Raw genomic sequence first — 57,671 nt, 5'->3', positions numbered from 1 at the left:
TCCGGCATGCAGAGGAAAGAGTGTGGACAAGTACCTTTATGTGGCAATGACCGGCGCCAGCCAGAACGCACTGGCGCAAAAGGCTCATGCCAACAACCTGGCGAACATCTCCACCAACGGTTTTCAGCGCGACCTGGAGCAGGCGCGTTCGATGCCGGTGTTCGGTGACAGCTTTCCGGCGCGTGCGTTTGCGATGAGCGAACGGCCCGCCACCGACTTCACGCCGGGCTCGCTGGTGCAGACCGGTCGTGACCTCGACGTCGCCGTGTCGGGCAACGGCTGGATCGCCGTGCAGAACCCAAATGGCGGTGAAAGCTACGTGCGCACCGGCAGCCTCAACATCGATGCCCTCGGCGTGTTGCGTGCCGGCAACGGCATGCCGGTCATGGGCAATGGCGGGCCGATCGCGGTGCCGCCGGAGCAGCAGGTGGAAGTCGGCGAAGACGGCACCATCAGTATTCGAGCGATGGGCGAGGGCCCGCGCGTCATGGCCGAAGTCGACCGCATCAAGCTGGTCAATCCGGACATCAAGAACATGAACAAGGGCCTGGACGGTTCGATTTACACCAAGGACGGCCAGCCTGCGCCGGCCGATGCCAACGTCAAACTGGTGTCGGGTTTCCTGGAATCGAGCAACGTCAATGCCGTGGAAGAAATGACGTCGGTGCTGGCCCTGGCCAAGCAGTTCGAACTGCACGTCAAGATGATGAACACCGCCAAAGACGACGACCAGGCCATGGCTCGGGTCTTGCAGATCAGCTAATTATCAGAACGTCGCGCCGTAAAACAGGCGCACGAGGAGAATCGAATGCTTCCGGCTCTATGGGTTGCCAAAACCGGTCTGTCCGCCCAGGACACCAACCTGACCACCATTTCCAACAACCTGGCGAACGTGTCGACCACGGGTTTCAAACGTGACCGCGCCGAGTTCCAGGACCTGCTGTACCAGATCAAGCGTCAGCCAGGCGCCCAGTCGACCCAGGACAGCGAACTGCCGTCGGGTCTGCAAGTGGGTACCGGTGTGCGCATCGTCGGCACCCAGAAAAACTTCACCGCTGGCAGCCTGCAAACCACCGAGCAGCCGCTGGACATGGCCATCGACGGTCGCGGTTTCTTCCAGATCCTGCAGCCGGACGGCACCACGTCCTACACCCGTGACGGTACTTTCCACCTCGACTCCAACGGCCAGATCGTCAACGCCAGCGGTTTCGCCCTGGAACCGGCCATCGTCATCCCGAACAACGCCCAGACCTTCACTGTGGGTCGTGACGGCACCGTGTCGATCACCACCGCCGGCAACGCCGCCTCGCAAGTGATCGGCAACCTGCAAACCGCCGACTTCATCAACCCGGCCGGTCTGCAAGCGGTGGGCAACAACCTGTTCCTGGAAACCGCCGCTTCCGGTGCGCCGCAAGTCGGTACGCCGGGCCTGAACGGTTTCGGTACCACCCTGCAGAACACCCTGGAAACCTCCAACGTCAGCACCGTGGAAGAGATGGTCAACATGATCACTACTCAGCGCGCGTACGAGATGAACTCCAAGGTGATCTCCACCGCCGACCAGATGCTCTCGTTCGTAACGCAGAATCTGTAATCAAGTCTATGAGGCGGCCATGAGGCTGCCTGCAACACCGTGAGGTAAGGGTCATGAAACGCTTTGTATCTGTTGTGGCATTGAGCGGGGTCGTCTCGCTCGCGGGCTGCGTCGCTCCGACGCCCAAGCCCAATGATCCTTACTACGCCCCGGTGTTGCCGCGCACACCGTTGCCGTCGGCCGCCAACAACGGCTCGATCTATCAGGCCGGTTTCGAGCAGAACCTGTACAGCGACCGCAAGGCGTTCCGGGTCGGTGACATCATCACCATCACCCTGAACGAGAGGACCCAGGCCAGCAAGAACGCCAACTCGCAGGTGGCCAAGAACAGCAAGACCGGTATCGGCCTGACGTCGCTGTTCGGCGGCAGTGCCACCACCAACAACCCGTTGGGCGGTAACGACCTGAGCCTGGATGTCGGTTACAGCGGCGACCGCGCGACCAAAGGTGACAGCAAGGCCGCCCAGGGCAACACCCTGACCGGTTCGATCACCGTGACCGTCGCCGACGTGCTGCCCAACGGCATCATCGCCGTGCGTGGCGAGAAGTGGATGACCCTCAACACCGGCGACGAGCTGGTGCGGATCGCCGGTCTCGTGCGGGCCGATGACATCGCCACCGACAACACCGTGTCCTCGACTCGGGTCGCCGATGCGCGCATCACCTACTCGGGCACCGGTTCGTTCGCCGATGCGAGTCAGCCAGGCTGGTTCGACCGTTTCTTCCTCAGCCCGCTGTTCCCTTTCTAGGTGGCTACGTTGAATTTCAGAAGTCTCATGGTGGCCGCGTTCCTGTTGTCGGCGGCCTTCAATGCACAAGCCGAACGGTTGAAGGACATCGCCAGCATCTCTGGCGTGCGTTCCAACCAGTTGATCGGCTACGGCCTGGTGGTCGGCCTCAATGGCACCGGCGACCAGACCACGCAGACCCCGTTCACCCTGCAGACCTTCAACAACATGCTCTCGCAGTTCGGCATCAAGGTGCCGCCGGGATCGGGCAACGTGCAGCTGAAAAACGTCGCGGCAGTGTCGGTGAGTGCCGATCTGCCGGCGTTCGCCAAACCGGGTCAACAGGTCGACATCACCGTGTCGTCCATCGGTAACTCCAAGAGCCTGCGCGGCGGCACGCTGTTGCTGACCCCGCTCAAGGGTATCGACGGCAACGTCTACGCCATCGCTCAGGGCAACCTGGTGGTCGGTGGTTTCGATGCTGAAGGTCGTGACGGTTCGAAGATCACCGTCAACGTTCCGTCGGCCGGTCGCATCCCTGGCGGTGCGTCGGTCGAGCGTTCGGTGCCGAGCGGTTTCAACCAGGGCAACAGCCTGACGCTGAACCTCAACCGTTCCGACTTCACCACCGCCAAGCGCATCGTCGACAAGATCAACGACATGCTCGGCCCTGGTGTCGCCCAGGCCATCGACGGCGGTTCGATCCGTGTGACCGCGCCGCTCGATCCGAGCCAGCGCGTCGACTACCTGTCGATCCTGGAAAACCTCGAAGTCGATCCGGGTCAGGCGGTGGCGAAAGTCATCATCAACTCGCGTACCGGCACCATCGTCATCGGCCAGAACGTGAAGGTCTCGCCGGCCGCCGTGACTCACGGCAGCCTGACCGTGACCATCACCGAAGACCCGATCGTCAGCCAGCCGGGCCCGCTGTCCAACGGCCAGACCGCCGTCGTGCCGCGCTCGCGGGTGAATGCCGAACAGGAAGCCAAGCCGATGTTCAAGTTCGGCCCGGGCACCACCCTCGACGAGATCGTCCGTGCGGTGAACCAGGTCGGCGCCGCGCCGGGTGACCTGATGGCCATCCTTGAAGCACTGAAGCAGGCCGGCGCGTTGCAAGCCGACCTGATCGTGATCTGAGGACGGCGACCATGGATATGCGCAAAAGCGGTCTGGTCAGCAGCAGCGATTCGGGTTCGTACTCCGACCTCAATCGTCTGAATCAGCTCAAGGTCGGCGACAAGAACAGCGATGCGAACATGCGCAAGGTTGCGCAGGAATTCGAATCGCTGTTCCTCGGTGAAATGCTCAAGTCGATGCGTTCGGCCACTGAAGCGCTGGGTCAGGACAACCCGCTGAACACGCCGGCGGCCAAGCAGTATCAGGAAATGTACGACCAGCAACTGGCGGTTTCCATGTCCCGCGAGGGCGGGGGTATCGGCCTGGCCGACGTGCTGATGCGCCAGATGTCGAAGAACAAACCGATGGCGCCGGGCGAGGCTGCGGCCGCGTCCGCCGCCAAGCAGGAAGAAGCCAAAGCCAAGGCCGCTGCCGTGGCCACGCCGATTGCCGCCGGCACCGTGGCTACGAATGGTCCGTTGTCGCGACTTAATGGCGAGCGTCCGCTGTGGGCGTCGCGTTCGGTGCATGCGCCGAGCACCGAACTGACCCATCGCAATGACATGGAAATGATCAACCAGCGTCGTCTGGCACTGCCGCCGAAACTGGCGGACCGCTTGCTCGCAGGTCTGGTGCCGTCGGCCACGCCGGCGGCGGCCACTCAGCTGCCGCAACGCGCCACGACCGCCGCTGTCACCGGTTCCGGCCCGCTGTACAACGGCGACTGGCTGGACCGCGCCGAGGCAGATAAAGCCTCGGGCGGGCAGATGCAGATTTACGGCCGCGCCATGGCGCAGATCCCGCTGGCACCGGCGAAGAAAGCGTTCGGCAACGCCGACGAATTCGTCAACACCATGCTGCCGATGGCGCAGGAAGCCGCCGCGCGAATTGGCGTCGATCCGCGTTATCTGGTGGCTCAGGCTGCGCTGGAAACCGGCTGGGGCAAATCGGTCATGCGCGCCCAGGACGGCAGCAGCAGTCACAACCTGTTCGGCATCAAGGCGAGCAGCAACTGGAAGGGCGATTCGGCCCGGGCGATCACCAGCGAATTCCGCAACGGGCAGATGGTCAAGGAGACGGCCGAGTTCCGTTCCTACGCCTCGTACAAGGACAGCTTCCACGATCTGGTGACTTTGCTGCAGAGCAATAATCGCTATCAAGATGTGCTGAAGTCGGCCGATAACCCAGAACAGTTTGTGCGCGAATTGCAAAAGGCCGGTTACGCGACCGACCCGAACTACGCGACGAAGATTTCGCAGATTGCCAGGCAGATGACGGTCAATCAGAACTACGCTGCGGCCGGCGTTTCAACAACGCCCTTATAAACACAAGGTAAGGTTTGAATCATGAGTTTGCTCAATATCGGGATGTCGGGGTTGGCCGCGAGTTCATCCTCTCTGGCTGTGACGGGTAACAACATTGCCAACGTCGACACCGCCGGTTATTCACGCCAGCAAACCGTGCAGGGCACCAAGTCCTCGATTCAATACGGTAACGTGTTCATCGGTACCGGCACGACCCTGGCCGACGTGCGCCGGGTGTACAACTCCTACCTCGAATCTCAGCTGCGTACCGCCACGTCGCTCAATAGCGAAGCCGCCGCTTTCGGTGCGCAGGCGACCGCACTGGACGGCTCGCTGTCCGACACCAACACCGGCCTGACCGGCGTGCTGCAGAAATTCTTCACCTCGATGCAAGGCGTATCGACCTCGGCCACCGACGACACTTCCCGTCAGTCGGTACTGACCGGCGCGCAGGCCCTGACCAGTCGCTTCAATGCACTGGCCAAGCAGATGAACGATCAGAACGCCACGCTCAATGGCAACCTGTCCGACATGGCGTCCCAGGTGAACAAGCTGGCAACCTCGATTGCCACGCTGAACCAGAAGATCGGCGAGATCTCCACCAGCGGCGGCCAGCCGAACGATCTGCTCGACAGCCGTAACGAAGCCGTGCGTCAGCTCTCCGAGCTGACCGGCGCGCAAGTCGTTGAGCGTGGCACCAGCTTCGACATCTACATCGGCAGCGGCCAGCCGTTGGTCATCGGTAATACCACCAATACCCTGAGCACCGTGCCGCTCAAGGGTGACCCATCGCGAATGGGCATCCAGATGGATCGTGGTTCGAGCACCATCGACATCACCTCGGCGATGACCGGCGGTGAAATCGGCGGTCTGCTGACTTATCGCAAGGAAGTGCTCGATCCTGCACTCAACGAGCTGGGCCGTGTGGCACTGGTCGTTGCCGACCAGATCAACCGCCAGCAAGCCCAGGGCATCGACAAGAACGGTGACTTCGGCGCAGCGATTTTCAACAACATCAACAGTGCCGCCCTGATCAGCCAGCGCAGTATTGCCCAGTCCGGCAATAGCGCAGGTTCGGGCAACCTTGATGTCACCATCAAGGACACCGGCAAGCTGACCACCAGCGACTACCAGGTCACCTTCACCAGCGCGACCAACTACACGGTCAAGCGCTCCGACGGCACCGACATGGGTTCGTTCAGCACCACGACCACGCCGCCTCCGGTAATCGACGGCTTTACCCTGGCCCTTAACGGTGGTGCCCTGAGTGCCGGCGACACGTTCAAGGTCACCCCGACCCGCAACGCGGCGGCCAGCATCCAGACCGTGCTCACCGATCCGAAGAAAATCGCGGCAGCCGCACCGTTGACCGGCGTGGCCAGTGCCAACAACTCAGGCACCTACACCCAGCCGACGCTGACAGACGTCGTCGATATCTACAACCCGGCGTCCCAGGCGGAGCTGCAGAACGCGCTCAAGTATTCGACTCCGGTCAAGCTGGTATTCGGTGCCACCACCAGCGGCAGCCAGACTTACAACATGGTTGATGCCAAGGGTGCCACGATCGGTTCCGGCGTCATCGTTCCCGGTCAGGCGAACACCCTGAACCTGAAGATCGGCATGGTCGACTCCACCGGGGCTCCGGTGATGGACACCACCGTCATCCCGAACGTGCAAAAGACCTTCACCGTGCAGACCACCGTGGGCGCGACGCCGAAGTCCGGCGAAACCTTCACCATCAACCTGACCGGCGCAGCGTCTTCGGACAACCGCAACGCCCAGGCACTGGTCGGTCTGCAGACCAAGCAGACCGTCGACACCGGCACGGCGAGCAAGGGCATCAGCCTGACCGACGCCTACAACAAACTGGTGACCAACGTCGGTACCCAGGCCGCCCAAAGCAAGTCCGACGGTGCGGCCACCACGGTGATCCTGGATCAGGCCCAGGGTGCGCGGGACTCGCTGTCCCAGGTCAACCTGGATGAAGAGACCGGCAACCTGGTCAAATATCAGCAGTACTACACAGCGTCTTCGCAGATCATCAAGGCTGCGCAGGAAACTTTCGCCACGCTGATCAACAGCCTTTAAGGAGCCGTAATTCATGCGCATTTCCACCGCCCAGTATTACGCGACACAAGCTGCCCAATATCAGCGCAACTACAGCAAGACGGTCGCGACCGCCAACGAAGCCAGCAGCCTGCAGCGCATCAACACCGCCGCCGACGATCCGATCGGGGCTGGTCGTTTGCTGCGCCTGGGTCAGCAGGCCGCGATGCTCGATCAGTACAAAGGCAACATCGACACCACCAAGAGCTCGCTGACTGTTCAGGAATCTACGCTGACGGCCATCACCGACGCTTTGCAGCGCGCCAAGGAAATCGGGCTGGCAGCCAATAACGGCATCGCCACCGACAAGGACCGCCAGGCTTACGCCGCCGAACTGAGCCAGATCCAGCAACAAGTGCTGGGCCTGATGAACTCCAAGGACGCCAACGGCAACTACCTGTTCTCCGGCTCGAAGACCGATACCGCGCCGTACTCGCAGAACGCCGATGGCACCTACACCTACAACGGTGACCAGACCCAGATCAACCTGGGCATTGGCGATGGTTTGTCGGTGGCCACTAACACCACCGGTTGGGATGCTTTCCAGCAGACCATCAATACTGCGCGCACCCAGACCAACATGACGGCTCCGGCCGTTGATGACGGTCGCGTTGTGCTGACCAACGGTGTCGTTGGCAACGCGGCGACTTACAACTCCAAGTTCACGGCCGGCCAGCCGTACACCGTGGACTTCATCAGCAGCACTCAGCTGAAGATTACCGATGCCTTGGGCAACGATGTGACGGCCGAAGCCAGCCAGAACGGTCTGATCAGCAACAGCAACGGCGCCAACCAGACGGTCAGCTTCCGCGGTGTCGATCTGAAGCTGAACATCAATCTCAAGGCTGGTGATACCAACCCGGATGCGGTGATTGCCGGTCACAGCTTCCAGCTGTCGGCCACGCCGGACACTTTCAATACCGCACGCAGCCCGGGCAACCCGTCGACTGCGGTTATCACCGGTTCCAGCGTGACCAACCAGGCAGCCTACAACGCGGCCTTCCCGTCGGGCGGCGGTGCAGTCTTGAAATTCACCAGCGCCACCGCGTTCGACTTGTATGCGGCGCCTGTCACCGCTGACAGCAAGCCGATCTCGTCGGGCACCGTGGCTGGCGGCAACGCGACGGCGGCCGGTGTGACCTTCGCTCTCGGTGGCACGCCCGCGGCCGGTGACCAGTTCTCGATCCAGTCCAACAACCACCAGACCCAGAACGTGCTCGACACCCTGGGCCAGATGGTCGCGGCGCTGAACACCCCGATCGACGGTGATCCGGTGGCCAAGCAGAAATTCCAGGGGGCAATGGAGTCGGCACTGGGCAACATCGACAGTGCCGCCAACCAGATCGGCAGTGCGGTGACGTCCATCGGTGCCCGCGGGCAGTCGCTGGATGACCAGAGCACCACCAACCAGAGCCTGCAACTGGCGAACGCCACCACCCAGGGCACGATCCGTGATTCGGATCCGGCCGAAGTGATGACCCGCCTGACCTTGCAGCAGACCATGCTGCAGGCCTCGCAGCTGGCGTTCAGCAAAATCTCTCAGTTGGGCCTGTTCAACAAGATCTGAAGCCTGAGCGGGCGCGCAAGCGCCCGCTTGCTCCGTTCGCTCTGTATCATTTGTCTTTTTCTGCGGTTTCAAAGGGCTCGCTGTTCCGGGCGGGTTCCCGCCGCTTGCGAGTCCGCCGTGAATTCACTTCCTCTTGTCAGCCTCGTCATTCCTGCCTTCAATCCGCGCTTCTTCGAGCGGACATTGAACAGTGCTGTCAGCCAGACTTACAGCCCTCTGGAAATCATCGTCTGCGATGACAGTCGGGGTTCCGAGATCGAACGCATCGTCGCGTCGGTCATCGAGCAGTCCGGCGTCGAGGTGCGCTACGTGCGCAATCCGCGCACCCTGGGAATGATCGGCAACCTCAAGGCGTGCCTGAGTCAGGCGCAGGGCGAGTTCATCAAGTTCCTGTGCGACGACGATCACTTGTATGCCGACTGCATCCGGCAGCAGGCCCAGGAGATGATGCGTGAAGAGGTCAGGCTGGTACTGGCCCAGCGACTGTTCTGGGATGCGCAGGACATCATCCTGCCCGCGCGCCTGGAAAACACGTCGTTGTCGCCGCACAGCGGTCTGTTCAAGGGCGACGATCTGCTGGGCATCTTCGAGAAATTCCCGGTCAACGTCCTCGGTGGATTCACCAACGCACTGTTCCGGCGTGCCGACGTTGAAGAGCTGTTGCCGGCGCTGACTCAGGAAGGTCACTGCTTCGTCGCGTCGCTGGATTTTGCCCTGTACGTCTGCCTGCTGCGGCGCGGCAATCTGGCCGTCTCCAACAACGTGCTCAGCGCGGAGCGGCTCTACCCGGAACGTCTGAGTGCGCAACAGCCGATGAAAGACGCGCTTGAGGTCGAGCGTGAGTGGATGCTGCAGATGCTCAAATCGCGCAGCGGCGAAGCCGCGCCGGCGCCGGGATGGGTTCGCTATGTTCCGCTGAGCAAGGCCGATGAGTCTCCGCGGGTCTGGGAAGAGCTGCCGCTGAGTCGCACCCTGGGCTCCAAACAGAGCCGTCAGGAGTGGAGTGTCGGCATCGACAGCTGGAGTTTTGCCGAGCTCTACGCGCAGTGGCTCAACTGCCGGGTACTGACCGAAGGTCAGCGCACGTTGCTGCCGGAAACCCTGGCCGGCTGGTCGCATCAACCCCGGATCGTGCCGATCGTCATCGACGGGCAGGGCAGTCGTGACAGTGTCGAACGCACACTGGCGTCGCTCGCCGCTCAGGATTATCCGCCGGAGCTGATCCTTGTCCTGTCCGCCTCGTGTACCGAAACCGAGCTGGACGGGCGGGTGTTCCGCATGCCTTTGCAAGACGACGGCATGGAGCAGATCAATGCGCTGCTGCCGCAACTGGCGGGAGCCGACTGGTTCTATCTGCTGCAGGCGGGTGATCGGCTGGTGGCGCCGGCGTTGCTGGTCATGGCCGAGCGCATCGTGCATTCCCCGTCACTGAAATGTCTTTACAGCGACGAGGGCAGCTTGCGTAACGGGGAGTCGGCAGAACCTGCGTTCAAGCCGGGTTTCAACCTCGACCTGATGCGCAGCTACCCTTATGTGGGCCGGGCACTGGCGTTCGAGCGTGAGCGTTTTCTGGCGCTCGGTGGTTTTGCACCTGACTTCGCTCAGCTCGCGCCGCACGATGTGTTGTGGCGTCTGGTCGAGAGCGATGGCACACAGGTTGTCGGCCACATTGCCGAGGTCATGCTGGAGTCGCCTTTCGACCTGTCGAAGTGGCTGGCGGCCCCGGGCGTCCTCGAACAGAATCCGCGCGTGCTCGAAGCGCATCTGCAGCGTCTGGGTCTGGCCCACGACATTCGCCGTGGCAGTTGCGAGCTGCTCAATCGTGTCGACTATCATCACGCCCGGCGTCCGCTGGTGTCGGTCATCATTGTGACCCGGGACCAGACCGCCGCCTTGCAGCGTTGCGTCGAGACGCTGCTGGAAAAAACCGCCTACACCGAGTACGAGCTGCTGCTGGTCGATAACGGCAGCACCAGTGCCGAGGCGCTGGCCTGGCTGGACGGCATGGCGCAACTGGGCAGCGACCGGGTTCGCGTGCTGAGCTTCGCGCAACAGGGCAATGCAGCCGCCACGCACAACTTTGCGGTAGGGCAGGCCCGCGGCGAATACGTGCTGATGCTCAATACCTTTGCGGTGATCACCCAGTCCGACTGGCTGGACGAACTGCTCAATCATGCGCAGCGCCCGGAAGTCGGGGTCGTCGGCGCCAAGTTGTACAATCCGGACGGTTGTGTGCTGCATGCCGGCCTGATTCTGGGTATGCAGGGCGCCGTGGGATTGCCCTTCTATGGTCAGTCGCTGCAGGCGGACGGGTACATGTTCCGCTTGCAGGCGGTGCATGACCTGAGTGCGGTCGGCGGTGATTGCCTGATGATTCGCAAGGCTGTCTTTGATGCTGTCGACGGGCTCGACGAACAGGATCTGGCGCAGGCCTTCAATGTGGCGGATCTGTGTCTGCGCGTCGGCCGGGAAGGTTACCTGGTGGTCTGGACTCCTTATGCCATGCTGGCCCTGGGCGCGCGGCCGACGGCCGAGGCCACGGCAGAAGAAGAGCAACTGCAGATTCAGGAACACGAAACGTTCTACAAGCGCTGGTTGCCACTGATTGCGCGCGATCCTGCGTTCAACGTCAATCTGGCGGTGCAGGGTGTCGGTGCGACCAGCTTCAGTCTGGAGCCGGGCCTGCGTACCGGCTGGAGTCCGTTTTCGCGCAAACAGTTGCCGAATGTGCTGGCGGTGCCCATCAACGCTTCCGCCATTGGTCACTATCGCATCAGCCAACCGATGATCGAACTGGAGGCGGCCAACCGTGCCGAGGGGCGGATCTGCTACGGTTTGCCTTCGATCATCGACATCGAGCGGCAGGCCCCCGATGTGATCGTATTGCAGGGGCGCTATTCGGAAAGTGCCATCGATGAAATTCCACCGCTGAAAAACTTTTTCAACGCCCGGCGGATCTACGAGCTCGATGACTATGTCATCGATGTCCCTCATCGCAACGCGCACATTCGCAACATGCCGAACAAGCAGGAAATGGAGCGGCTGGTGCGGCGGGCGATCGGTCTGTGCGATCGGGTGGTGGTGTCTACCCAACCGCTGGCCAACGTTCTGTCGGACATGCATCACGACATCCGGGTCGTACCGAACATGTTGTCGCGGCACTTGTGGACCGACTTGCGCAGCCAGCGTCGCACCTCGAAAAAGCCGCGGGTCGGCTGGGGCGGCGGCACCAGCCACCACGGTGATCTGGCGGTGATTGCCGATGTGGTCCGTGAACTGGCAAACGAGGTCGACTGGGTGTTCTTCGGCATGTGCCCGGATGACTTGCGTCCGTACATGCATGAATTCCATGGCGTGATCCCGCTGGATGTGTATCCGGCGAAACTGGCCAGCCTCAACCTCGACCTGGCCCTGGCACCGCTGGAGTTCCACATCTTCAACGACTGCAAGAGCAACCTGCGCCTGCTGGAGTACGGCGCGTGCGGCTACCCGGTGGTCTGCACCGATACCGAGGCCTATCAGGGTTACCTGCCGTGCACCCGGGTCAAGACCAACTCCACCGAGGAGTGGCTGCAAGCGATCCGCATGCACCTGGCTGATCCGGATGCCAGTTACCGCATGGGTGATCAGCTGCGTGAAGTCGTACTGCGCGACTACGTGCTGCGCGGCGACAACCTGCGGTACTGGGAAAACGGCTGGCTGGCCGACTGACCGGCACTGCTGAAAAAAGGCGACTTTCGAGTCGCCTTTTTTGCGTCTTCAAGATTCTGTTTGTATCGGTATTGATACTTTTTTCACCGCAGAGCCTCAAGAATCGGAATTTTCCTGTCGATACTTCTCTATTCGCTGACCTCGGACGGTTGCTGCTGGCGTGATCGGCTTGTGCCCGGGAGGCAGGTTTCCCGATTCAACAACAACGCAAGGAAGACGCAAATGTCAGTAGTGAATGGAACGAGTGAGGCAGATGTCCTGTCGGGCACCGATGGCAATGACGAACTCTATGGAATGGAGTCGGACGATGTGTTGCTGGCAAGTGCCGGCAATGATCTGCTGGATGGCGGTGAAGGGTTTGATACGGCGAATTATTACGCCTTGTCCTCGGGGGTGAGCGTCGAGTTCAACGATACCTCGACGACCGTCACTGCCGCTGACGGCAAGGTCGATACGCTGATCGGCGTGGAGAAGGTCTTCGGCACTTTTCAAAATGACACCTTCACCAGCAATGTGGCCGGCGTGACGCTGGAAGGCAGTGCCGGTGACGATGTGTATATCGTCGGCAGCGAAGGTGTAACGATCATCGAGGAAAACTATCTCGGCTACGACGAGCTGCGCACCAGTCTCAATACCATCAAGATGGACCCGTTCATCGAGAAGCTGACCTTTACCGGCACGGGCGACTTCAAGGGTTACGGCAATGCCAGCGACAACGAGATCATCGGTGGCACCGGCAACGACTGGCTGTGGGGCGGCGCCGGCGCTGATCACTTCGTGGGTGGCGAAGGCTTCGATACCGTCAGCTATAGCGACAGCCTTGAAGGTGTGAGAGTCCACGACTTCGAGAACTACGACGCATTGACCATCGCCGCTGGCGACACCTTCACCGGCATCGAGGCGATTCAGGGATCGAATTTCGATGACGTGGTGTATCTGCTCGATAACGCCATGATCGTGGATGGCGCTGATGGTTACGACACCGTGAGCTACCGCCTCTCCTGGGACGGCGTCAATATCGGCATTGGTCAGCAGGCAGGTGCTCCGGATGTCACGTTGGTGAACGTGGAGAAAGTCATCGGTACGCCGTTCGCTGACCACTTCACCGCCAACGTCGGCGGCCTGACCCTGGAGGGCGGCGCGGGTGATGATGTGTACACGATCAACAGCGAGGGCGTGACCATCGTCGAGCAGAATTTCCCCGGTGGCATCGATCAACTGAACACCAGCCTGTCGTCGATGCACATGGCTGCGTTCATCGAGAACATGACCTACACCGGCACTGCGGACTTCACTGGATACGGTAATGACGAATCCAACAGAATCATCTCCGGTGCCGGCAATGACGTCCTGTCGGGTGGCGCGGGCGGTGATCGCTTTGAGGGCGGAGCCGGTATCGACATCGTCAGCTACGACGACAGCAACGAAGGGTTGAGCGCCTCGCTGGGCTGGGGGCCGCAAAGCGGTATCGCGCTCTACGATACCTACGTCGATATTGAAGGGCTGCGCGGTAGCCGGTTCGATGACTTCCTGCGAGGCGACTCGGGTGACAACGTCCTCGAAGGCGGGTCTGGTAGTGACCAGATTGTGGGTGGCGATGGCAATGACTATCTCTATGGCGGACTGAAATCCGGTCTCGACACAAATGTCGCGCAGGCCGACTTGCTGTCTGGCGGTTCGGGCGATGACGTCATCGTCAGTGTCGTGAATGACCTGGGTACATTGGCCCATGGAGACGAGGGCGATGACACCGTCACGGTCAACCGCGGCGGTGCCTACGGTGATGAAGGCAATGACGTGCTGACCGGGACCGGCAGCAACTACATGCTGTTCGGTGACAGCGGTAATGACGTGCTGGTTCTCAACCTTGCGGGCCAGTCCGGCACTGGCGGCTTCGCGTTCGGCGGTACGGGTGATGACACCTATGTCGTGAACACCACCGGGCTGGTAACGATTCAGGACGAAGGCTGGGACCTCAATGACACGCTGATCCTGAATACTGTCGCCAATCTCAGCCAGCTGAACGTCACTCGCATCGGTGATGACGCCTATCTGCATGGCGCCAACGACGGCAGCGTCGGCGTTCCCGACAGCGGCGTGAAACTGCAAGGCTGGTACGCCGAGTCTGCCGGGTATCCCGGGTATGCCGGGTACAACAAAATCGAGCATCTGCAGACCGCTGACGGCCAGGTCTACGACCTGCCGGCCACGATCGATGGATTCGCGATGTTTGGCTGATCCGTTCGATTCACTGAAGTAGCTTGATGAGAGGGATGAATCCGGCAACGGATTCATCCCTTTTTTCATGCCCGGACTTCCCGCCGACGCCGGGCCTGTGGAGCTGGCGCGTTTCCTGCAAGTCCCCCTCAAATCGCCATAAAACGAGCGCTCGCGGTCATTCACCTGCGCCCGGACTGGCAAAGGTTCAGCTGCAAAGGCCTGCAACAGTGAGGCCAAGCCCTGTGACGTAGAAGAGGGGAGACGATGAAGGCAGTTATTTTGGCGGGTGGCCTCGGCACGCGCATCAGTGAAGAGTCGCACCTCAAGCCCAAGCCGATGATCGAGATCGGCGGCAAGCCAATTCTCTGGCACATCATGAAGCAGTATTCCGCCCACGGAATCCACGACTTCGTGATTTGCCTCGGCTACAAGGGCTACGCGATCAAGGACTTCTTCGCCAACTACTTCCTGCACACCTCCGACGTCACGTTCGACATGCGCAACAACCGCATGGACGTTCACCAGAACTACAGCGAGCCGTGGAGCGTCACCCTGATCGACACCGGCGAGGAAACCATGACCGGCGGCCGTCTGCTGCGCGCCGGCCGTTACCTCAAGGACGAAGAAGCGTTCTGCTTCACCTACGGCGACGGCGTCTCCGACATCAACATTGCTCAACTGGTCGACTACCACAAGGCTCATGGCCGTCTGGCGACCGTCACCGCCGTGCAGCCGCCGGGCCGCTACGGCGCCCTTGAGCGGCATGGCGATCAGGTCCTTGGCTTCACCGAAAAACCGCGCGGCGACGGCGGCTGGATCAATGGCGGCTTCTTCGTGCTGTCGCCAAAAGTGCTGTCGTATATCGCCGGCGACGAAACTACCTGGGAAGCGGAGCCATTGGCTCGACTGGCCCAGGACGAACAACTGAAAGCCTTCGAGCACGAAGGCTTCTGGCATCCGATGGACACCCTGCGCGACAAGAACCATCTCGAAGCGCTGTGGCAGAGCGGGGAGGCCCCATGGAAGCAATGGGCCTGAGTTCTGAGTTCTGGCGCGGCAAGCGGGTTCTGGTCACCGGGCATACCGGTTTCAAGGGCAGCTGGCTGACCCTGTGGCTGCAAAGCCTCGGCGCGCAGGTCAGCGGTTTTTCCCTCGATCCGTCGACCGAGCCGAGTCTGTTTGAACTGGCGCGCGTGCACGAAGGCATCAACGATCAGCGCGGCGACTTGCGTGATCTGGGCGCCTTGCTCGAGATCATCGCCGACACCGAACCGGAGATCGTCCTGCACCTGGCGGCCCAGCCGCTGGTGCGCGAAGGCTATCGCGATCCGCTCGGCACTTATTCCAGCAACGTCATGGGCACCCTCAACCTGCTCGAAGCGATTCGTCAGGTCGGTTGCGTGCGGGCCTGCGTGCTGGTGACCACCGACAAGGTCTACGCCAACAAGGAATGGCTGTGGCCGTACCGCGAGGACGAAGCCCTCGGTGGCCACGACCCTTACAGCAGCAGCAAAGCCTGTTGCGAGTTGCTGGCGCAGTCTTACGTGGCATCGTTTTTCCCGGCCGACAAGTACGCCGAGCACGGTCTGGCCCTGGCCACTGCGCGCGCCGGCAATGTGCTGGGCGGCGGCGATTTCGCCCCAGAACGGCTGATTCCCGATGTACTGAAAGCCTGGTCGGCCGACGAGCCGGTGACCCTGCGTTACCCGCAAGCCGTGCGCCCGTGGCAGCACGCGCTGGAGCCGCTGGCCGGCTACCTGCAACTGGCCGCCGGGCTCTACGAACAAGGCCCGGAATACGCCGGGGCGTGGAACTTCGGCCCGGGCGAAGCAGACATGTGCAGCGTCGGCGAAGTGGTTGAACTGCTCTCCAACCGCTGGCCTCAGGCCCGTGGCCTGCGCCTCGAAAAGAGTGACCTGCACGAAGCCGGCCTGTTGCGTCTTGACAGCAGCCGCGCTCGTCAGGTGCTCGGCTGGCAACCGCGCTGGTCGTTGCAGCAATGCCTGACCCAGACCCTCGACTGGCATCTGGCGTGGCAGAACGGCGACGACATGCGCACCGTGACCCTCGGCCAACTGAACCTGTACCGGGGCGCGCTGTGAGCGAGTTTTCCTTGAAACCGTTGCCGCTGGCCGGTTTATTCAGCGTTCAGCACAAACGCTTCCAAGACCAGCGCGGGCACTTCGCCCGGCTGTTCTGCGAGGGCAGTCTGGAGGCGTTTGGTGCCGAGTTTCACATCCGCCAGATCAACCATTCCTGCACCCGCGAGCAGGGCAGCGTGCGCGGTCTGCATTACCAGAACGCCAATGCGCCGGAAGCCAAACTGATCACCTGCCTGCGCGGTGAAGTGTGGGACGTGGCGGTGGACCTGCGCCCGGATTCCGAAACCTTCCTGCACTGGCACGCCGAGCACCTGAAGGCCGGCGACGGTCGCAGCCTGCTGATTCCTGCCGGCTTCGCCCACGGTTTCCAGACCCTCACCGAAGACGCCGAACTGCTTTACCTGCACAGCGCCGATTACGCGCCGGAGCACGAGGGCGGTCTGTCGGTGAACGATCCACGGCTGGCGATCGCCTGGCCGTTGCCTGTCAATAATTTGTCAGCGCGTGATTCCAGCCATCCCGCGCTCGATCAACACTTTGCTGGAGTGCGTCTATGAACTGCCGTGGGTGCGCTGCACCGCTGAGCCTGCCGCTGATCGACCTCGGCACCTCGCCACCGTCCAATGCCTACGTCCACGCCGATCGGCTGGAGCAGGCCGAACAATGGGTGCCGCTGAAGGTCGCCGTGTGCGAGCAATGCTGGCTGGTGCAGACCGAGGATTACACCTCCGCCGACAGCCTGTTCGACGCCGAGTATGCCTACTTCAGTTCGTTCTCCAGCACCTGGCTGGCCCACGCCGAGCGTTATGTGGCCCAGATGGTCGAGCGCTTTGGCCTGACCGCTGACAGCCGCGTGGTGGAAGTCGCGGCCAACGACGGCTACCTGCTGCAATACGTGGCCGGTCGCGGCATCCAGTGCCTGGGCGTCGAGCCGACCCGCAGTACCGCGCAAGCGGCGCGGGAAAAAGGCCTGGAGATTCGTGAACTGTTCTTCGGTCGCGATACCGCCACCCAGCTGAAAAGCGAAGGCTGGGCCGCCGATCTGATGGCCGCCAACAACGTGCTCGCCCACGTGCCGGACATCAACGATTTCCTCGGTGGTTTCGCTGCGCTGCTCAAACCGACCGGCGTCGCCACCTTCGAATTCCCGCAACTGCTGACGCTGATGGCCGGCGCGCAGTTCGACACGCTGTATCACGAACACTATTCGTACCTGTCCCTGACTGCCGTGCAGACGCTGTGCGAACGCAACGGCCTGGAAGTGTTCGACGTCAGTCAGCTGACCACCCATGGCGGATCGCTGCGGGTGTTCGTCCAGCGCAAGGACGGCGAACGCCGCGCCGTGCAGCCTGCCGTGCAGCAGCAGTTGCAGGCCGAGCTCGACGCCGGGGTGAAAAGCGCCGAGTACTACGCGACGCTGGCGCCGGCTGCCGAACGGATCAAGCATGACCTGCTGCGTTTCCTGTTGCAGGCCAAGGCCGACGGCAAACGTGTGGTCGGCTACGGCGCCGCTGCCAAGGGCAACACCTTGCTCAACTACGCCGGGGTCAAACCGGATCTGCTGGCCTGGGTCGCCGATGCCAACCCGCACAAGCAGGGCAAGTTCCTGCCCGGCAGCCGCATCCCGATTGTCGCGCCGGCGCAGATCGATATCGAGAAGCCGGATTACGTGCTGGTGCTGCCATGGAACCTGTTGCATGAAGTCAGCCAGCAGCTGGCTCAGGTGCGTCAGTGGGACGGTCGCTTCGTGATCGCCGTGCCTGAGTTGAGTGTGCTGTGAAGGTTCTGGTCACCGGAGCCACGGGCTTCGTCGGTCGTCATCTGGTCGCAGCGTTGCTGGCCCGTGGTTGCACGGTGCGGGCGGTGGCGCGCGATGTGCAGAAAGCTGCGGACATGCCGTGGATCAAGCACGTCGAGTTCGTGAGCGCGGATATTCACGCGGCGGATCTGAATGTCGCGGCGCTCACCGAGGGGGTCGATGCACTCGCCCACCTGGCCTGGCCGGGGTTGCCGAACTATCGGGCGCTGTTCCATTTCGAGCACAACCTGATGGCCGACTATCGCTTCATCAAAGGCGCGGTAGAGGCGGGCGCGAAGCAGGTGCTGGTGACCGGCACCTGCTTCGAGTACGGCATGCAGAGCGGCCCGTTGAGCGAACAGAACGACGCGCAGCCGAGCAATCCTTACGGTTTGGCCAAACACACGCTGCACCTGTTTTTGCAACATCTGCAGCAGGAGCATCCGTTCACCCTGCAATGGGCACGGCTGTTCTACCTGCACGGTGAAGGGCAGAACCCCAACAGTCTGTTGGCCGCGCTGGACCGGGCAATCGATGCCGGCGATGCGACGTTCAACATGTCGGCCGGTGAACAGCTGCGCGATTTTCTGCCGATTGAAACCGCTGCCGCTCATCTCGCCGCGATCCTGCACAAACGCGACTTCGACGGCACGATCAACTGCGCCAGCGGCCAGCCGGTTTCGGTGCGGTCGCTGGTCGAACAGCACGTGCGTGAACGCGGCGCGACCATCGGCCTGAACCTCGGCCATTACCCGTATCCGACCCACGAACCGCTGGCGTTCTGGGCGGTGACCGAGCGCTTGCAACAGTTATTGGGAGAGCCGCAATGAGGCACGAGTTGTATCGGGTCACCGACCTGCCGGTGCTGCAGAACCGCACCTTTGCCGATCCCGAATCGGCGAAGGCATCGGCCAGCGCCGACATGTTGCTGGTGCAGGATGAACGCAGCGGTCTGATCTTCAATGCGGCGTTCGACGCCGACAAGCTCAGCTACGACGCCGACTACCAGAACGAGCAGGCGCATTCCGGTCAGTTCCAGAAGCACCTGAGCGATGTCGAAGGCATCATTGCCCGGCACTTCAAGGGTCAGGAACTGATCGAAGTCGGCTGCGGAAAAGGCTATTTCCTCGAGTTGCTCAAAGGTTTGGGCTACCGCATCACCGGCATCGACCCGGCCTACGAAGGCGATAACGCCGACGTGATCAAGGCCCCGTTCACCCAAGGTCTGGGCCTTGAGGCGGACGCCATCGTGCTGCGTCATGTGCTGGAACACATTCAGGATCCGCTGAGCTTTCTGGCAGTGATCGCCGAAGCCAACCAGGGCGGCGGGCAGATCTACATCGAAGTGCCGTGCTTCGACTGGATCCTCGAACACCGAGCCTGGTTCGATCTGTTCTACGAGCACGTCAATTACTTCCGTCTCGATGACCTGCGCCGGATGTTCGGCACCGTGCACGAGGCCGGTCACCTGTTCGGTGGCCAATACCTGTACATCGTCGCTGACCTTGCCACGTTGCGCCTGACCCCGGAACAACCGGTGCCACGCCTGGCCTTGCCGGACGATTTCACCGCCAGCCTCGAGCGCGCGGTGCAGATCATCCAGGGCGCACCCGAGCAGGGTTCGGCGATCTGGGGCGCCTCGTCCAAAGGCGTGATCTATTCGCTGTTCCTGCAACGCGCCGGCGTGGCGGTGGATCGCGTGGTCGATATCAACCCGGCCAAGCAGGGGCGTTACCTGCCCCTGAGCGGCGCCCGGGTGTCCTCGCCGCAAGAGGCAATGGATGCCTTGCCCGAGGGCGCCAACCTGTTTGTGATGAATTCCAATTACCTCGAAGAGATCAAGCGGATGACCGGTGGACGTTACGTCTATCACGCCGTCGACAGCGCTTCGTTCCAGTGACCCTTGAGATTTTGAAAATGACCGACAACAGCATCAACAAAGCTTTCGAAGCCGAATGCCGCGAGCAGATCGCCCAACAGGGTGACGACCAGAAACTCACCGGCCTGGCCCGCGATTTCTTCAACGAATCGGCCAAGCACAAGTACAGCTACCACTTCTCGTGGATGGGCCGTCCGATCATCCAGCTGCCGCAAGACATGATGGCCATGCAGGAAATCATCTGGCAGGTGAAGCCGGATCTGGTCATCGAGTGCGGTATCGCCCACGGCGGTTCGATCATCTACTACGCCTCCCTGCTGGAACTGCAAGGTCACGGCGAGGTGCTGGGCATCGATCTGGACATCCGTGCGCACAACCGAGAAGCCATCGAAAGCCACCCGATGAGCAAGCGCATCAAGATGATCGAAGGTTCGAGCATCGACCCGGCCATCGCCGCTCAGGTTCGCGCTGCCGCCGAGGGCAAGAAAGTCATTCTGGTGCTCGATTCCAACCACACCCACGACCACGTGCTCGAAGAGCTGCGCCTCTACGCGCCACTGGTTTCGGTCGACAGCTACTGCGTGGTGATGGACACCGTGGTTGAAGACATGCCGGCCGATTTCTTCCCGGATCGTCCATGGGGGCCGGGCGATAACCCGAAGACTGCCGTGTGGAAATACCTGGAAGAGAGCAAGGATTTCGAGATCGACGTTCAGCTGCAGAACAAGCTGCTGATCACCGTGGCGCCGGACGGCTATCTGCGTCGCGTTCGTTAATTCGCAACATCACCAAAGCGTTGTCTCGGCGAGTCGCCGGTTGTGGAGAGAAGTTATGCAAGGCAAGTACAGTTCTGAACTGACGCTACCGCTCAACGAGCTGTTGACCGTAGTGCTGATTACGCACAATCGTCCGGCGTTCCTGCGTCGGGCGGTGAAGTATTACAGCAGCTTGCCCTGCAGAATCATGGTGCTGGACTCCACGGCCGAGCGGCCGGAAGGCGACTTCTCCGCAGTTGATTACCACCACGTGCCGCAGTTCGCTTACTGGGGCATGCAGGCCAAGCTGGCCTATGGCGTGGAGCAACTGACCACGCCGTACATGGTGCTGGCGGCCGACGACGACTTCATCCTGCACGATTCGCTGGCCGAGTCGGTGGGCTTCCTGCAGGCGAATCCGGATTACGGCATGTGCCACGGTTACTGCATGATGTACCTGACGCTGGGCGGTGGCGTGAGCTACTACCGCCGCGACAAGAAAGTGCAGGAAGACTATGCGTCCGAACGGGCGCAGGACCGCGTCGTCGACTACATGAGTCAGTACATCCCGCCGTTCTACGCGGTCACCCGTACCGACCTGATGAAAACCTGGCATTCGGCATTGCCGCCGGGCACCAGTTTCCAGTGGCAGGAAATCGGCCATGTATATTTCCTGCTGGCCAGTGCCAAGGCGCGAATCCTGCCGATCCCGTATGTGGTTCGTGAGATCAACTATGGCAACTCTGAGCACAGCACAGAGGTCTACCACTCGCTGACCTATATCGATGCGAAATCCGTGGCCGAACGCGAAGCCTTCGCCGAGTTCCTCGCGGGTCTGCCAACCGGTATCAAAGACTTGAACGCAGAGCAGGGCAAGGCGTTTGCCCTGCAAAGTTTCGAGGCGATGGTCGACAGTCTGCAAAGCGGCCGCGCCCTGACGGCGGAGCTGATTATCCAGTCGACGTGGAACCAGGAGCTCAAGCGGCCGGACCGCCGCTTCGGCCCCCTGCAGTACGTCGAAATGCCGTTCTACAACCAGGCATTCTTCGATCGCCTCGAACAGTTCGAATTCATGCTGCACGCGATGCCGGCCGGGCGCATTCAACTGGAAAAACTCGAGGGTGTGTGGACGCGTCAGGCGCACCTGATCCAGGCGCGCAACAACGATACCCCGGCCAGCGTGCTTGACCGTCTGTGGCAGGCCCATGATCTCAATGCGTTCAACCGCACCGTAGCCAAGCGCCTGGCCGAGCAACTGGAGCTGTCTGGCGAAAGTGAGGAAGCGCTGAAGATGCGTGACTGGATCGCACGTCTGGAAACGCTGACCGTCGCCGATCACCATCAGGTGTTCGACCAGATGCAATCCGGGCGTCTGCTCAAGTGGCTGGAGTCGCGTCAAGCCGATGCGGTGCAGATCGGGTCGATTGCCGAACATCTGGCCGTGAACGGTGGTGGTCCGCAATTCGGCATTTTCCTGCTGGATATGGATGACGACATCGACAAGTTGCAGGTCAGCCTCGACAGCCTGCTCGAAGGTCAATGCAAGGCATTTCGCATTGTCGTGTTCACCACCGGTGAAGCACCGGCGGCGACCACTGCGCAGAACACGCTGCACTTTGTCCGCGTGACTCCCGACAATCTGGTCGACAAGCTCAACCTGAGTGCTCGTCAGTCGCCTTGCGACTGGTTGCTTCTGGCTGAGGCGGGGGATGAGTTCACTGCCGGCGGCCTGTTGCGCGCCAGCCTGGAGCTGATGAACGCTGGCGGTATCAGCGCCGTTTCCACGGACGAGATTCAGCGCCGGGAAAACGGTGCGCTGATGGATGTGTTCCGTCCGGGCTTCAATCTGGACCTGTTGTTGAGCCTGCCGGGCCTGATGGCGCGGCACTGGCTCATACGGCGTGAAGTGTTGTTGGAAGTTGACGGCTACCGGGCCGATTTCAGCAAGGCGCTGGAGTTCGATCTGCTGCTGCGCATCATTGAACAGGGTGGCCTGAACAGCCTGGCGCACCTTGATGAGCCGCTGCTGATCACTCAGGCGCCGGAGCTTGAAGAGAATCCGCATGAGCGTCTGGCATTGCTGCGTCATCTGGGCAATCGCGGTTACAAGGCCAAGGTCACGTCGGCGGTGCCGGGGGTCTACCAGATCGACTATCACCATAGTGATCGCCCTCTGGTTTCGATCGTTATCCCGGCCGGGGACGATCTGTCTGCTCTGCAACGCTGCCTGGAAGGCGTACTGTTGCGCACCCGCTATCACAAGTACGAAATCCTGATTGCAACCACGGCTTCGCAATCGGCCGAGGTCAATGACTGGCTCGGGACTTATCAGCATCCGAAAGTCAGCGTGCTGCGCGCCGATCAATCGCTCAGCACGGCCGCGCTGTGCAACGCGGCCAGCCAGCAGGCTCAAGGCGAGTTTCTGGTGCTGTTGGCGGCGGACGCGGAAGTGGTCAATCCGAACTGGCTCGACTCGCTGCTCAACCATGCGCTGCGTCCGGAAATCGGGGTGGTCGGTCCCAAACTGGTCGACCGCGACGGCAAGGTCAGCCAGGCCGGTCTGATCCTGGGCATGAACGGTGGTGTCGGCTCGGCATTCGTCGGCGAGAAACACGACGCCGAAGGCTATCTGTACCGGTTGTCCGTGGACCAGAACTACACGGCGGTTTCCAGCGTTTGCCTGATGGTGCGCAAAGAATTGTTCGAGGCTCTGGGCGGTCTGGACGACAACACGTTCGCTGCCGGCTTCAGCGATGTCGACCTGTGCCTGAAGGCCGGTCAGGCCGGCTACCTGACTGTCTGGACGCCATCGGTGCAAGTCATCCATCAGGGCGATATCGCCCAGGCTGATCAGGCACTGGCTGCATTGCAGGAAAAATGGGCGGCGGCGTTCGCTCAGGATCAGGCGTACAACGCCAACCTGAGCCTGACTGGCAAAGGCTTTGTGCTGAACGACAGCGCTTCGCTGAACTGGGCGCAATTGATCGCCTAGGCCTGGCGTACAAGGAACGGAACTCAAGACATGTTCAACGGTAAATCGATTTTCATCTCCGGTGGCACCGGCTCGTTCGGGCGCAAGTTCATCGCGCGCCTGCTCGAGCAATACCAGCCCAAGCGCGTGGTGGTGTTCTCCCGGGATGAGCTCAAGCAATACGAAATGCAGCAGGCGTTCAACGCGCCGTGCATGCGTTACTTCCTCGGTGACGTGCGCGACGCTGATCGCCTGCGTCAGGCCATGCGCGGCATCGATTACGTGGTGCATGCCGCAGCTTTGAAGCAAGTGCCGGCGGCGGAATACAACCCGACCGAATGCATCCGCACCAACGTCAACGGCGCGGAAAACATCATCGCCGCCGCCATCGACAACGGCGTGAAGAAAGTCGTCGCGCTGTCCACCGACAAGGCCGCCAGCCCGATCAACCTGTACGGCGCCACCAAGTTGCTGTCGGACAAGTTGTTCGTGGCGGCCAACAACATTGCCGGTGAACAGCAGACGCGTTTTGCCGTGGTGCGCTACGGCAACGTCGCCGGTTCACGCGGGTCAGTGGTGCCGTTTTTCAGCAAACTGATCGCCGACGGTGCGACAGAGCTGCCGATCACTGACGAGCGCATGACCCGCTTCTGGATCACCCTCGATCACGGCGTGCAGTTCGTGCTCGACAGCTTTGCGCGGATGCACGGCGGCGAAGTGTTCGTGCCGAAGATCCCGTCGATCCGCGTGGTCGATCTCGCGCGGGGAATGGCCGAGCACCTGCCGCACAAGAACGTCGGCATTCGTCCGGGCGAGAAGCTGCACGAGTTGATGGTGCCGCTGGACGATGCGCGGATGACCCTGGAATTTGCCGATCACTACACCATCCAGCCGTCGATTCGTTTCACCAGCGTCGACGTGGATTTTGCCGAGGACAAACTCGGTGAGCGTGGGGTGCCGGTCGGCGAAGACTTCGAGTACCGCTCCGACACCAACCCGCACTTCCTTTCGGTGGGGCAGATCGCCGAGCTGCACGCGAAGCTGTCGGTATGATTCCCTACGGCCGGCAAAGCCTCGATCAGGCGGACATCGACGCGGTCGTCGAGGTGTTGCAGTCCGACTGGTTGACCCAGGGGCCGACCATCGAACGCTTCGAGCAGGCGATGGCCGAGCGTTGTCAGGCCGATTTCGCCGTGGCGGTGTGCAACGCCACGGCGGCGCTGCACATTGCCTGCATGGCCGCGGAGCTGGGACCTGGCGACCGCTTGTGGACCACGCCGAATACCTTTCTCGCGTCGGCCAACTGCGGCCGTTATTGCGGTGCCGACGTTGACTTCGTGGACATCGACCCGCTGACCTGGAACCTCGATGCTGAAGTTCTGGCGAGCAAACTTGATGCTGCCGAGCGCGACGGCACCTTGCCCAAAGTACTGGTGGCGGTCGCGTTCTCCGGGCAGAGCTGCGACATGCGGCGGATTGCCGAACTGGCCGTGCGCTACAACTTCACCGTCATTGAAGATGCCTCCCACGCGGTCGGCGCCCGTTACGTCGGGCGCCCGGTGGGCTGCGGTGAATTTGCCGCGATGACCGTGTTCAGTTTTCATCCGGTGAAGATCATCACCAGCGGCGAGGGCGGCATGGTGCTGACCAATCGCCCGGAACTGGCCGAGCGTCTGCAACGCCTGCGCAGCCACGGCATGACCCGCGATCCGCAGCAGATGACCGAACCCAGCCACGGCCCGTGGTACTACCAGCAGGTCGAGCTCGGGTTCAATTACCGGATTACCGATCTGCAAGCCGCGCTGGGCCTGTCGCAGTTGGGCAAACTGGACGAGTTCATCGCCCGTCGCCGGGAGCTGGCCGCGCGTTACGACCGTCTGCTGGCGTACTTGCCAGTCACCGTGCCGAGCCTCCAGCCGGAGGCTGAATCGGCCTGGCATCTTTACGTGGTGCGTTTGCAGACCGAGCGCATCAGCCTCAGTCACCGTCAGGTGTTCGAAGGCTTGCGCGCCGCCGGCATCGGCGTGAACCTGCACTACATTCCGCTGCATTTGCAGCCGTACTATCGTGATCTGGGTTTTGCCGAGGGAGACTTTCCCGAAGCCGAGCGTTATTACGCCGAAGCGATCAGCCTGCCGCTATTCCCGTTGCTGAGCGATCAGCAGCAGGACTACGTGGTCGAGCAATTGCGTCGGTTGACTGAATGATTGCCGCCGTGGCGGTGGATGGAAAACGGTAATGCGTGATCTGAGCGAGCAGGAACAATTCTGGCACGGCGAATTCGGCAATCAGTACGTTGAGCGCAACGTCGGCCAGCCACTGGTGGCGGCCAATCTGGCGTTGTTCGCCAAGGCGCTGACCCGGGCCGGGCGGATCGACAGCCTGCTGGAGCTGGGCACCAACGCCGGCAACAACTTGCAGGCGCTGCGTCAGCTGTTGCCCCGCTGCGAGCTGTTCGGGGTCGAAATCAATGCCAGTGCCTGCGCCCAGGCGCGTGCGCTGGAGATTGCGAGCATCTGGCACGGTTCGCTGTTCGACTTTCCCCGTGAACGCCAATACGACCTGACCCTGAGCAAAGGCGTGCTGATCCATCTGGCGCCGGAACTGTTGTCGACGGCGTATGCGCAGTTGTATGAGCTGAGTTCGCGCTACATCCTGATCGTCGAGTACTACAATCCCTCTCCGGTGGAAGTGTCCTATCGTGGTAACAGCGGCAAGCTGTTCAAGCGTGATTTCGCCGGGGAAATGCTTGACCGTTATCCTGATCTGCAACTGCTGGATTACGGCTTCGGTTATCACCGCGATCCGCAATTTCCGGTGGACGACATCACCTGGTTCCTGCTGGAAAAACGTCTTTGAACAACGTCGCAATCATCCCGGCCCGCGGGGGCAGCAAACGCATCCCGCGCAAGAACCTCAAGCCGTTCGACGGTGTGCCGATGATTGTCCGTTCGATTCGTACGGCCCTCGATTCAGGCTTGTTCGAGCAGGTGGTGGTCAGCACCGACGACGCAGAGATCGCAGACGTGGCGCGAGCCAACGGTGCTCACGTGCCGTTCATGCGTCCGGCGGAACTGGCCGATGATTTCACCGGCACTGCGGCAGTGATCGTGCATGCCTTGCAGCAGCTGCCGGCCTGCGATTACGCCTGCTGTGTGTACGCTACGGCGCCGCTGTTGCAGGCGCGGTTTCTGCGTCAGGGCTTTGAATTGCTGGAGCGACACGCGGACAAGTCCTTTGCTTTTTCAGTCACCGATTTCGGCTTTCCGGTGCAGCGCGCCCTGACCCTGGACGGGCAGGGCGCACTGACGGCGTTGTACCCCGAGTTTCGCAATACCCGTTCGCAGGATCTGCCGGCTGCCTTTCAGGATGCCGGCCAGTTCTATTGGGGCCGCAGCGAGGCGTGGCTGGGTGGAGAGGTGCTGTATTCGCCGGCCAGTCTGCCGGTGATCCTGCCCCGGCATCTGGTGCAGGACATCGATACCGCCGAAGACTGGAAGCGCGCCGAGTACCTCTACGCCGCCCTCAAGGTTGGCGGAGAACTGCAATGAGAGTGCTGATCCGCGCCGACGCCTCGCCGACCATTGGCAGCGGCCACATCGCCCGGTGCCTGACACTGGCGCGAGTACTGCGCACGCAAGGCAGTCATGTCGCGTTCGCCTGTCGTCGTTTGCCGGGGCATCGGCTTGATGCGTTGCAGAGCGAAGGCTTCGAGACCTTCGCGTTGCCGGATCGCTATGCCGGTGAAGACCCGGAGCAGGCCATCGAATCGATGCTGCCGTGGCAGGCGGATATCGATGCACTGGCGGCGCAACTGGAAGGGCAGCCCGGATTTGACTGGGTCGTCGCCGACCATTACGGCCTCGACCATCACTGGCAGACCGCAGCTCGTCGCTTCGCACCACGGGTCGCCGCCGTCGATGATCTGGCGACCCGCCGGTACAGCGTGGACCTGTTGCTCAATCAGAACCTCTCCGGGCTCAACGAAAATTATCAGCCGCTGCTGCCGGCCGGGTGCCGAACACTGCTCGGCCCGCGCTTCGCCATGTTGCGCGAAGAGTTCAGTGCTCCGGCCATCGAGATCAAACCGGTGGCGCGCCGGGTGCTGGTGAATTTCGGCGGCTTTGATGCGGCACGCCAGACTCATCACGCGATGCTGGCGCTGGCGGATTTTTCGGCGCTTGAAGTGGATTTCGTCGCCGGCGCTGACAACCCGGCCTGGGCAGAGATGCAGGCGCTGGCCGAAACGCGGCCGCACTGGCGCCTGCACAGTTTTGTCAGCGATTTTCATCGGCGCATGACCGAGGCCGACCTGTTTATCGGTGCCGGCGGCGGCACCAGTTGGGAACGCGCGGCCCTGGGCCTGCCGACGATCTGCATCGCGGTGTCGAACAACCAACAGGCCAACGGCGAAGTGATGGCGGCGGCGGGCGCGCATGTGTTCATGGGCGCGCGGGAGCAGGTCAGCGTCGAGCAACTGCGTGATGCGATTGGCTTTGTCGTGGGCAACTTTTATTTGCGCCAGAGCCTGGCCGAACGTTCGCGGCAACTGGTCGACGGACGCGGTGCGCTGCGTGTGGCGGCGGCACTGGCCGGCGCGGTGCTCAAACTGCGTCCGGCGACGCCGGATGACGCGCAGTTGCTGTTCGACGGACGCAATGCCGAGGCAGTGCGCCGCTGGTCGCTGGACAGCGCTGCGATTGACTGGACGCAACATGTGAACTGGCTGGGCGCGAGCCTGCGCAATCCTCAGCGGTTGCTGCTGGTGGCCGAGGCGGATGACGGCCCGGTCGGTGTCCTGCGCTACGATTTGCGCGGCTTTGAGGCAGAGGTTTCGCTGTATCTGCTCGAGGGGCGTTTCTGCCTCGGCTGGGGCAGGGCGCTGCTGGCACAGGGCGAAGCCTTTGTGGCAGCGCACTGGCCGCAAATGACCGCCATTACCGCCCAGGTCTTGCCGGCCAATCAGCCCTCGATGAATGTTTTCCGTGACGCCGGGTTCACCCAGAGTGCCTGCGCGTTCACCAAGGTTTTGAAGGAATCCCGTCAATGAGCAGTTTCAAGATCGGCAGCCGCCGGATCGGTGCCGATGCGCCGCCGTTCATCATCGCTGAAATGAGCGGCAACCATAACCAGTCGCTGGACGTCGCCTTGCAGATTGTCGAAGCGGCGGCCAAGGCCGGTGCCCATGCCTTGAAGCTGCAAACCTACACCGCCGAAACCATGACCCTGGATCTGGCGGAAGGCGAATTCTTCATCAAGGATCCGAACAGCCTGTGGGCCGGCACCTCGCTCTATGACCTGTATGAAAAGGCCCACACACCCTGGGAATGGCATGTGCCGATCTTCGCCCGGGCCAAAGAGCTGGGCATGCTTGCGTTTTCGACACCGTTCGATGACAGCGCCGTGGACTTTCTCGAAAGCCTCGACGTGCCGGCGTACAAGATCGCCAGTTTCGAGAACACCGACCTGCCGCTGATCCGTCGTGTCGCGGCGACCGGCAAACCGCTGATCATTTCCACCGGCATGGCCAGCCTCGCCGAACTCGACGAAACCGTGCGCGCCGCCCGTGAGGCGGGATGCAAGGATCTGGTGCTGCTCAAGTGCACCAGCACCTACCCGGCGACCCCGACCAACAGCAACTTGCGCACGATCCCGCATCTGCGTGAGTTGTTCGGTTGTGAGGTCGGGCTGTCAGACCATTCGATGGGCGTTGGCGTGTCGGTGGCGGCGGTGGCGCTGGGCGCTACGGTGGTAGAAAAACACTTCACCCTCGACCGTGCGGCCGGCGGGGTTGACGCCAGTTTCTCGCTGGAACCGGCGGAACTGGCCAGTCTGGTGGTCGAGACCGAGCGCGCATGGCAGGCCATGGGCCAGGTGCATTACGGCGTGACCGAGGCTGAGCAAAAGTCTCTGGTTTACCGTCGGTCGCTGTACGTCACGGCCGATATGGCGGCCGGTGAGCCCTTCACGGCGGCTAATGTGCGCGCCATTCGTCCCGGTCTCGGCTTGCCGCCCAAGCACACCGATGCCGTCCTCGGGCGTCGTGCGCGCCAGCCGATCAAACGTGGTACGCCGCTGGACTGGTCATTGGTCGAATGACCCGATCTGTCATCGATTCGGCAAAATAGCGTGACCTGCGAGTCATAACGCGCATCTTCACTGTATTGTAATGACCGGGGAGATGGCGCCTGGCCCGTTTTCGGTTCCAGTGATAGCCCTTTGCGCTCCCCGTGGCTGCCCGTTGTGGCGGCCGTTTTCTGTTTGTCGGCGCCCCTCGAATCCTTGCGAGCGGTGGTATTGGGCTGTTTATTATTGGGAAGCCGTAATGATTGGCATAAAAAGCATTGCGAGCTACGTTCCTGTAGCCGGCGTGGACAATTACGCACAAGGTGCAAAATTCGAGAAGGATGAAGAATTCATCCTCGGCAAGATCGGTTCGGCCTTCCTCCCACGCAAAGACGCGGAACAGGAAACCTCCGATCTGTGCGTTGAAGCGGCCAATGCGCTGTTTGCCAACAACCCTGAACTGAAACGTGAATCCATCGATGCGCTGATCGTCGTCACCCAGAACGGTGACGAAGAAGGCCTGCCGCACACCGCTGCCATCGTCCAGGACAAACTCGGCCTGCCGACCCATGTCGCGGCGTTCGATATTTCCCTCGGCTGCTCCGGTTACGTCTACGGCATCTACGCGATCAAAGGCTTCATGGAAGCCGCCGGCCTGAAGAATGGGCTGTTGATCACCGCCGACCCGTATTCGAAGATCGTCGATCCGGAAGACCGCAACACCACCATGCTGTTCGGCGATGCCGCCACTGCCACCTGGATGGGCGAAGATCCAGTCTGGGCGCTGGGCAAGGCCAAGTTCGGCACCGACGGTTCCGGCGCACCGCACCTGAAAGTCACCGATGGCGTGTTCTTCATGAACGGCCGTCAGGTGTTCAACTTCGCACTGCTCAAGGTGCCTGCGCATCTGCACGAACTGCTCGACGATTCCGGTCTGAAGGCCGATGACATCGATGCCTTCTGCATTCACCAGGGCAGTGCGGCGATTGTCGATGCCGTGGCGCGGCGCTTCGAAGGCGAGCCGGAGAAGTTCATCAAGGACATGGTCGAGACCGGTAACACCGTGTCATCCAGTGTGCCGCTGCTGCTGGAAAAACACGTGATGGATTCCGACTGGAACCGCATCGCGATCAGTGGTTTCGGTGTCGGTCTGTCGTGGGGTTCGGCGATTATTTATCGTCCTTGAATCGGATAAAAACGGCGGATACAAAAATAGCGTTCAAGGGTTAACCTTGAACGCTATTTTTTTGCCTGAAGGGAGCGCGAGGCGCCATGAGCGAGTTTTTCCAAGCCAACGCTGAAGTCGTCGAGCGACGCTGGCCGGCGCTGTTCGCACGATTGCTGAACGAAGACAGTTCGGCGATCGAGGCCGAGTTGACGCAGGGGCTGGGCTCGACGCTGAGCATTGGCGGCATTCAGCTCACCAGCCGGCATGACCGTGTCCGCGAGGCACAGATTCAGGCTGCCACCCTGCCAGCGGACAAACCGCAACTGCATGTCTACGGCACCGGCCTCGGGGACTTGCCCACGGTGCTGCTGGAGCGCACCGGGCTTGAGCGCCTGTATGTGCACATCCTCAACGGCGCGTTGTTTGCCCTGGTGCTGCAATTGATCGATCAACGGGAGTGGTTGCAGGACCCGCGGGTTGAATTGCTCTACGCCGGCGACCTGTCCGACATCTGCACGCCGTTTTTCGCCTTGCCCGCCGAGATGCTGCTGGCCGATGACTTCAACGCGAAGATTCGTGATCGGCTGGTCAGCGAAGTGCACCTGAGCTTCAACAATCGTGAGTTCGATCCGCAGTCACCGTTCATTCAACAGCGTCTGCAGGACTGCTTGCCGGTACTGCTGGCTGACGATGATGTGGCAAGGCTGTTCGGCACCTGTGCCGGTCGGGAGATCTATGTGATCGGCACCGGGCCGACGCTGGAACAGCATTTCGAACGTCTGGCCGCGATCCGCGAGCGGGCCGGGCGTCCCTTGTTCATTTGTGTCGATACCGCGTACCGGCCGCTGCGCGAGCACGGGATCGTGCCCGACTATGTGGTGAGTATCGATCAGCGCATCAGCTCCCGGCATTTGCCATTCGAGGAATCCGACGGCATCCCGCTGGTGTATCTGCCCATGAGTGACCCCGAGGTGCTGAGGGCCTGGAAGGGCAAGCGCTATGGTGGTTACTCGGCCAGCCCGGTCTATGCGGCATTGCGTGAACAGCACCCGAGGGCGCTGCTGCATGTGGGTGGCAGTGTGATTCACCCGGCCGTGGACCTGGCGGTGAAGATGGGCGCTGCACGCATCACGCTGTTCGGTGCCGATTTTGCCTTTCCGATGAACAAGACCCATGCCGGCTGGAATGACGGTGACCTGGGGCCGTCGGTGAATCAGGCGCGGCACTGGGTGCGTGACGGGTATGGCGAGCGCGTCAGTACCCAGCTCAACTTTCGCGGTTATCTGTGCGTGCTGGAGCGATACATCGCCAGTCAGCCGCAGGTGGCATTTTTCAACAGCAGCCGCGCGGGTGCGCAGATTGCCGGTACAGCGTTCAATCAGGAGTTTGTGCAATGACTGCACTGCAAAGCTGGGTAGACGAATGCCATCAGTGCGCCGGGTTGTTCCGCCTGGGACGTGATGTCGAGGCGGCGTTGACCATGGTCGATGTGTTCGAGGGCGCGCAGCAGTCATTGCTGTCGGCCGGCACGCAGAAGCAGCAAGTCTGGGCGCAATTGCTCGCACAAATGCTCGAGTGCCAGGAGCGTCAGGACTGGTTGGGCCTTGCCGATTTCATGGAGTACGAGTTGATCCAATTGCTGGAAGCCCCGTCCGCCTGACGACGGTCGAAGGCGCTGGCCCGCAGGTTTGCGCCACGGACGGTTTTATGGCGTCATTTTTTCGAAGGTAAAGTGCTGCTAAGTCTTTGTTTTCTAGGGGGTGGCAGGGTGATGGCAAAATTTTTCAAAAAAGCCCTCAAGCAACCTGCAAACCCGACGATAACTATTACGAAGGTTCTCTAGGCCATACCCGGCGGTTGCCAGGGCCGGAAGCCGCAGTACCCAACCAACGAGGAATTCGTCATGGCTTTAACAGTAAACACCAACACCACGTCGTTGAACGTTCAGAAAAACCTGAACCGCGCTTCCGACGCTCTGTCGACTTCGATGCAGCGCCTGTCTTCCGGCCTGAAAATCAACAGCGCTAAAGACGACGCCGCTGGCCTGCAGATCTCCAACCGTATGTCTTCCCAGATCCGCGGTAACACCCAGGCAATCCAGAACGCCAACGACGGTATCTCCGTTGCCCAGACCGCTGAAGGCGCTCTGCAAGCTTCGACCGACATTCTGCAGCGTATGCGTGAACTGGCTGTTAAAGCACGTAACGGTACCAACGGCACTGCTGACCAGACCGCTACCAACGCTGAATTCGCTCAGATGTCCGACGAGATCACCCGTATCTCGGCTGCTACCAACCTGAACGGCAAAAACCTGCTGGACGGTTCGGCTGGTACTGTGACCCTGCAAGTGGGCGCGAACACCGGTTCGGCTAACCACATCGACCTGGTACTGAGCTCCAAGTTCGACGCCGTCAGCCTGTCCGTAGGTAGCGGTACTGTAGTTCTGACCGGTACTACCGGTACTGGCGCTGGTTCTGCTTCGCAGAACATCGACAACGCGATCACTGCAATCGACGCCGCTATCGCTGCAATCGGTGCAACTCGTGCCAGCCTGGGTGCTTCGCAAAACCGTCTGACCAGCACCATCCAGAACTTGCAGAACATCACCGAGAACACCACTGCTGCACAAGGTCGCGTACAAGATACCGACTTCGCCGCAGAGACTGCTAACCTGACCAAGCAGCAAACCCTGCAACAGGCTTCGACCTCTGTTCTGGCTCAAGCCAACCAACTGCCTTCCGCTGTACTGAAGCTGCTTCAGTAATTTCGGAATGAGTTTTAGCGGGGGAGTGCGCTTGCGTGCTCTCTCGCTTTTTACGTTATGAGGTGATGAGCATGGACATGAGCGTCAAGCTTAACGTGTCTTATCCGGCTCCCAAGCCAGTCAATACCGTTGCCGACAAGCCGTCGGAAACCAAGCCTCAGACCGTTGATGCTGTTCCTGCCTCGAAAAAGAGTCAGGAGTCAGATGAGACCAAGCTGAAGCTGGCGGTGCAGGAGATCGAGAAGTTCGTTCAGTCGATCAAGCGCAATCTGGAGTTCTCGATCGACGAGCATTCCGGCAAGGTCATCGTCAAGGTGATCGCAAGCGAGACGGGCGAGGTCGTACGACAGATCCCTTCCGCAGAAGCCCTCAAGCTGGCAGACAGCCTCGCCAACGCAAGTCACGTGTTGTTCGACGCCAAAGTCTGATAGCTGGCATGAATAGTGTTTGAAGTTCTTTAGACGCAGGTATTGGTCAAAAGACTGGCAACAACCCAAGGGAGATGCACATGGCAAGTCCAATTTTACCGGGTTCTGGCCTGGGTTCCGGCCTGGACATCGGTGCGATCGTTACTGCGCTGGTCAACGCCGACAAGTCGCCGAAGCAGACGCAGATCGACAATGCGACGAAAACCAACACGCTGAAGATTTCCGGTGTAGGTACGCTGAAGAGTGCGCTGACGGCATTCCAGACCGCGATGACCAATCTGGGCAGCAAGACCAACCCAGCGTTTGCCGGTTACACGGCGACTTCGGGTAATCCAACTGTTCTGGGCGCTACTTCGGATAACACCGCGGTCTCGGGTACTTACAGTGTTGTTGTGAATAATCTGGCCACCGGCTCGAAAGTAGCCAGTGCATCCTTTGCCGGCGGTGCTGCCAGTGCCATTCCGAGTGGTACCCTGAAAATCAGTCAGAATGGCACTGATTACAATGTCACGATCCCGGCCAATGCGACCCTGCAGAGCACTCGTGATGCCATCAACACGGCTCAGGGTGTCAATGGTATCTCTGCCAACATCGTGACGGACAGCACCGGTGCCTCGCGCCTGGTGATCAGTTCGAGCAAGACTGGCGCAGGCTCTGACTTGAGCGTGAGCGGCATTGCCGGTCTGGAAATCGATGGCACCAAAACAATGGGTGCCACTCCGGCGGCGGGTGATTCCGGAGCGGTCAACGGGCTCGCCAAAGATGCATCGCTGACCATCGATGGGCTGACAGTGACCAGCAAGAGCAACACGGTGACCGGCGCCATCAGTGGTTTGTCGTTGAACCTGCTGACTGTCCCGAATCCGCAAGGCACGCCTGTTGTGGTGAGCGTCGACACGAACACCAAAGGTCTGCAGACGTCTGTCCAGGCTTTCGTCGATGCCTACAACACGTTGAAGACCACCATCGACACCCTGTCCAAGGCGACGCCGGATGAAGATGGCAAGCTGACTGTTCAGGCGGCTTTTACCGGTGACTCCCTGCCGCGTTCGCTGATTGCCGATATCCGTAGCCAATTGACCATGCCGAGCGGGACCAGCACCGGTCCGATGGCCTACCTGTCGCAATTGGGCGTGATGACTGACAAGCTCACCGGTAACCTGACATTCGACACCGTTGCATTCAACAAGACCATGTCCACGCCGGGCATGACCGGTCAGGTCCAGCAGATGTTTACGGGTACCAACGACACCAACGGTCTGTTGGCGCGTATGAGCAAGGCGGTGGATCCGTACCTGAAGCCTCCTGCCGGTAGTCTGCCTACTGCTACAGGTTTGCTTGATCAGCGCATGGCCATCCTGAACAACAACACCAAGAGCCTGACCAGTCAGCAACTGGCGCTCGATCTGCGTGTTGCCAACCTGACCAAGACGTTGACTGCAAAATACAACGCCATGGACTTGCTGGTAGGCCAGATGAAGTCTACGGCGAGCAACATCACGTCGTTCTTCGCCTCGCTCAACGCTCAGCAATCCGCGAAGTAACATGCAAGAGCGACAAAAACCCGGCTACGCTTTCGAGCGTGCGCCGGGTTTTTGTCTTGTGGTCTAAAGTTTTTCGACTCGCTGGCGATACACTGTTCATACGAGTCATTGTGGCAAATGAGGTAGAACATGAATCCGATGTTAGCCCTTCGGCAATACCAGAAAGTAGGCGCGCACGCTCAGACATCTGAAGCGAGCCCTCATCGCCTGGTGCAAATGCTGATGGAAGGCGGCCTGGACCGTATCGCTCAGGCCAAAGGTGCGATCGAGCGCAAGGATATTCCTGCCAAGTGCACGTCGATCAGCAAGGCCATCGGCATCGTCAGCGGACTGCGCGAAGGCCTGGATCTGGAAAATTCCGCGGATACGCTGGCTGATCTGGACGGTCTTTACATCTACATGATGAAGCGCCTCGCCGAGGCGAACATCAGCAGCGATCCGCGCATTCTTGATGAGGTTGCCGGCTTGCTGAGCACCGTCAAGGAAGGCTGGGATGCGATCGCACCTGCGCCCGCTCCGCAGTTCTGAGGAGATCACCATGAGTCTTGTTTTGCAGCGAATTGAAGAAACCCGAGTAGCCTTGGTCGGAGCCCTGGCCGAGCGCAATTGGGAGGCGATCGGTCAACTGGACCTCGATTGCCGTTCCTGCATGGAAGATGTCTTGAGTGAAGCTTCGGTGGACGAGGTCGCGCTGCGCGATAATCTTGAGGAGTTGCTGCATGTCTACAAGCAGCTTCTGGAAGTGGCGATGGGTGAGCGTCAGGCGATAGTCGACGAGATGTCGCAGATCACCCAAGCGCAGAACGCGGCAAAGGTTTACCATCTGTTTGGTTAATTAACCCTCAGTTAATCCAGACATGTGCGCCATAAATTTGACTGTGCACGGTTTTTTGACTTAACTAGTGGCTGTTTTCAGATTTCAGGCGTCTACAGGCACAAGGTGTCCTGCAAGCGTCTCGCTTGCCCCTCATTTTGGGCATTGAGTTGACTAGGGAAGTTGCTATTGCATGTGGCGTGAAACCAAAATTCTGCTGATCGATGACGATAGCGTCCGCCGCCGCGACCTGGCGGTGATCTTAAATTTTCTTGGCGAAGAAAATTTACCCTGCGGAAGCCATGACTGGCAGCAGGCAGTCGGCTCTTTGTCGTCTAGTCGTGAGGTCATTTGCGTACTGATCGGGACGGTCAATGCTCCTGGTGCGCTTTTGGGCTTGCTAAAGACACTCTCAACCTGGGATGAGTTCCTTCCGGTTTTGCTGATGGGCGATAATTCTTCGGTGGACCTGCCCGAAGACCAACGCCGCCGGGTGCTTTCGACCCTCGAAATGCCACCGAGCTACAGCAAACTGCTGGACTCCCTGCACCGTGCCCAGGTCTATCGCGAGATGTACGACCAGGCCCGCGAGCGCGGCCGTCATCGCGAACCCAACCTGTTCCGCAGCCTGGTCGGCACCAGCCGCGCGATCCAGCATGTGCGTCAGATGATGCAGCAAGTCGCCGACACCGACGCCAGCGTTCTGATCCTCGGCGAGTCCGGTACTGGCAAGGAAGTGGTTGCACGCAACCTGCATTACCACTCCAAGCGCCGCGACGCGCCATTCGTACCGGTCAACTGCGGGGCGATCCCGGCCGAGTTGCTGGAAAGCGAACTGTTCGGTCACGAGAAGGGCGCCTTCACCGGCGCGATCACCAGCCGTGCCGGCCGCTTCGAGCTGGCCAACGGCGGTACGCTGTTCCTCGACGAAATCGGCGACATGCCGCTGCCTATGCAGGTCAAGCTGCTGCGCGTGCTGCAGGAGCGCACCTTCGAGCGCGTGGGCAGCAACAAGACCCAGAGCGTCGACGTGCGCATCATCGCCGCGACCCACAAGAATCTCGAAAGCATGATCGAGATCGGCACCTTCCGCGAAGACCTCTACTATCGCCTGAACGTGTTCCCGATCGAGATGGCGCCGCTGCGTGAGCGCGTCGAAGACATTCCGTTGCTGATGAACGAGCTGATCTCGCGCATGGAGCACGAGAAGCGCGGTTCGATCCGCTTCAACTCCGCCGCAATCATGTCCTTGTGCCGCCATGGCTGGCCAGGCAACGTTCGCGAACTGGCCAACCTGGTGGAGCGCATGGCGATCATGCACCCGTACGGGGTGATCGGCGTGGTCGAGTTGCCGAAGAAATTCCGCTACGTCGACGACGAAGACGAGCAGATGGTCGACAGCCTGCGCAGCGATCTGGAAGAGCGCGTGGCGATCAACGGCCATACGCCGGACTTCAGCGCCAACGCCCTGTTGCCGCCGGAAGGTCTCGACCTGAAGGACTACCTCGGTGGTCTGGAGCAGGGCCTGATCCAGCAGGCGCTGGACGATGCCAACGGCATCGTGGCGCGTGCGGCCGAGCGTCTGCGCATTCGCCGCACCACGCTGGTGGAGAAGATGCGCAAGTACGGCATGAGCCGTCGTGAAGGTGATGAACAGGCGGATGATTGACGCCTGTTTTTCAACTGCTTCATTTATAAGTGGTTTTTTTTAGGCACGGGTATTGCTATGTCCCTCGCAACGTTCCGTTTCACTGACGGTCAGCCAAGCGAGAAAGCACAATGCCCCAAGCCTCCCAGATGTCTTCTGTTCCCGAGTCCTCGGGGCAACTGCCGTCCGTAGAGCAGGCGAGCCGCCAGGGGCTTGAGCAGGCATTCGCCCTGTTCAACCAGATGTCCAGCCAGTTGACCGACTCCTACAGCATGCTCGAAGCCCGGGTCACCGAGCTCAAGGGCGAGCTGGCCGTGGTCAGTGCCCAGCGCATGCAGGAACTGGCGGAAAAAGAACGCCTGGCCAACCGTCTGCAAAACCTCCTCGACCTGTTGCCCGGTGGCGTCATCGTCATCGACGGCCATGGCATTGTGTGCGAGGCCAACCCTGCCGCCATCGAATTGCTCGGTCTGCCGCTGGAAGGCGAGCTGTGGCGCCACGTCATCACCCGTTGCTTCGCGCCCCGTGAAGATGACGGTCACGAAATTTCCTTGAAAAACGGTCGACGCCTGTCGATTGCCACCCGCTCGCTGGATGCCGAGCCGGGGCAGTTGGTGCTGCTCAACGACCTGACTGAAACCCGTCACTTGCAGGATCAACTGGCGCGCCACGAGCGATTGTCGTCCCTGGGGCGGATGGTCGCGTCGCTGGCTCACCAGATTCGCACGCCGTTGTCTGCCGCGTTGCTGTACGCCAGTCATTTGACCGAGCAGGAACTGCCGGTCGCGACCCAGCAGCGTTTTGCCGGTCGCCTCAAGGAGCGTCTGCACGAGCTGGAGCATCAGGTGCGCGACATGCTGGTCTTCGCCCGTGGCGAGCTGCCGCTGACCGATCGTGTCACACCGAATGCCTTGATGCAGTCGTTGCAGGCCGCGGCGCTGACCCATGTGCAGGATCTGCCGATCCGCTGGCAATGCGACAGCCATGCCGGCGAGTTGCTGTGCAATCGCGACACGCTGGTCGGGGCGCTGCTCAATCTGATTGAAAACGCGATTCAGGCGAGTGCCGGTGAGGTGCGTCTGAAGGTGCATTGCTATACCCGCGACAACACCTTGCGTTTGTGTGTCAGCGACAGCGGCAGCGGTATTGATGCGGCGGTGCTGGCGCGGCTGGGCGAGCCGTTTTTCACCACCAAAGTCACCGGGACCGGCCTGGGCCTGACCGTGGTCAAGGCCGTGGCGCGTGCGCATCAGGGAGAATTGCAGCTGCGTTCGCGGGTCGGGCGCGGTACGTGCGCGCAGGTCATCCTGCCGTTGTTTTCTGCTGTTCAGGGAGCTGAGTGAAGGTCATGGGCATCAAGGTTCTGCTGGTCGAAGACGATCGCTCGTTGCGCGAAGCGCTGGCCGATACGCTGCTGCTGGCCGGTCACGACTATCACGCAGTGGGTTCGGCCGAAGAGGCGCTGAGCGCCGTCGAGCGCGAAGCGTTCAGTCTGGTGGTCAGCGACGTCAACATGCCGGGTATGGACGGCCATCAATTGCTCGGCCTGCTGCGCGCGCGACAACCGCAATTGCCGGTGCTGCTGATGACCGCCCATGGTGCGGTCGAGCGCGCAGTCGATGCGATGCGTCAAGGCGCGGCGGATTATCTGGTCAAGCCGTTCGAACCCAAGGCTCTGCTGGATCTGGTGGCGCGTCACGCCTTGGGCAGCCTTGGCGTCAGTGATACCGAAGGCCCGGTCGCGGTCGAGCCCGCCAGTGCTCAATTGCTGGATCTGGCGGCGCGAGTCGCGCGCAGCGATTCCACTGTGCTGATTTCCGGCGAGTCCGGCACCGGCAAGGAAGTGCTGGCACGCTACATCCACCAGCAATCCCATCGCGCCAGCCAGCCGTTCATTGCGATCAACTGCGCGGCGATCCCCGACAACATGCTCGAAGCCACCCTGTTCGGTCACGAAAAGGGCTCGTTCACCGGCGCCATCGCGGCCCAGGCCGGCAAGTTCGAACAGGCGGACGGCGGCACCATTCTGCTCGATGAAATTTCCGAAATGCCCCTGGGTCTGCAAGCCAAACTGCTGCGCGTGTTGCAAGAGCGGGAAGTGGAGCGGGTCGGTGCACGCAAGCCGATCACCCTCGATATTCGCGTGGTGGCGACCACCAACCGTGATCTGGCCGGTGAAGTGGCGGCGGGGCGGTTCCGTGAAGACCTCTATTACCGTCTTTCGGTATTTCCGTTGGCCTGGCGTCCGTTGCGCGAGCGCACCGCCGATATCCTGCCGCTGGCCGAGCGTCTGTTGGCCAAACACGTCAATAAAATGAAGCATGCGACGGCGAAGTTCTCGCCCGAGGCGCAAGCGTGCCTGATCGGTTATCCGTGGCCGGGCAACGTGCGCGAGCTGGATAACGCGGTCCAGCGGGCCTTGATTCTGCAGCAGGGCGGCTTGATCCAGCCGCAGGATTTCTGTCTCTCCGGGCCTGCGTTATTCGCTCCATTGCCGGCGGCCGTTCCGGCAACGCCGGTCATTCGTGAAGTCGAAATCGAGGCCGATTCGGCCGGTGCGCTGGGCGATGACCTGCGTCGCCGCGAGTTCCAGATGATCATCGACACCCTGCGTACCGAGCGCGGTCGGCGCAAGGAAGCCGCGGAAAAACTCGGCATCAGCCCGCGCACCCTGCGTTACAAACTGGCGCAAATGCGCGATGCGGGCATGGATGTCGAAGGCTACCTGTTCGCCACCTGACCGGTTGCGCAAACGTTTGAAACGGCTTTTCTGAAGACGCTGCCCATGAGCTGGCACCGTTGTTGCTAACACCTGAGTACCCGCCGAGTGAGTGTCAAAAAATTGCGGGCCGCCCAAGAGAGTAGACCATGAGCCAAGGTATTGAATTTAATCGGTTGATGATGGACATGAAGGCCATGCAAATGGACGCCATGTCGAAGCCGAAATCGACTTCCGCTGTCCCGGAAGTGGCAGGCAGCAACTTTTCCGACATGCTCGGTCAAGCCATCAACAAAGTGAACGATACCCAGCAGGCGTCGAGCCAATTGGCCAACGCATTCGAGATCGGCAAGAGCGGCGTCGATCTGACGGACGTGATGATTGCGTCGCAGAAAGCCAGCGTATCGTTCCAGGCCCTGACCCAGGTGCGCAACAAGCTGGTTCAGGCTTATCAAGACATCATGCAGATGCCGGTTTAAGGACGAGATTGAGTCATGGCAGAAGCAGTCGCCGATAACGTTCCGGCCAAGGCCACCCCGATAGACGGCAAACCGCCGTTGTTCGGCCTGTCCTTCCTGGAAAACCTCTCCGAGATGACCGTGCTGCGTCAGGTGGGCCTGTTGGTCGGCCTGGCCGCGAGCGTGGCGATTGGCTTTGCCGTGGTGCTGTGGTCGCAGCAACCGGACTACCGGCCTCTGTACGGCAGCCTTGCCGGCATGGACGCCAAGCAGGTCATGGACACCCTGGCCTCCGCCGACATTCCCTACACCGTCGAACCGAATTCCGGCGCCTTGCTGGTCAAGGCCGATGACCTGTCCCGTGCGCGGCTCAAGCTCGCGGCCGCTGGTGTCACTCCCAGCGACGGCAACATCGGTTTTGAAATCCTCGACAAGGAACAGGGTCTGGGCACCAGCCAGTTCATGGAAGCGACCCGTTATCGTCGCGGCCTGGAAGGCGAACTGGCCCGCACCATTTCCAGCCTGAACAACGTCAAGGGCGCGCGCGTTCACCTGGCGATCCCGAAAAGTTCGGTGTTCGTCCGTGATGAACGCAAGCCAAGCGCTTCGGTACTGGTCGAGCTGTACTCCGGTCGTTCGCTGGAGCCAGGCCAGGTCGTTGCCATCATCAACCTGGTGGCCACCTCCGTTCCCGAGCTGAGCAAATCGCAGATCACCGTCGTCGACCAGAAGGGCAACCTGCTGTCGGATCAGGCGGAAAACTCCGAAATGACCATGGCCGGCAAGCAGTTCGACTACAGCCGCCGCATGGAAAGCATGCTCACCCAGCGTGTGCACAACATTCTGCAACCGGTACTGGGCAACGATCGCTACAAGGCTGAAGTCTCGGCTGACGTCGATTTCAGTGCCGTCGAATCGACCGCCGAGCAGTTCAACCCGGATCAACCGGCCCTGCGCAGCGAACAGTCGGTCAACGAACAACGCACTGCCAGCAATGGCCCGCAAGGTGTGCCGGGTGCCTTGAGCAACCAGCCACCTTCGCCGGCTTCGGCGCCGCAGACCACCGGTGGCGCCGCCGCCCCGGCGAGCATGGTGCAGCCAGGCCAGCCACTGGTTGATGCCAACGGTCAGCAGATCATGGACCCGGCCACCGGCCAGCCGATGCTCGCGCCGTATCCGGCGGACAAGCGTCAACAATCCACCAAGAACTTCGAGCTCGACCGCTCCATCAGCCACACCAAACAGCAGCAGGGTCGCCTGAATCGCCTGTCGGTGTCGGTGGTGGTGGACGATCAGGTCAAGATCAACCCGGCCAACGGTGAAACCACACGTGCGCCGTGGAGCGCCGACGAATTGGCGCGCTTCACCCGTCTGGTACAGGACGCCGTCGGCTTCGACGCCAGCCGTGGCGACAGCGTCAGCGTGATCAACATGCCGTTCTCCGCCGAGCGCGGCGAAGTGATCGCCGACATTCCGTTCTACTCCCAGCCATGGTTCTGGGACATCGTCAAACAAGTGCTGGGCGTGTTGTTCATCCTGGTGCTGGTGTTCGGCGTGCTGCGTCCGGTGCTCAACAACATCACCGGTGGCGGCAAAAGCAAGGAGCTGGCCGGTCTGGGCGGCGACATGGAACTCGGTGGCATGGGCGGTCTGGACGGTGAACTGTCCAACGATCGCGTCAGCCTCGGCGGCCCGACCAGCATCCTGCTGCCGAGCCCGAGCGAGGGTTATGACGCTCAGTTGAACGCAATCAAGAGTCTGGTGGCAGAAGACCCGGGTCGTGTGGCCCAGGTCGTGAAAGAGTGGATTAACGCAGATGAGTGATAACCGAGCCGCCGTCGCCAAACTGTCCCGGGTCGATAAAGCCGCGATTCTGCTGCTGTCCCTGGGTTCGACCGATGCCGCACAAGTGCTGCGCCACATGGGCCCCAAAGAGGTCCAGCGAGTCGGCGTGGCCATGGCCCAGATGGGCAACGTCCACCGTGAGCAGGTCGAGCAGGTCATGAGCGAGTTCGTCGACATCGTCGGCGACCAGACCAGCCTGGGCGTCGGCTCCGACGACTACGTGCGCAAAATGCTCACCCAGGCCCTGGGTGAAGACAAGGCCAACGGCCTGATCGACCGCATTCTGCTGGGCGGCAACACCAGTGGCCTCGACAGCCTGAAATGGATGGAGCCGCGCGCCGTTGCCGACGTGATCCGTTACGAGCACCCACAGATCCAGGCGATCGTGGTGGCGTACCTCGATCCGGATCAGGCCGGTGAAGTGCTGGGCAACTTCGACCACAAGGTGCGTCTGGACATCATCCTGCGCGTCTCGTCGTTGAACACCGTGCAGCCGGCCGCGCTGAAAGAATTGAACCAGATCCTCGAGAAGCAGTTCTCCGGCAACTCGAACGCTTCGCGCACCACCCTGGGTGGCATCAAGCGGGCGGCGGACATCATGAACTTTCTCGACAGCTCGATCGAAGGCCAGCTCATGGACTCGATCCGCGAAGTCGACGAAGACCTGTCCGGTCAGATCGAAGACCTCATGTTCGTGTTCAACAACCTGGCCGATGTCGACGACCGCGGGATCCAGGCACTGTTGCGCGAAGTCTCTTCCGATGTGCTGGTGCTGGCCCTCAAGGGTTCGGACGAAGGCGTCAAGGAGAAGATTTTCAAGAACATGTCCAAGCGTGCCGCCGAACTGCTGCGCGACGACCTCGAGGCCAAGGGCCCGGTGCGCGTCAGCGACGTGGAGACCGCGCAGAAGGAAATCCTCACCATCGCCCGCCGTATGGCCGAAGCCGGAGAAATCGTGCTCGGTGGCAAGGGCGGCGAGGAAATGATCTAAGCCCATGGACAAGCATGACGACGATGTGACGGACCTGATCCGTGCCCGGGACGTCCGCGGTTTCGATACCTGGGCCTTGCCCAGCTTCGATCCGCCGGCGCCTGAGCCCGAGCCGGAACCGGAGCCCGAACCGCCGGAAATGGAAGAAGTGCCGCTGGAGGAAGTCCAGCCACTGACCCTCGAAGAGCTCGAAAGCATCCGTCAGGAGGCCTACAACGAGGGCTTCGCCATCGGCGAAAAGGAAGGCTTTCACAGCGCCACCCTCAAGGTGCGTCAGGAAGCCGAAGTGGTCCTGACGGCCAAGGTCGACAGCCTTGAGCAACTGATGGCGCACCTGTTCGAGCCTATTGCCGAGCAAGACACCCAGATCGAAAAATCGCTGGTCGACCTCGTGCAGCACATCGCCAAACAGGTGATTCAGCGCGAACTGGCCATCGACTCGACGCAGATCGAACACGTCATGCGCGACGCGCTCAAGCTGTTGCCGCTGGGCGTGGGCAATGTGCGGCTGTACGTCAATCCGCAGGATTTCGAGCAGGTCAAAGCCCTGCGCGAACGTCATGAGGAAACCTGGCGCATCGTCGAGGACGAAACCCTACTGCCGGGCGGTTGCCGGGTCGAGACCGACCACAGCCGGATCGACGCCAGTATCGAAACCCGCGTCAGCCAGGTCATGTCCAAGCTGTTCGACCAGTTGCATGAGCAGGCCCTGCACCCGGCCGCGCCGGACCTGAGCCTGGACTTGCCGGAAACGCCGAAACCGGCACCGGTCGCAGAAGAGCCGCTCGCGGACGCCCCCGATGCGCCTTGAACGCACCAGCTTCGCCAAGCGCCTGAGCACCTACGCCGAGGCCACCGAAATCGCCGGTGCGCCGATTCTCGAAGGTCGCCTGCTGCGCATGGTCGGCCTGACGCTCGAAGCCGAAGGCCTGCGCGCCGCCATGGGCACCCGCTGCATGGTGATCAACGACGACACCTATCACCCGTCCCAGGTTGAGGCCGAAGTCATGGGCTTTTCCGGCAGCAAGGTGTTCCTGATGCCGGTCGGCAGCGTGGCCGGCATTGCCCCGGGCGCCCGCGTGGTGCCGCTGGCCGACACCGGTCGCTTGCCGATGGGCATGAGCATGCTCGGTCGCGTGCTGGACGGCGCCGGACGGGCGCTGGACGGCAAGGGCGGCATGAAGGCCGAAGACTGGGTGCCGATGGACGGCCCGACGATCAACCCGCTCAACCGAGACCCGATCAGCGAACCGCTGGACGTCGGCATCCGTAGCATCAACGGATTGTTGACGGTCGGTCGCGGTCAGCGTCTGGGTCTGTTCGCCGGTACCGGTGTCGGTAAATCCGTGCTGCTGGGCATGATGACCCGCTTTACCGAGGCCGACATTATCGTCGTCGGCCTGATCGGTGAGCGGGGTCGGGAAGTTAAAGAGTTCATCGAGCACATCCTCGGTGAAGAAGGCCTCAAGCGCTCCGTGGTGGTGGCGTCGCCGGCGGACGATGCGCCGCTGATGCGTTTACGTGCGGCGATGTACTGCACGCGGATCGCCGAATATTTCCGCGACAAGGGCAAGAACGTCCTGCTGCTGATGGATTCCCTGACCCGTTTCGCCCAGGCCCAGCGGGAAATCGCCCTGGCCATCGGTGAGCCGCCGGCGACCAAGGGTTATCCGCCGTCGGTATTCGCCAAACTGCCGAAACTGGTGGAGCGCGCCGGTAACGCGGAGAAGGGCGGTGGTTCGATCACAGCGTTCTATACCGTGCTGTCCGAGGGCGATGACCAGCAGGACCCGATTGCCGACTCCGCGCGGGGGGTACTCGACGGGCACATCGTGCTGTCCCGGCGGCTGGCCGAGGAAGGGCATTACCCGGCCATCGATATCGAAGCCTCGATCAGCCGGGTAATGCCTGCAGTCGTGGCGCCGGAACACATGCAGCGCGCGCAATACTTCAAGCAGCTGTGGTCGCGCTATCAACAGAGCCGCGACCTGATCAGCGTCGGCGCCTATGTCGCTGGCGGTGACCGCGAGACGGACCTCGCCATCAATCTGCAACCGCAACTGGTCAGATACCTGCGTCAGGGGCTCAACGACAAAATCAGCCTGGGTGAAAGCGAGGCGTACCTCGAAACGATTTTCGCCCCGGCGGCCGGCGGGTAACCGGTCATGGCTCTGAGTCGAGCCGCGCGTCTGGCGCCGGTGGTGGACATGGCCGAGAAGGCCGAGAAAACCGCCGTGCAGCGTCTGGGCTACTTTCAGGGGCAGGTGAAAGTCGCCGAGAGCAAACTCGCCGACCTCAACGCCTTTCGTCTGGATTATTCGCAGCAGTGGATCGTGCGCGGCAGCACCGGCGTGACCGGCCAATGGCTGCTGGGTTTTCAGGGCTTCCTGGCGCAACTCGACACCGCCGTCGATCAGCAGCGCCAGAGCCTGCAATGGCACCAGAACAACCTGGACAAGGCCCGTGACGCCTGGCAACAGGCATTCGCCCGGGTCGAGGGCCTGCGCAAACTTGTACAACGCTACCGCGACGAAGCCCAGCGCGCCGAAGACAAGCGCGAACAGAAGCTGCTGGACGAGTTGTCCCAGCGTTTGCCGCGTCATGAGGCGTTTTGACGAGCCGATCTCTGACAGATCCCGACGCTATCGCGCCTTGCCCATGACCCCTCCAAGTGCTACACCTTGTACAGGTTCGTCAATGACAAGGAAGCCAGTACATGTCAGTCGTTACAGAAGTGTCTGCGGATGGGCAAAAGTTGACGATTTCCGTCAAGGGCCGATTCGACTTCGGTCGCCATCAGGAATTTCGCGAGTCCTACGAGCGGCTCACTAAAAAGCCTGACTCCATCGTGGTGGATCTCAAGGATGCCACCTATCTCGACAGTTCGGCCCTGGGCATGTTGCTTCTCTTACGTGATCACGCCGGCGGTGACGACTCGGATGTGCGGGTGGTCAACAGCAATTCGGATGTGCGCAAGATCCTCGCCATCTCCAACTTCGACAAACTGTTCGACATCAGTTGACGGCCATGCAGCCGCAAGAGCCGCTGACGATCCTGATTGCCGAAGACAGCGCCGCTGACCGGCTGTTGTTGTCGACCATCGTCCGTCGTCAGGGGCATGAAGTGCTGACGGCCACTCACGGTGCGGAGGCGGTTGAAGCCTTTATCCGGCAAAAACCGCATCTGGTATTGATGGACGCCATGATGCCGGTGATGGACGGGTTTGAAGCCGCACGCCAGATCAAGAAGCTGGCGGGTGAGAACCTGGTGCCGATCATCTTCCTCACGTCGCTGACGGAAAGTGAAGCCCTGGCCCGTTGCCTTGAGGCCGGCGGTGACGACTTTCTGGCGAAGCCTTACAACCAGGTGATCCTCGCCGCCAAAATAAAGGCGATGGATCGCTTGCGACGTTTACAGGCCACGGTTCTTCAGCAGCGCGATCTGATCGCCAAACACCACGACTATCTGCTCAACGAGCAGCGGGTCGCCAAGGCCGTGTTCGACAAGGTCGCGCATTCCGGTTGCCTGAGTGCACCGAACATCCGTTACCTGCAATCACCCTATGCGCTGTTCAACGGCGACCTGTTGTTGGCCGCGTACACCCCGGCCGGCGACATGCATGTGTTGCTCGGTGATTTCACCGGTCACGGTTTGCCGGCGGCGGTCGGCGCCATGCCGCTTGCCGAGGTGTTCTATGGCATGACGGCCAAGGGTTACGGCCTGGCCGAGACCCTGCGGGAAATGAACGCCAAGCTCAAGCGCATCCTGCCGGTGGACATGTTCTGCTGCGCGACGCTGTTGTGCCTGAGTTTTCAGCGGCGCTCGGTGGAGGTCTGGAACGGCGGCATGCCCGACGGCTATCTGCATTGTCTCGCCACCGGGGAGCGCACGCCGCTGGCGGCACGCCACCTGCCGCTGGGGGTGCTCAGCCCGCAGACTTTCGATGACCGCACCGAGGTTCACCCGATGGCGGTGGGTGATCGGGTGTTCTTGCTCTCGGACGGGGTCATCGACACCTGCGATGCCAACGATCAGTTGTTTGGTGTCGAGCGCCTGCACCAGGTGTTTGCTGCCAATCGCCAGCCGGATCGGCTGTTCGAGGACATCGAGCAGGCGTTGCAGGACTTTCGCGGTGAGGCCCGGGACGATGTGAGCATGGTCGAAGTCAGCCTGCTGGAGGCCGAGCAGATCAATCCATCGGCGCCGGTGTATTCCGACAGCGGCCAGTCCTGTCCGCTGGACTGGTCAGTGAGCTTCGAATTTCGCGGTGCCACGCTCAAGCGCTTCAATCCGTTGCCTTACCTGTTGCAGTTGCTGCTGGAAGTGCATGGATTGCGGGCGCAGAGTGGCGCGTTGTACAGCGTGCTGGCCGAGCTTTATTCCAATGCGCTGGAGCATGGTGTACTGGGCCTGGACTCGAGCCTCAAGCGCGATGCTTCGGGTTTCGCCCATTATTACGAGCAGCGCAATGCGCGCCTCGAGGCCCTGCAGGACGGTTACGTGCGGGTGCATTTGCAGGTGCGGCCGGAAGGCGAGGGTGGTTGTCTAGTGGTGCGAGTCGAAGACAGCGGCCAGGGATTCGACGTCGCGCGCGTGATGGAGCGGCCGCTCGACGATGTCCGTCTGTCGGGGCGCGGTGTCAGTCTGATCCGGCAATTGGCGCGTAATGCCAGTTGGTCAGACGATGGTCGCAGTGCCCGCGTGGAGTTTTTCTGGGAGGCTCTGGCATAATCCGCGCATTCTTGATCAAGGAGTGAACAAGTGGCTGATACACATGTGGACCACGAAGCGCTGAGCGCGCTGCGGGAAGTGATGGAAGACAGCTATCCGGAACTGCTGGATACCTTCCTCGCCGATTCCGAAAATCGCCTGCGCGAGTTGCAGCAGACTGCCGATGCCGACGCATTGTCTTCCGTTGCGCACAGCTTCAAGGGCAGCAGCAGCAACATGGGTGCAACCCGTCTTGCGGTGCTGTGCCAGGAGCTGGAACAGCATGCCAAAGACAAAAGCCCTTCTGAAATCATCAAACTGGTCGCCGATATTCATAGCGAATTCGCCGATGTGCGGCCCGTATATATCGCCGAGCGACAGCGCTCGCTGACGCACTGATTCTGCCGTCGGGCGGTTTTGCAGGTTTCCTGGCGAAACTGGCCCGGCACTTGCAGTCATCTATCCCAACTGTACCTACGATCCCAGTGCAGCGGAGACCGTGCCATGCCTGCAAGCCCCAACATTCTTCTTCAGACCGCCGCCCAGGCCAAGGCGCAAGCTGCCTCGGCCAAATCATCGGCAGTGGCCGCAGAGCCCGGGGACAAGGCCTCCAGCTTCGCTCAGGTGTTCGCCGACCAGGGCGCGAACAAGCCCTCGGTGACCGTCGACAATTCGCTCAAACCTGCCCGTGACAAGGTTGCCGACAACAGCGGCAAGAAAGACCTCGGCAAGGATCAGTCTGCCGCCCCGACGCCGACGGTTGCCGATAGCGGCAAAGCCTTGCCCGCCGACAAACCGGCGACGGCGGCAACGGACGACAAGACCACGGCCGATGACGAAACGGCTGAAACAGCGCCGGCCCCCGTTGCCGAAACGGCGCCGGTGGACCCGGCACTGGTGGCGGCGGTGGAGCCCGTCGTCACGGCACCGGTGGTGGACACGCCGGTCGTCGAGACAGCTGCGCAGCCGGAAACCGACAAACCTGCCGTGGCGGCATTGCCAGGAATGGTCAAGGATCCGGCGCCGGCCACTGACCCGGCCTTCGACCCCGAGGCGGATCCGCTGGATTCGCTTCCCGCCGTGCGCCTGGCCATGGAGCAGAGCGGTCACATTTCCGCTTCCAGCCAGTCCCAGCCCAAAGCCACTCCGGCCCAGGCGCAGGCCGACGGTGAATTGACCTCGGCGCAGAACTTCGCTGCCGGCATGGCCAGCATGCTCGATGTGCAGGCGGACAAGGACAGCACCAGCCAGGGCGGTGAGAAGGCGTTCAGCGGCCTGATCGATGACGGCTTGAAAGACCTGAAGACCGCCACCAGCGACACCCGCGTGGATGATTTCGCCAACCGTCTGGCGGCGCTGACTCAGGCAGCCACACCGAAAACCGCCAACGCGGTGCCGGTGAACCAACCGATTGCCATGCACCAGAACGGCTGGACCGAAGAAGTGGTCAACCGCGTCATGTACCTGTCGAGCAACAACCTGAAGGCGGCTGACATCCAGTTGCAACCGGCCGAGCTCGGGCGTCTGGATATCCGGGTGAACATGGTCCCGGACCAGCAGACCCAAGTGACCTTCATGAGCGCGCATCCGAGCGTGCGTGAAGCCCTCGACGGTCAGATGCACCGCCTGCGCGACATGTTCAACCAGCAAGGCATGGGGCAGGTCGACGTCAACGTGTCCGACCAGAATCGTGGTTGGCAGGGCCAGGGCCAGGAACAGGCGCAGCAGGGGCAGAGTGGTCGCACCAGCGCTGCCGGCGGTCGCCTGGATTCGGCTGAAGAAGAGTTGACCCCGACGGCCGTGGCTGAAGCGGCAGCTACTGCCACTCACGTGATCGGCTCCAGCGCCGTCGACTACTACGCCTGATCAAATCAAAAGCCCCTCACCCTAGCCCTCCCGAAACGTCGGACCGCCCGGAGGGAGAGGGAACTGATTGGGGGATGCTTGAGATGCTCGCTAACCTTATTGTTTGGGCTGAATCCAAGTCGACTCGGTGCCTCAGGTCGATATATCACAACAAGACAACTCGATCGGCTCCCTCTCCCTCCGGGAGAGGGCTGGGGTGAGGGTTGCTTTTGACTTCAGCGTTGTCTCCGCTACTACCTACACTTCTGGCATAACACTTGCTCTTGCCTTGCCGTGCGACTGTGAAAACCCGATTAGTGACGGATTATTGGCATGGCGAAGAGCGAAGCTGCAGCAGTAAAAGACCCCGCAACCAAAGGCAAACTCAAGATGATCATTGCGATCGTGCTCGGATTGCTGCTGGCCATCGGCGCATCTGTGGGGGCGACCTGGTTCTTCATGCACAGTGCCCAGAGCAAGCCCGAGGCGGCGGCCGAAGCGGCCCCGGTCGGCAAGCAGCCGGCGATTTTCGAGCCGATGGCGCCGGCCTTCGTGGCCAACTACAACCAGAACGGCCGTCAGCGCTACATGCAGGTGAGCATCACCATGCTGGCGCGCAATCAGGCGGATCTGGAAGCGCTCAAAGTGCACATGCCGGTGATTCGCAACAACCTGGTGATGCTCTTCTCCGGTCAGGATTTCGCCACGCTGGCGACCCCGGTCGGTCAGGAGATGCTGCGCCAGAAGGCCACAGCCAGCGTCCAGGAAGTGGCGCAGAAAGAGCTGGGCAAAGTGGTGATCGAACAGTTGCTTTTCACTAATTTCGTACTGCAGTAGGAACACGACATGGCCGTGCAGGATCTGCTGTCCCAGGATGAAATCGACGCGCTGTTGCATGGCGTCGACGATGGTCTGGTACAGACCGATAACGCTGCCGAACCCGGCAGTGTCAAAAGCTACGACCTGACCAGCCAGGATCGCATCGTCCGTGGACGCATGCCGACTCTGGAAATGATCAACGAGCGTTTTGCCCGCTACACCCGCATCAGCATGTTCAACATGCTGCGCCGCTCGGCGGACGTTGCCGTCGGTGGCGTACAGGTGATGAAGTTCGGCGAATACGTGCACTCGCTGTACGTGCCGACCAGCCTCAACCTGGTCAAGATCAAACCCCTGCGCGGCACCGCGCTGTTCATCCTCGACGCCAAACTGGTGTTCAAACTGGTGGACAACTTCTTCGGCGGCGACGGCCGTCACGCCAAGATCGAAGGGCGTGAATTCACCCCGACCGAACTGCGCGTGGTGCGCATGGTGCTGGAGCAGGCGTTCGTCGATTTGAAGGAAGCCTGGCAGGCGATCATGGAAGTCAACTTCGAGTACATCAACTCGGAAGTGAACCCGGCCATGGCCAACATCGTCGGCCCGAGCGAAGCGATCGTGGTCTCCACGTTCCACATCGAACTCGACGGCGGTGGCGGCGACCTGCACGTGACCATGCCGTACTCGATGATCGAGCCGGTGCGCGAAATGCTCGACGCCGGTTTCCAGTCGGACCTCGACGACCAGGACGAACGCTGGGTCAATGCCCTGCGCCAGGACGTGCTCGACGTCGACGTGCCGATCGGTGCCACCGTGGCCCGCCGCCAGTTGAAACTGCGCGACATCCTGCACATGCAGCCGGGTGACGTGATTCCGGTCGAGATGCCGGAAGACATGATCATGCGCGCCAACGGTGTGCCGGCCTTCAAGGTCAAGATGGGCTCGCACAAAGGCAACCTCGCGTTGCAGGTTATCGAGCCGATCGAGCGCCGCTGAAGCGGCGCCCTCACTCCCTGATTCTTTTACCGGTTTTTTGCCCGCCGAGGACAAATGATGAACGACGATATGAACACCCAGGACGATCAGGCACTGGCCGATGAATGGGCTGCCGCCCTGGAAGAAACCGGTGAAGCCGGGCAGGCCGACATCGACGCGCTGCTGGCCGCCGATGCAGGTGCTTCGAGCTCCAACCGTCTGCCGATGGAAGAGTTCGGCAGCGTGCCGAAGAACAACGATCCAGTGACCCTCGACGGTCCGAACCTGGACGTGATTCTCGACATCCCGGTGTCGATCTCGATGGAAGTGGGCAGCACCGACATCAACATCCGCAACCTGCTGCAACTCAACCAGGGTTCGGTGATCGAGCTCGATCGTCTGGCCGGCGAGCCGCTGGACGTGTTGGTCAACGGCACCCTGATCGCTCACGGTGAAGTGGTGGTGGTCAACGAAAAGTTCGGCATCCGTCTGACCGACGTGATCAGCCCGAGCGAACGCATCAAGAAGCTGCGCTGAGTGAAAAAGCTTCTGGGGGCGTTGTTCGGCCTGGCACTGGCGTTGCCGTTCAGCGTGCTGGCGGCCGAGCCGGTGGCGACCACGGCAGCGGCGGCTGCGCCGGCCGTCAACAGCGGCGTGGCGGGTCAGCTGACGCAACTGGTGCTGGGTCTGTTGCTGGTGCTGGGGTTGATTTTCTTCCTCGCCTGGCTGTTGCGCCGGGTGCAGCAGGCAGGTCCCGCCGGCAAGGGCCAGGTGATCGAGTTGATCGGTTCCCGCGCGCTCGGGCCGCGTGACCGTCTGATGCTGGTGCAGGTCGGCAACGAGCAGATTCTGCTCGGCCTCAGCCCCGGAACCATCACTGCGCTGCACGTGCTCAAAGAGCCGGTCGAGGTGCCGAGCACCGCCGACAAAGCGACTCCGGAATTTGCCCAGCATCTGTTGAAGATCCTCGGCAAGGATCAGAAGGATAAGAAGTAATGGGTGCGTTGCGCATCGTCTTGACCCTGGCCTTGATGTTGGCCGCGCCGCTGGCATTCGCCGCCGATCCGTTGTCGATCCCGGCGATCACTTTGGGCACCAATGCCGAGGGCGCGCAGGAGTATTCGGTCAGCCTGCAGATCCTGCTGATCATGACGGCGCTGAGCTTCATTCCGGCCGCCGTCATCCTGATGACCAGTTTCACCCGGATCATCATCGTCTTCTCGATCCTGCGTCAGGCCCTGGGCTTGCAGCAGACACCGTCGAACCAGATCCTCACCGGCATGGCGCTGTTCCTGACGCTGTTCATCATGGCGCCGGTGTTCGATCGCGTGAACAACGATGCCTTGCAGCCGTACCTCGCGGAAAAGCTGACGGCCCAGCAGGCAGTGGAAAAGGCTCAGGTGCCGATCAAGGACTTCATGCTCGCCCAGACCCGCTCCAGCGACCTGGAGCTGTTCATGCGCCTGTCCAAACGCACCGACATCGCCACTCCGGATGCTGCGCCGCTGACCATTCTGGTGCCGGCGTTCGTGACGTCTGAACTGAAGACCGCGTTCCAGATCGGCTTCATGATCTTCATCCCGTTTCTGATCATCGACCTGGTGGTCGCGAGCGTGCTGATGGCGATGGGTATGATGATGCTGTCGCCGCTGATCATTTCCCTGCCGTTCAAAATCATGCTGTTCGTGCTGGTGGATGGCTGGGCGCTGATCATTGGCACCCTGGCCAGCAGTTTCGGAGGTGTATCGCCATGACGCCAGAAGTAGCGGTCGACATCTTTCGCGAGGCCCTGTGGCTGACCACCATGATGGTGGCGATCCTGGTGGTCCCGAGTCTGCTGGTGGGCCTGCTGGTGTCAATGTTCCAGGCCGCCACCCAGATCAACGAACAGACCCTGAGCTTCCTGCCGCGTCTGCTGGTGATGCTGGTCACGCTGATCGTCGCCGGCCCGTGGCTGGTGCAGACGTTCATGGAATACATCACCCAGTTGTACAAAAACATCCCGATGGTCATCGGCTAAGCCATGCAATCGCTGCTTCAGCTGACGGATACCCAGATCAGTACCTGGGTGGCGACGTTCATGCTGCCGCTGTTTCGCGTCGCCTCGATGTTGATGGTGATGCCGGTCTTCGGAACCACGCTGGTGCCCCGGCGGATCCGTCTGTACTTCGCCTTCGCGATCACCGTGGTGATCACGCCCAACCTGCCGCCGATGCCGGCGGTCAGCCCTCTGGACCTCAGCGGTCTGCTGTTGATTGCCGAGCAGATTCTGGTCGGTGCGGTGTTGGGCTTCTCTCTGCAATTGTTCTTTCAGGCCTTCGTGGTGGCGGGGCAGATCGTCGCGATCCAGATGGGCATGGGCTTCGCGTCGATGATCGACCCTACCAACGGCGTGTCGGTGGCGGTGATCGGGCAGTTCTTCACGATGCTGGTGACCTTGCTGTTCCTGTCGATGAACGGGCACCTGGTGGTGTTCGAAGTGCTCACGGAAAGCTTCACCACGCTGCCGGTCGGCGGCGGGCTGATGACCACGCATTACTGGGAGCTGGCCGGCAAGCTCGGCTGGGTGCTGGGCGCCGCCTTGTTGCTGGTGCTGCCGGCGGTCACCGCGCTGCTGGTGGTCAACATCGCCTTTGGTGTGATGACCCGCGCTGCGCCACAGCTCAACATTTTCTCTATCGGCTTTCCGCTGACCCTCGTACTCGGCCTGTTCATCGTCTGGGTCGGGCTGGCGGACATTCTCAATCAGTATCAACCGCTGGCCACCGAGGCCTTGCAGTTTTTACGCGAACTGGCACAGGCGCGCTGAGTCATGGCTGAGAGCGAAAGCGGTCAGGACAAAACAGAAGACCCCACGGAGAAGCGCAAAAAGGACTCCCGGGAAAAGGGTGAGATTGCCCGTTCCAAGGAGCTCAACACCCTGGCGATCATGCTCGCCGGCTCTGCCGCGCTGCTGATTTTTGGCGGGATGCTGGCGCAGGATTTGATGGACCTGATGCGCCAGAACTTCACGCTGTCGCGGGAAGTGATCATGGATGAGCGCTCCATGGCGACGTTCCTGATGAGTTCCGGATTGCAGGCATTGCTGGCGATCCAACCGATCATGATCACGTTGTTGCTGGCGGCCTTTCTGGGGCCGATTGCGCTGGGCGGCTGGTTGTTCGCCGCCGGTTCGCTGGCCCCCAAGTTCAGCCGGATGAACCCGGCGGCGGGCCTCAAGCGGATGTTCTCGATGAAGGCCGTGGTCGAACTGCTCAAGGCGCTGGCCAAGTTTCTCATCACCTTGGGCGTCGCGCTGGTGGTACTCAATTCGGACATCGACGACCTGCTGCGCATCGCTCACGAGCCGCTGGACCGGGCGATCATCCACAGCTTGCAACTGGTGGGCTGGAGTTCCCTGTGGCTGGCGTGCGGGTTGATCATCATCGCCGCCGTCGACGTGCCCGTGCAGATCTGGGAGAGCATCAAGAAGCTCAAGATGACCAAGCAGGAAGTGCGCGACGAACACAAGGATCAAGAGGGGCGGCCGGAGGTCAAGCAGCGCATTCGCCAGCTCCAGCGCGAGATGTCGCAGCGCCGGATGATGGCGGCGATCCCGGATGCGGACGTGGTCATCACCAACCCGACCCACTACGCCGTGGCGCTCAAGTACGACGCCGAGAAGGGCGGGGCGCCGATGCTGCTGGCCAAGGGCAGCGACTTCCTGGCGCTGAAGATCCGCGAAATCGCCGTGGCCAATAACGTCATGCTCCTCGAATCGCCGGCGCTGGCGCGTTCGATCTATTACTCCACGGAGCTGGAAGAAGAAATCCCCGGCGGCCTGTACCTGGCGGTCGCTCAGGTACTGGCCTACGTCTACCAGATCCGCCAGCACCGCGCGGGCAAGGGCAAGTTCCCGGAACCGCTCAAGGACGACCTGCCGATCCCGCCGGATCTGCGGCGCGATTCCTGATGCTGATGAAGTAAAAAAACCGCCATCCGGTTAAATCCGGTGGCGGTTTTTTTATGCCCGATGAGCTGTGTTGTTTGTAAGGTCGCTTTCGCGAGCAGGTCGAACCGTAGCTCCCACATCTGGAATGCATTTCTCTGTGGGAGCGAATTTGCTGGTAAATAAATACGTCCCCTTTTTTCTCCTGCTAAACATGTTAAGTAAGTGCCATTCAAATACGTCCCCTTTTTTCTTAGTCTATTTTGAAAGAAAATATCATGAAGCCCTTATCATCATTTCCAGCTTCTGGCGTTGCATCAATATTGAAGTGAGATATGTGTTGGCCTGTAGGTGCTATATATTCGAAAGTTATTGGGTCGTGGAAGGTGGGATAAGGAAGATATCTTGTTGCTATGGGGTTACCATTGACGTCAAAAAAAATGATGGGGTTCGGTTTACCGATATATATGATCTCTAGCTTAATACTTGTGGCAAGGCCTTTCCAACTAAATTTTATTAGCGAATTGCTTGGTATTTGCAGGGCTCTCACGATATTTAGATAGGGTTTTATTGCCGTCGGAATTACTCCGTTTCTTAATACATTTATAATCAAGCCGCTCGCAAGTGTTACGGGTGTGTTTAGATGGAGCTGCTGGTCTGCGGTGTTTTTAAAGTCTTCATATATTGAAATGGAACTTTTTATTATGTAAGAGCGTTGCGGAAAACTCACCGCTTCAGCTTCATTTGCAGATCCGTCCAGATTGACCGCACAGGCAATCGTCAGCTCACTTCCATCTTTTAGTGTTTTCAACCACTCAACCGGCGCGAGCACCGACAATCCATCCGCTGAATCATTGGACTCTCCCGACCTGACGTCTTTGTTGACGGGATCCCCATTCTTGTCAAAGCCTGAACAGGTCACCCAGATCGGTTGCCCTGGCACGAACAGCGGCCATTTCCCTGCGAGAATCCGCGCATCTGTTGTGAGTTCTTGAACCTTCAGCTCTGAACTCGTATTGCCGGCGATATTGGATGTCGGCAAGCGCGGATCATCCTCGGCGATAGATCGGATGGTCAGCGTCAAATCAGTCGATTCGC

The 57,671-nt window shown here is 61.0% G+C and carries 53 protein-coding genes; 52 read left to right on the top strand and 1 reads right to left on the bottom strand.

Going from position 1 to position 57,671, the window contains the following annotated elements; translation table 11 throughout:
* Nucleotides 1–22: 22 nt before the first annotated feature.
* The 52 genes from ACM6JM_RS06690 to flhB all read left to right on the top strand — a co-directional run bounded on the left by ACM6JM_RS06690 (nucleotide 23) and on the right by flhB (nucleotide 56,597).
* Entirely contained in the window at nucleotides 23–763 is a 741-nt protein-coding gene (locus tag ACM6JM_RS06690) for a flagellar basal body rod protein FlgF (RefSeq protein WP_007958343.1), read from the top strand.
* A gap of 45 nt (nucleotides 764–808) precedes the next feature.
* Entirely contained in the window at nucleotides 809–1,594 is a 786-nt protein-coding gene (flgG, locus tag ACM6JM_RS06685; RefSeq protein ID WP_039765524.1) for a flagellar basal-body rod protein FlgG, read from the top strand.
* A 53-nt stretch (nucleotides 1,595–1,647) separates the two neighbouring features.
* Complete coding sequence (gene flgH / locus ACM6JM_RS06680) at nucleotides 1,648–2,343, top strand: flagellar basal body L-ring protein FlgH (RefSeq protein ID WP_011333018.1); 696 nt, start codon at nucleotides 1,648–1,650, stop codon at nucleotides 2,341–2,343.
* A 27-nt stretch (nucleotides 2,344–2,370) separates the two neighbouring features.
* Nucleotides 2,371–3,459 carry a flagellar basal body P-ring protein FlgI gene (locus tag ACM6JM_RS06675; RefSeq protein WP_039765528.1) on the top strand — a complete coding sequence of 363 codons (1,089 nt, stop codon included), beginning with the start codon at nucleotides 2,371–2,373 and terminating at the stop codon, nucleotides 3,457–3,459.
* A gap of 11 nt (nucleotides 3,460–3,470) precedes the next feature.
* Nucleotides 3,471–4,763, top strand: a complete 1,293-nt coding sequence (flgJ, locus tag ACM6JM_RS06670; protein WP_207273868.1) for a flagellar assembly peptidoglycan hydrolase FlgJ — start codon at nucleotides 3,471–3,473, stop codon at nucleotides 4,761–4,763.
* Nucleotides 4,764–4,784: 21 nt separating this feature from the next.
* Nucleotides 4,785–6,830, top strand: coding sequence for a flagellar hook-associated protein FlgK (gene flgK, locus ACM6JM_RS06665; RefSeq protein WP_039765533.1), 2,046 nt, complete (start codon nucleotides 4,785–4,787; stop codon nucleotides 6,828–6,830).
* 13 nt (nucleotides 6,831–6,843) lie between these two features.
* Complete coding sequence (locus tag ACM6JM_RS06660) at nucleotides 6,844–8,415, top strand: flagellar hook-associated protein 3 (protein ID WP_074692274.1); 1,572 nt, start codon at nucleotides 6,844–6,846, stop codon at nucleotides 8,413–8,415.
* Nucleotides 8,416–8,532: 117 nt separating this feature from the next.
* A complete protein-coding gene (locus ACM6JM_RS06655) occupies nucleotides 8,533–12,126 on the top strand; it encodes a glycosyltransferase (RefSeq protein ID WP_414881514.1) in 3,594 nt (1,197 codons plus the stop codon).
* 222 nt (nucleotides 12,127–12,348) lie between these two features.
* The gene (locus tag ACM6JM_RS06650) at nucleotides 12,349–14,364 is read left to right on the top strand and encodes a calcium-binding protein (protein WP_039765539.1); all 2,016 of its coding nucleotides are present in this window, start codon (nucleotides 12,349–12,351) and stop codon (nucleotides 14,362–14,364) included.
* 246 nt (nucleotides 14,365–14,610) lie between these two features.
* A complete protein-coding gene (gene rfbF, locus ACM6JM_RS06645) occupies nucleotides 14,611–15,384 on the top strand; it encodes a glucose-1-phosphate cytidylyltransferase (RefSeq protein ID WP_414881513.1) in 774 nt (257 codons plus the stop codon).
* Nucleotides 15,366–16,448 (top strand): CDP-glucose 4,6-dehydratase, encoded by a 1,083-nt coding sequence (gene rfbG, locus ACM6JM_RS06640; RefSeq protein ID WP_414881512.1) that lies wholly within the window; start codon nucleotides 15,366–15,368, stop codon nucleotides 16,446–16,448. The genes rfbF and rfbG overlap by 19 nt, the downstream gene beginning before the upstream one ends.
* Nucleotides 16,445–17,005 (top strand): dTDP-4-dehydrorhamnose 3,5-epimerase family protein, encoded by a 561-nt coding sequence (locus tag ACM6JM_RS06635; protein ID WP_414881511.1) that lies wholly within the window; start codon nucleotides 16,445–16,447, stop codon nucleotides 17,003–17,005. Before rfbG ends, ACM6JM_RS06635 begins: the two co-directional genes overlap by 4 nt.
* Nucleotides 17,002–18,228, top strand: a complete 1,227-nt coding sequence (locus ACM6JM_RS06630; protein ID WP_414881510.1) for a methyltransferase domain-containing protein — start codon at nucleotides 17,002–17,004, stop codon at nucleotides 18,226–18,228. Before ACM6JM_RS06635 ends, ACM6JM_RS06630 begins: the two co-directional genes overlap by 4 nt.
* Entirely contained in the window at nucleotides 18,225–19,076 is an 852-nt protein-coding gene (locus tag ACM6JM_RS06625) for an NAD-dependent epimerase/dehydratase family protein (RefSeq protein WP_414881509.1), read from the top strand. The genes ACM6JM_RS06630 and ACM6JM_RS06625 overlap by 4 nt, the downstream gene beginning before the upstream one ends.
* Nucleotides 19,073–20,146, top strand: coding sequence for a class I SAM-dependent methyltransferase (locus tag ACM6JM_RS06620; protein ID WP_414881508.1), 1,074 nt, complete (start codon nucleotides 19,073–19,075; stop codon nucleotides 20,144–20,146). The genes ACM6JM_RS06625 and ACM6JM_RS06620 overlap by 4 nt, the downstream gene beginning before the upstream one ends.
* A gap of 17 nt (nucleotides 20,147–20,163) precedes the next feature.
* Nucleotides 20,164–20,901, top strand: coding sequence for a cephalosporin hydroxylase family protein (locus tag ACM6JM_RS06615; protein WP_039765554.1), 738 nt, complete (start codon nucleotides 20,164–20,166; stop codon nucleotides 20,899–20,901).
* Nucleotides 20,902–20,956: 55 nt separating this feature from the next.
* Nucleotides 20,957–23,872, top strand: coding sequence for a TIGR00180 family glycosyltransferase (locus ACM6JM_RS06610; protein WP_414881507.1), 2,916 nt, complete (start codon nucleotides 20,957–20,959; stop codon nucleotides 23,870–23,872).
* A gap of 30 nt (nucleotides 23,873–23,902) precedes the next feature.
* Nucleotides 23,903–24,904, top strand: coding sequence for a UDP-N-acetylglucosamine 4,6-dehydratase (inverting) (gene pseB, locus ACM6JM_RS06605; RefSeq protein WP_414881506.1), 1,002 nt, complete (start codon nucleotides 23,903–23,905; stop codon nucleotides 24,902–24,904).
* Entirely contained in the window at nucleotides 24,901–26,058 is a 1,158-nt protein-coding gene (gene pseC, locus ACM6JM_RS06600) for a UDP-4-amino-4,6-dideoxy-N-acetyl-beta-L-altrosamine transaminase (protein ID WP_414881505.1), read from the top strand. The genes pseB and pseC overlap by 4 nt, the downstream gene beginning before the upstream one ends.
* Before the next feature lie 31 nt (nucleotides 26,059–26,089).
* A complete protein-coding gene (locus ACM6JM_RS06595; RefSeq protein ID WP_414881504.1) occupies nucleotides 26,090–26,710 on the top strand; it encodes a pseudaminic acid biosynthesis-associated methylase in 621 nt (206 codons plus the stop codon).
* Nucleotides 26,707–27,402, top strand: coding sequence for a pseudaminic acid cytidylyltransferase (gene pseF / locus ACM6JM_RS06590; RefSeq protein ID WP_414881503.1), 696 nt, complete (start codon nucleotides 26,707–26,709; stop codon nucleotides 27,400–27,402). The genes ACM6JM_RS06595 and pseF overlap by 4 nt, the downstream gene beginning before the upstream one ends.
* The gene (gene pseG, locus ACM6JM_RS06585; protein ID WP_414881502.1) at nucleotides 27,399–28,901 is read left to right on the top strand and encodes a UDP-2,4-diacetamido-2,4,6-trideoxy-beta-L-altropyranose hydrolase; all 1,503 of its coding nucleotides are present in this window, start codon (nucleotides 27,399–27,401) and stop codon (nucleotides 28,899–28,901) included. Before pseF ends, pseG begins: the two co-directional genes overlap by 4 nt.
* Nucleotides 28,898–29,950 (top strand): pseudaminic acid synthase, encoded by a 1,053-nt coding sequence (pseI, locus tag ACM6JM_RS06580; protein WP_414881501.1) that lies wholly within the window; start codon nucleotides 28,898–28,900, stop codon nucleotides 29,948–29,950. The genes pseG and pseI overlap by 4 nt, the downstream gene beginning before the upstream one ends.
* A 226-nt stretch (nucleotides 29,951–30,176) precedes the next feature.
* Nucleotides 30,177–31,103 carry a ketoacyl-ACP synthase III gene (locus tag ACM6JM_RS06575; protein ID WP_039765565.1) on the top strand — a complete coding sequence of 309 codons (927 nt, stop codon included), beginning with the start codon at nucleotides 30,177–30,179 and terminating at the stop codon, nucleotides 31,101–31,103.
* An 86-nt stretch (nucleotides 31,104–31,189) separates the two neighbouring features.
* Nucleotides 31,190–32,482, top strand: coding sequence for a motility associated factor glycosyltransferase family protein (locus ACM6JM_RS06570; RefSeq protein WP_414881500.1), 1,293 nt, complete (start codon nucleotides 31,190–31,192; stop codon nucleotides 32,480–32,482).
* Entirely contained in the window at nucleotides 32,479–32,745 is a 267-nt protein-coding gene (locus ACM6JM_RS06565) for a hypothetical protein (protein ID WP_163974313.1), read from the top strand. Before ACM6JM_RS06570 ends, ACM6JM_RS06565 begins: the two co-directional genes overlap by 4 nt.
* Before the next feature lie 243 nt (nucleotides 32,746–32,988).
* On the top strand, nucleotides 32,989–33,849 hold the full coding sequence (locus tag ACM6JM_RS06560) for a flagellin domain-containing protein (RefSeq protein WP_007958307.1): 861 nt from the start codon (nucleotides 32,989–32,991) through the stop codon (nucleotides 33,847–33,849).
* A gap of 71 nt (nucleotides 33,850–33,920) precedes the next feature.
* The gene (locus ACM6JM_RS06555) at nucleotides 33,921–34,277 is read left to right on the top strand and encodes a flagellar protein FlaG (RefSeq protein ID WP_039765579.1); all 357 of its coding nucleotides are present in this window, start codon (nucleotides 33,921–33,923) and stop codon (nucleotides 34,275–34,277) included.
* Nucleotides 34,278–34,357: 80 nt separating this feature from the next.
* Nucleotides 34,358–35,821, top strand: a complete 1,464-nt coding sequence (fliD, locus tag ACM6JM_RS06550) for a flagellar filament capping protein FliD (RefSeq protein WP_074687535.1) — start codon at nucleotides 34,358–34,360, stop codon at nucleotides 35,819–35,821.
* A 129-nt stretch (nucleotides 35,822–35,950) separates the two neighbouring features.
* A complete protein-coding gene (gene fliS, locus ACM6JM_RS06545) occupies nucleotides 35,951–36,349 on the top strand; it encodes a flagellar export chaperone FliS (RefSeq protein WP_007958302.1) in 399 nt (132 codons plus the stop codon).
* Between the two features lie 10 nt (nucleotides 36,350–36,359).
* A complete protein-coding gene (locus ACM6JM_RS06540) occupies nucleotides 36,360–36,656 on the top strand; it encodes a hypothetical protein (RefSeq protein ID WP_039765621.1) in 297 nt (98 codons plus the stop codon).
* 172 nt (nucleotides 36,657–36,828) lie between these two features.
* Nucleotides 36,829–38,304, top strand: coding sequence for a sigma-54 dependent transcriptional regulator (locus ACM6JM_RS06535; RefSeq protein WP_039765583.1), 1,476 nt, complete (start codon nucleotides 36,829–36,831; stop codon nucleotides 38,302–38,304).
* Nucleotides 38,305–38,414: 110 nt separating this feature from the next.
* Nucleotides 38,415–39,626: a sensor histidine kinase gene (locus ACM6JM_RS06530; RefSeq protein ID WP_039765586.1), complete on the top strand. Its 1,212-nt coding sequence runs from the start codon at nucleotides 38,415–38,417 to the stop codon at nucleotides 39,624–39,626.
* Between the two features lie 5 nt (nucleotides 39,627–39,631).
* On the top strand, nucleotides 39,632–41,023 hold the full coding sequence (locus tag ACM6JM_RS06525) for a sigma-54-dependent transcriptional regulator (protein WP_103385777.1): 1,392 nt from the start codon (nucleotides 39,632–39,634) through the stop codon (nucleotides 41,021–41,023).
* A 128-nt stretch (nucleotides 41,024–41,151) separates the two neighbouring features.
* Nucleotides 41,152–41,481 (top strand): flagellar hook-basal body complex protein FliE, encoded by a 330-nt coding sequence (gene fliE / locus ACM6JM_RS06520; RefSeq protein ID WP_011333048.1) that lies wholly within the window; start codon nucleotides 41,152–41,154, stop codon nucleotides 41,479–41,481.
* Between the two features lie 15 nt (nucleotides 41,482–41,496).
* Nucleotides 41,497–43,284 carry a flagellar basal-body MS-ring/collar protein FliF gene (gene fliF, locus ACM6JM_RS06515; protein WP_007958290.1) on the top strand — a complete coding sequence of 596 codons (1,788 nt, stop codon included), beginning with the start codon at nucleotides 41,497–41,499 and terminating at the stop codon, nucleotides 43,282–43,284.
* Nucleotides 43,277–44,296 carry a flagellar motor switch protein FliG gene (fliG, locus tag ACM6JM_RS06510; RefSeq protein ID WP_007958288.1) on the top strand — a complete coding sequence of 340 codons (1,020 nt, stop codon included), beginning with the start codon at nucleotides 43,277–43,279 and terminating at the stop codon, nucleotides 44,294–44,296. Before fliF ends, fliG begins: the two co-directional genes overlap by 8 nt.
* A 4-nt stretch (nucleotides 44,297–44,300) precedes the next feature.
* Complete coding sequence (gene fliH, locus ACM6JM_RS06505; protein WP_039765590.1) at nucleotides 44,301–45,107, top strand: flagellar assembly protein FliH; 807 nt, start codon at nucleotides 44,301–44,303, stop codon at nucleotides 45,105–45,107.
* Nucleotides 45,097–46,455 (top strand): flagellar protein export ATPase FliI, encoded by a 1,359-nt coding sequence (fliI, locus tag ACM6JM_RS06500; RefSeq protein ID WP_039765593.1) that lies wholly within the window; start codon nucleotides 45,097–45,099, stop codon nucleotides 46,453–46,455. Before fliH ends, fliI begins: the two co-directional genes overlap by 11 nt.
* Before the next feature lie 6 nt (nucleotides 46,456–46,461).
* Complete coding sequence (gene fliJ / locus ACM6JM_RS06495) at nucleotides 46,462–46,911, top strand: flagellar export protein FliJ (protein WP_011333052.1); 450 nt, start codon at nucleotides 46,462–46,464, stop codon at nucleotides 46,909–46,911.
* 101 nt (nucleotides 46,912–47,012) lie between these two features.
* Entirely contained in the window at nucleotides 47,013–47,318 is a 306-nt protein-coding gene (locus ACM6JM_RS06490; RefSeq protein WP_039765597.1) for an STAS domain-containing protein, read from the top strand.
* Nucleotides 47,319–47,323: 5 nt separating this feature from the next.
* Nucleotides 47,324–49,027, top strand: a complete 1,704-nt coding sequence (locus tag ACM6JM_RS06485) for an ATP-binding SpoIIE family protein phosphatase (protein WP_414881499.1) — start codon at nucleotides 47,324–47,326, stop codon at nucleotides 49,025–49,027.
* 30 nt (nucleotides 49,028–49,057) lie between these two features.
* Nucleotides 49,058–49,405, top strand: coding sequence for an Hpt domain-containing protein (locus tag ACM6JM_RS06480; RefSeq protein WP_414881498.1), 348 nt, complete (start codon nucleotides 49,058–49,060; stop codon nucleotides 49,403–49,405).
* Nucleotides 49,406–49,510: 105 nt separating this feature from the next.
* The gene (locus ACM6JM_RS06475) at nucleotides 49,511–50,872 is read left to right on the top strand and encodes a flagellar hook-length control protein FliK (protein WP_414881497.1); all 1,362 of its coding nucleotides are present in this window, start codon (nucleotides 49,511–49,513) and stop codon (nucleotides 50,870–50,872) included.
* Nucleotides 50,873–51,184: 312 nt separating this feature from the next.
* Nucleotides 51,185–51,688, top strand: a complete 504-nt coding sequence (gene fliL, locus ACM6JM_RS06470; RefSeq protein ID WP_007951946.1) for a flagellar basal body-associated protein FliL — start codon at nucleotides 51,185–51,187, stop codon at nucleotides 51,686–51,688.
* A 9-nt stretch (nucleotides 51,689–51,697) separates the two neighbouring features.
* Nucleotides 51,698–52,666 (top strand): flagellar motor switch protein FliM, encoded by a 969-nt coding sequence (gene fliM / locus ACM6JM_RS06465; RefSeq protein ID WP_003222890.1) that lies wholly within the window; start codon nucleotides 51,698–51,700, stop codon nucleotides 52,664–52,666.
* 57 nt (nucleotides 52,667–52,723) lie between these two features.
* A complete protein-coding gene (fliN, locus tag ACM6JM_RS06460) occupies nucleotides 52,724–53,182 on the top strand; it encodes a flagellar motor switch protein FliN (RefSeq protein ID WP_007951948.1) in 459 nt (152 codons plus the stop codon).
* The gene (gene fliO / locus ACM6JM_RS06455; RefSeq protein ID WP_074687540.1) at nucleotides 53,183–53,641 is read left to right on the top strand and encodes a flagellar biosynthetic protein FliO; all 459 of its coding nucleotides are present in this window, start codon (nucleotides 53,183–53,185) and stop codon (nucleotides 53,639–53,641) included.
* The gene (gene fliP / locus ACM6JM_RS06450) at nucleotides 53,641–54,399 is read left to right on the top strand and encodes a flagellar type III secretion system pore protein FliP (protein ID WP_039765605.1); all 759 of its coding nucleotides are present in this window, start codon (nucleotides 53,641–53,643) and stop codon (nucleotides 54,397–54,399) included. Before fliO ends, fliP begins: the two co-directional genes overlap by 1 nt.
* Complete coding sequence (gene fliQ, locus ACM6JM_RS06445) at nucleotides 54,396–54,665, top strand: flagellar biosynthesis protein FliQ (protein ID WP_007951951.1); 270 nt, start codon at nucleotides 54,396–54,398, stop codon at nucleotides 54,663–54,665. Before fliP ends, fliQ begins: the two co-directional genes overlap by 4 nt.
* 3 nt (nucleotides 54,666–54,668) lie before the next feature.
* A complete protein-coding gene (gene fliR / locus ACM6JM_RS06440; RefSeq protein WP_039765607.1) occupies nucleotides 54,669–55,454 on the top strand; it encodes a flagellar biosynthetic protein FliR in 786 nt (261 codons plus the stop codon).
* A gap of 3 nt (nucleotides 55,455–55,457) precedes the next feature.
* Nucleotides 55,458–56,597, top strand: coding sequence for a flagellar biosynthesis protein FlhB (gene flhB, locus ACM6JM_RS06435; RefSeq protein WP_074687541.1), 1,140 nt, complete (start codon nucleotides 55,458–55,460; stop codon nucleotides 56,595–56,597).
* Between the two features lie 229 nt (nucleotides 56,598–56,826).
* Here flhB and ACM6JM_RS06430 read toward each other — a convergent pair.
* Nucleotides 56,827–57,671, bottom strand: an 845-nt coding sequence (locus ACM6JM_RS06430; RefSeq protein WP_414881496.1) for a hypothetical protein, incomplete at its 5' end; no start/stop codon positions are given.

Source organism: Pseudomonas sp. IT-P2 (assembly GCF_949767575.1).
In the GTDB taxonomy this organism is placed as follows: domain Bacteria; phylum Pseudomonadota; class Gammaproteobacteria; order Pseudomonadales; family Pseudomonadaceae; genus Aquipseudomonas; species Aquipseudomonas pharyngis.
This window is presented reverse-complemented; position numbering and strand designations above follow the sequence as displayed.

Bases quoted from the DNA above. Each gene is read 5' to 3' on its own strand.
- flgG (WP_039765524.1), top strand. From the start codon at position 809: ATGCTTCCGGCTCTATGGGTTGCCAAAACCGGTCTGTCCGCCCAGGAC.
- flgH (WP_011333018.1), top strand. From the start codon at position 1,648: ATGAAACGCTTTGTATCTGTTGTGGCATTGAGCGGGGTCGTCTCGCTC.
- ACM6JM_RS06675 (WP_039765528.1), top strand. From the start codon at position 2,371: ATGGTGGCCGCGTTCCTGTTGTCGGCGGCCTTCAATGCACAAGCCGAA.
- flgJ (WP_207273868.1), top strand. From the start codon at position 3,471: ATGGATATGCGCAAAAGCGGTCTGGTCAGCAGCAGCGATTCGGGTTCG.
- flgK (WP_039765533.1), top strand. From the start codon at position 4,785: ATGAGTTTGCTCAATATCGGGATGTCGGGGTTGGCCGCGAGTTCATCC.
- ACM6JM_RS06660 (WP_074692274.1), top strand. From the start codon at position 6,844: ATGCGCATTTCCACCGCCCAGTATTACGCGACACAAGCTGCCCAATAT.
- ACM6JM_RS06650 (WP_039765539.1), top strand. From the start codon at position 12,349: ATGTCAGTAGTGAATGGAACGAGTGAGGCAGATGTCCTGTCGGGCACC.
- rfbF (WP_414881513.1), top strand. From the start codon at position 14,611: ATGAAGGCAGTTATTTTGGCGGGTGGCCTCGGCACGCGCATCAGTGAA.
- rfbG (WP_414881512.1), top strand. From the start codon at position 15,366: ATGGAAGCAATGGGCCTGAGTTCTGAGTTCTGGCGCGGCAAGCGGGTT.
- ACM6JM_RS06630 (WP_414881510.1), top strand. From the start codon at position 17,002: ATGAACTGCCGTGGGTGCGCTGCACCGCTGAGCCTGCCGCTGATCGAC.
- ACM6JM_RS06620 (WP_414881508.1), top strand. From the start codon at position 19,073: ATGAGGCACGAGTTGTATCGGGTCACCGACCTGCCGGTGCTGCAGAAC.
- ACM6JM_RS06615 (WP_039765554.1), top strand. From the start codon at position 20,164: ATGACCGACAACAGCATCAACAAAGCTTTCGAAGCCGAATGCCGCGAG.
- ACM6JM_RS06610 (WP_414881507.1), top strand. From the start codon at position 20,957: ATGCAAGGCAAGTACAGTTCTGAACTGACGCTACCGCTCAACGAGCTG.
- pseB (WP_414881506.1), top strand. From the start codon at position 23,903: ATGTTCAACGGTAAATCGATTTTCATCTCCGGTGGCACCGGCTCGTTC.
- pseC (WP_414881505.1), top strand. From the start codon at position 24,901: ATGATTCCCTACGGCCGGCAAAGCCTCGATCAGGCGGACATCGACGCG.
- ACM6JM_RS06595 (WP_414881504.1), top strand. From the start codon at position 26,090: ATGCGTGATCTGAGCGAGCAGGAACAATTCTGGCACGGCGAATTCGGC.
- pseG (WP_414881502.1), top strand. From the start codon at position 27,399: ATGAGAGTGCTGATCCGCGCCGACGCCTCGCCGACCATTGGCAGCGGC.
- pseI (WP_414881501.1), top strand. From the start codon at position 28,898: ATGAGCAGTTTCAAGATCGGCAGCCGCCGGATCGGTGCCGATGCGCCG.
- ACM6JM_RS06575 (WP_039765565.1), top strand. From the start codon at position 30,177: ATGATTGGCATAAAAAGCATTGCGAGCTACGTTCCTGTAGCCGGCGTG.
- ACM6JM_RS06570 (WP_414881500.1), top strand. From the start codon at position 31,190: ATGAGCGAGTTTTTCCAAGCCAACGCTGAAGTCGTCGAGCGACGCTGG.
- ACM6JM_RS06565 (WP_163974313.1), top strand. From the start codon at position 32,479: ATGACTGCACTGCAAAGCTGGGTAGACGAATGCCATCAGTGCGCCGGG.
- ACM6JM_RS06560 (WP_007958307.1), top strand. From the start codon at position 32,989: ATGGCTTTAACAGTAAACACCAACACCACGTCGTTGAACGTTCAGAAA.
- ACM6JM_RS06555 (WP_039765579.1), top strand. From the start codon at position 33,921: ATGGACATGAGCGTCAAGCTTAACGTGTCTTATCCGGCTCCCAAGCCA.
- fliD (WP_074687535.1), top strand. From the start codon at position 34,358: ATGGCAAGTCCAATTTTACCGGGTTCTGGCCTGGGTTCCGGCCTGGAC.
- fliS (WP_007958302.1), top strand. From the start codon at position 35,951: ATGAATCCGATGTTAGCCCTTCGGCAATACCAGAAAGTAGGCGCGCAC.
- ACM6JM_RS06540 (WP_039765621.1), top strand. From the start codon at position 36,360: ATGAGTCTTGTTTTGCAGCGAATTGAAGAAACCCGAGTAGCCTTGGTC.
- ACM6JM_RS06535 (WP_039765583.1), top strand. From the start codon at position 36,829: ATGTGGCGTGAAACCAAAATTCTGCTGATCGATGACGATAGCGTCCGC.
- ACM6JM_RS06530 (WP_039765586.1), top strand. From the start codon at position 38,415: ATGCCCCAAGCCTCCCAGATGTCTTCTGTTCCCGAGTCCTCGGGGCAA.
- ACM6JM_RS06525 (WP_103385777.1), top strand. From the start codon at position 39,632: ATGGGCATCAAGGTTCTGCTGGTCGAAGACGATCGCTCGTTGCGCGAA.
- fliE (WP_011333048.1), top strand. From the start codon at position 41,152: ATGAGCCAAGGTATTGAATTTAATCGGTTGATGATGGACATGAAGGCC.
- fliF (WP_007958290.1), top strand. From the start codon at position 41,497: ATGGCAGAAGCAGTCGCCGATAACGTTCCGGCCAAGGCCACCCCGATA.
- fliG (WP_007958288.1), top strand. From the start codon at position 43,277: ATGAGTGATAACCGAGCCGCCGTCGCCAAACTGTCCCGGGTCGATAAA.
- fliH (WP_039765590.1), top strand. From the start codon at position 44,301: ATGGACAAGCATGACGACGATGTGACGGACCTGATCCGTGCCCGGGAC.
- fliI (WP_039765593.1), top strand. From the start codon at position 45,097: ATGCGCCTTGAACGCACCAGCTTCGCCAAGCGCCTGAGCACCTACGCC.
- fliJ (WP_011333052.1), top strand. From the start codon at position 46,462: ATGGCTCTGAGTCGAGCCGCGCGTCTGGCGCCGGTGGTGGACATGGCC.
- ACM6JM_RS06490 (WP_039765597.1), top strand. From the start codon at position 47,013: ATGTCAGTCGTTACAGAAGTGTCTGCGGATGGGCAAAAGTTGACGATT.
- ACM6JM_RS06485 (WP_414881499.1), top strand. From the start codon at position 47,324: ATGCAGCCGCAAGAGCCGCTGACGATCCTGATTGCCGAAGACAGCGCC.
- ACM6JM_RS06475 (WP_414881497.1), top strand. From the start codon at position 49,511: ATGCCTGCAAGCCCCAACATTCTTCTTCAGACCGCCGCCCAGGCCAAG.
- fliL (WP_007951946.1), top strand. From the start codon at position 51,185: ATGGCGAAGAGCGAAGCTGCAGCAGTAAAAGACCCCGCAACCAAAGGC.
- fliM (WP_003222890.1), top strand. From the start codon at position 51,698: ATGGCCGTGCAGGATCTGCTGTCCCAGGATGAAATCGACGCGCTGTTG.
- fliN (WP_007951948.1), top strand. From the start codon at position 52,724: ATGAACGACGATATGAACACCCAGGACGATCAGGCACTGGCCGATGAA.
- fliP (WP_039765605.1), top strand. From the start codon at position 53,641: ATGGGTGCGTTGCGCATCGTCTTGACCCTGGCCTTGATGTTGGCCGCG.
- fliQ (WP_007951951.1), top strand. From the start codon at position 54,396: ATGACGCCAGAAGTAGCGGTCGACATCTTTCGCGAGGCCCTGTGGCTG.
- fliR (WP_039765607.1), top strand. From the start codon at position 54,669: ATGCAATCGCTGCTTCAGCTGACGGATACCCAGATCAGTACCTGGGTG.
- flhB (WP_074687541.1), top strand. From the start codon at position 55,458: ATGGCTGAGAGCGAAAGCGGTCAGGACAAAACAGAAGACCCCACGGAG.